Source organism: Propionibacterium acidifaciens (assembly GCF_003798325.1).
Lineage (GTDB): Bacteria > Actinomycetota > Actinomycetes > Propionibacteriales > Propionibacteriaceae > Propionibacterium > Propionibacterium acidifaciens.
This window is the reverse complement of sequence record NZ_CP033719.1, coordinates 1668686-1724856: the sequence shown is the minus strand read 5'-3', so window position 1 is coordinate 1724856 and position 56171 is coordinate 1668686. Positions and strand designations below refer to the sequence as shown.

Here is a 56171-nt window from a genome sequence, read left to right as displayed (position 1 = left end):
CCGTAGCGCTCGTCCAGCTGGCGGGCGAGCTCGCGCACCTGGTCGAGGTGGGTGAAGTCGGCGAGGAAGTAGTCGGCCCCGATCGGGCGGGCGACGTCGGCGGTGCGCTGGGGATTGCGCCCGACGATCACCACCTTCTCGCCCTGCGCGACGAGCTGCCGCGCGGCCTCGGCGCCGATGCCGCCGCTCGCCCCGGTGATGATGATCGTGCGTCCGCTCATGGGCCCCCAGTCTAGAGAGGCGGCGGCGCGCGACGAGGCCGCGCCGCACCCGCTGGGCGGCTGCGCATACCCTGGGCGCATGACCACGGCAGTCACGGGCGAGGCCCCCGAGATCCGGTTCGACGCGGTGAGCAAGACCTTCGCCGACGGCACGGCGGCCGTGCGGGACTTCTCGCTGACGGCCCCGGCCGGGCGCATCACCGTCCTCGTGGGCCTGTCGGGGTGCGGCAAGACGACCCTGCTGCGCATGGTGAACCGGCTCGTCGCGCCGACGTCCGGGCGCGTCCTCATCGGGGACCGGGACGTCGCCGGCTCCGACCCGGTCGCGCTGCGCCGCTCGATCGGCTACGCCATGCAGAACTCCGGCCTGCTGCCCCACCGACGGGTCGTCGACAACATCGCGACCGTGCCCGTGCTGCTCGGCCGCACGCGCCGGCGGGCGCGCGCCGACGCCCTCGGGCTGCTCGAGCGCGTCGGCCTCGACGAGTCCCTCGCCATGCGCTACCCGGGCCAGCTCTCGGGCGGCCAGGCCCAGCGCGTCGGGGTCGCCCGCGCACTGGCCGCCGACCCCGACGTGCTGCTCATGGACGAGCCCTTCGGCGCCGTCGACCCGATCGTCCGCACCGGCCTCCAGGGGGACCTGGCGGGGCTGCAGGCCGACCTGTCCAAGACGATCCTGTTCGTCACCCACGACATCGGCGAGGCCTTCGCCCTCGGCGACCGGATCGTCCTGCTGGAGACCGGGGCGCGGATCGCCCAGACCGGCACCCCGCAGGAGCTCATCGCCCATCCCGCGAGCGCGTACGTGTCGGACCTCATCGGTCTGACCGGCGGTGCCAGCGCCCTGTCGGTCGACGAGGTGGACGGCGCCCGCATCGTCGTGGACGCCAACGGCCGGCCCCTCGGGCGCCTCGGGTCCATCGACGGGCACCCGGCGGGACGCGCATGACCTGGCTCGACAACAACTGGCCGACGATCTGGGCGGCGGCCGGCGCGCACCTGGCGCTGGCGCTGCCGGCGATCGCCCTCGGCTTCCTCGTCTCGATCCCGGTGGCCTGGCTCGCGCACCGCTACCACTGGACGCGTTTCGCGCTCGTCACCCTCGGCAGCCTCCTCTACGCGATCCCCTCCCTGCCGCTGCTCGTCGTCCTGCCGCTCGTCCTCGGCACGGGGGTGCGCGACGACCTGAACGTCGTCGCCGCCCTGTCGGTCTACGCCTTCGCGCTCATGATCCGCGCCGCGACCGACGCCCTCGACGCGGTCCCCGCCGACGTGACGACCGCCGCGACCGCGCTGGGCCACAGCGGCCCGCAGCGATTCCTCGCGGTGGAGCTCCCCCTCGCCGGGCCGGGCCTGCTGGCGGGCCTGCGGGTCGTCTCGGTGAGCACGATCGCCCTCGTCTCGGTCTCGGGCGTGCTCGGGACGAACTCGCTGGGCATGCTCTTCGTCAACGGCTTCCAGCGCGGCATCCTCGCCGAGGTCATGGCGGGGCTCGTCGCCACCGTCGTCCTGGCGCTCGCCGTCGACCTGCTGCTCGCCGGGGTGGGGCGCCTCGCACTGCCCTGGTCGGGCCGGACGGGGGGCGGACGATGAACTGGATCCTGCGCGCCCTCGCCTGGATCGGCGACCCGGCGCACTCGACGGGGCCCGACGGCCTCTGGGCCCTGACCGGCCAGCACCTGGCGGTCACCGGCTGGGCGACGCTCATCTCGCTCGTCGTCGGGGTGCCGCTCGGCTACCTCATCGGGCACACCGGCCGGGGGCGCCCCCTCGTCGTCGGGCTCACGGGAGCGGCCCGCGCGCTGCCGGCGATCGGTCTGCTGACCCTCGTCGGGCTGCTGACCGGCATCGGGCTGACGGCCCCGCTCGTCGCGCTCACCGTGCTGGCCATGCCCTCGGTGATCGCCGGCGCCTACTCGGGCCTCGAGTCCATCGAGCCGGCGACGCTCGACGCGGCCCGCGCGCTGGGCATGTCGGACTGGCAGGTGCTCACGAGGGTCGAGATCCCGCTCGGCGCGCCCCAGCTCATCGGCGGAGTGCGCAACGCCGTCGTACAGGTCATCGCGACGGCCACGCTGGCCGCCTACGTGGGCGGCGGCGGGCTGGGCGTCTACCTCTTCCGCGGCCTCAAGACGCAGGACTACCCCCAGATGCTCGCCTCGGCGATCGTCATCGTGGCGCTGGCGATCGGCATCGACGTCCTGTTGGGCCTGCTCGCCACCCTCGTGGAGCGCCTCGTGAGACCCGCGGCGCGCTGGCGCTGACCCGGGACGCCGACCGGGCCCGTGCCGGACGACGGGCGCGCCCCGCGCCGGTGGTCGGGGCGTCCCGGCGGGCGCGATGGGGGCCCGCGGGCACCGGCATCGGGGGATCCTCCGCGGTCCGCCGTGCACGACTGCGGCCGCACCCTCCAGGGTGCGGCCGCAGAGGACCCGGCTGGGTCGTTGATCGGGCACGGACGGGCGCGCCCGCACGTCGGCTCCTCAGGCCGCGGGGACGACCTCGATGGTGAGGCGGAACTTCACGGCGTCGGTGAGACGGATCTGGACGGCGTGGTTGCCGAGGCGCTTGATCGGCTTCAGCGGCTTGATCGTGCGCTTGTCGAGGGCCGGGCCGCCGGCCTTCTTCACGGCGACGGCGATGTCGGAGCCGGTGACGGCGCCGAACAGCTTGCCCGAGGACGCGACATTGGCGGGCACCTGGACGGTCAAGGCCTCGAGCTGCTCCCGCAGCCGGAGGGCGTGCTCGTTGTCGCGGATGGTGCGCGCGTTGCGGGCGCGCTGAATGCCCTCGATCTGCTTGGCGGCGCCCCGATTGTGGACGATCGCGCAGCCCTGGGGCAGCAGGTAGTTGCGGCCGTAGCCGTCCTTGACCTCGACGACGTCACCGGCGACGCCGAGATGCGGAACAGCGGTGGTGAGGATGAGCTTCATGTCGGTCGACCCCCTTCTCAGCGGCTGTTCGAGGTGTAGGGCAGCAAGGCCATCTCGCGCGCGTTCTTGATCGCGATGGCGACCTTGCGCTGGTCCTGGACGGACAGGCCGGTCACGCGGCGGGCGCGGATCTTGCCGCGCTCGGAGATGAACTTGCGCAGCGTGGCGGTGTCCTTGTAGTCGATGTTGGCGACGTGGGTCGTCCTGATGGGGGCGACCTTCTTCTTGTTCACAGACTTGCGCTGTGGACCGGCCATCGTGGTGCTCCTTCGATCGTGCGGGTCCGCCCGTCGGCGGCCCCTGAGCCCGGTGTTCCACCACCGGAATGTGCCTTGTGGATGTGATGCGGGATGGCGTGCGCCTCGCGGCGGGCCGGGACGACGATCAGAACGGCGGTTCGTCGCTCTGGGCGTTGGCCCACGGGTCGTTGACCTGCTGGGCCTGGCCGCCGCCTTGGGGTGCCTGATGGTTCTGCTGCGAGCCGCCGGGGGCGGGCTGCTGCTGGTAGCCGGGCTGGGCGGCACCGTACGAGGACTGCGCCCCGGCGCCGTTGTTCTGCCAGGCGCCGCCGCCACCGCCGCCCGACGGGGTGCGGGTCACACGGGCCGTGGCGTAGCGCAGCGAGGGGCCGACCTCGTCGACCTGGATCTCGAAGACCGTGCGGCGATTGCCCTCGCGGTCGTCGTAGCTGCGGGCGCGCAGCCTGCCGTTCACGATGACGCGCATGCCCTTGGTCAGCGACTCGGCCGCGTTCTCGGCGGCCTGGCGCCACACGGAGCAGTTGAGGAACATCGCCTCGCCGTCGCGCCACTCGTTGGTCTGGCGGTCGAAGGTGCGCGGCGTGGACGCCACCGTGAAGTTGGCGACCGCGGCGCCCGAAGGGGTGAAGCGCAGCTCGGGATCGGCGGTGAGATTGCCGATCACCGTGATGGGGGTCTCGCCTGCCATGATGTGCCTTCTCTCTGTCCTTGTCGTCCTGCTGTGCAGTCCTGGCTGTCTGCTGTCCTCGTCGTCCGCGCCGCCCGGCTGGGGGCGCCGCCTGGACGGTGCGCGTGCGGGCCCGGCGCCCCGACACCTCCAGGGTGTGCGGCGGCACCGACATTCTCTTCCGCCCCGGACCCTGAACGGACCCCGATCAGGCGTCGGTGCGCAGAACCTTGGTGCGAAGAACCTGCTCGTCGATCGACATGAGACGGTCGACCTCGGCGACGGCCGCGGGCTCGGCGGTCACGGTGCAGACCACGTAGTAGCCCTCGGTCTTCTTGTTGATCGGGTAGGCCAGATGACGGCGACCCCAGACGTCGACGCTGTCGACGGTGGCGCCTTCGGCGACCAGACGCTTGCCGTACTTGTCAACGATGGGCTGCAGCTGTCGCTCATCGACATCCGGGCTGATGATGGCCATGATCTCGTACGTGCGCATTGCGAACTCCACCTCCTTCGGTCTCGACGGCCATGGGCGGGTCCCATGGCAGGAGGGCGCATGCTCGGCCGGGTGCGGGTGCGCACAACCAGTGGCCGAGTCTACGCGACGACGACCCGGTTGACCACTCCCGCGGCCGCCTCGCAGTCCCCGCCCGGTTCCGCATGCGCGGGAACGGCGGGCTCGCGTCGATGCGGAAGGTGACGCGGCCGCGCCCGGTTTCCGCATGCGCGGGAACGGCCCCTCACCGCGGCCCTCGAGATCTACGGCCAGCACCCCGGTTCCGCGCGGGGACGGCCCGGCCGGACTGCGGCGGCGAGGGCGGCGCGGAACGGCGGCCCCAGGGCCTGCCGGGGGCGCGGGCTGTCCTTCTTCTCCTCAGGTGAGCCTCACCATGCACTTTCGTGCGTGACCGTTGTGCCCGGCCGCGGGCGGATCGAGGATCGGCCCCGTCAGCACAACCCGGAGCACCCCGAAGGAGCATGTCATGGATGCATCACGTCGCAACTCGGCACTGACCGCCGACCGGCGCGCCCGAGCCCTCGAGGAGCTGAGCGCGCCGGAGGGCCTCGACGTCCTCGTCGTCGGCGGCGGGGTGACGGGCGCCGGCATCGCCCTGGACGCCGCGGCGCGCGGCCTGCGCACCGGCATCGTCGAGATGGGCGACTGGGCCAGCGGCACCTCGAGCTGGTCGTCCAAGCTCGTCCACGGCGGCCTGCGCTACCTCTACCAGCTCGACCTCGCCCTCGTGCACGAGGCGCTCACCGAACGAGGCCGACTGCTCACCCGCACCGCGCCGCACCTCGTCAAGGCCCAGCCCTTCCTGTGGCCCCTCAAGCACGAGTACGAACGCGCCTACTCGGCGATCGGCGTCGGCATGTACGACGCGCTGGCCCTCGCCGGCTCCCACGGGCGCCGGACCGTCCCGCTCCAGCACCACCTGACCCGCAAGGGCACCGCGGCCCTGGCCCCCGCCCTCGACACCAGCCGCCTGGCCGGCGCCATCCGCTTCTACGACGCCCGCGTCGACGACGCGCGCCTGGTCATCGACCTGGTCCGCACGGCCGTCTCGTACGGCGCCGCGGCGGCGAGCCGCACCAGGGTCACGGGTTACCTCGAGGACGACCGCGGCCATGTCGTCGGCGCCCGGGTCGTCGACCTCGCCACCGGCGCCGAGCACGCCGTCCGCGCCGCCCGGACGATCAACGCCACCGGCGTGTGGACCGAGCGCACGCAGAATCTCGCCACGCCGCACGGCGGCCTCGAGGTGCTCGCCTCGAAGGGCATCCACCTCGTCCTGCCGCGGGAGGCCATCGACGCCGAGACCGGCATCTTCCTGCGCACCGAGAAGTCGGTGCTGTTCATCATCCCATGGCCCCGCTACTGGGTCATCGGCACCACCGACACCCCGTGGACGGGCGACGTCTCCAAGCCGGTCGCCACGGCGGCCGACATCGACTACGTGCTCGACCACGCCAACGAGGTGCTCGCCGAGCCGATCAGCCGCGAGGACATCATCGGCGTCTACGCGGGCCTGCGCCCGCTGCTGCAGCCCCGGCTCAAACCGGGCTCCGAGGCCTCCTCGGCCAAGATCTCCCGCGAGCACACGGTCAGCCGCGTCGTGCCGGGCCTCACCTCGATCGCCGGCGGCAAGCTCACGACCTACCGGGTCATGGCCGCCGACGCCGTCGACTTCGCCCTCGGCCAGGCCTTGGCGCACACGCACCCGTGCGTCACGCAGGATCTTCCGCTCATCGGCGCGCCCGGCTACCACGAGCTCGCGGCCCGCGCCGGCGACATCGCCCGCGAGCGCGGCTGGACGCTGGCCCGCGTCATGCACCTGCTCGACCGCTACGGGGACGAGACGCCCGAGCTGCTCGCCGCCATCGACGCCGATCCCGGTCTGGGCGTCCCGCTCGCCGCGGCCGACGCCTATCTGCGCGTCGAGGTCGCCTGGGCCGTCACCCACGAGGGCGCCGCGCACCTCGACGACGTCCTGCTGCGCCGCGTCCGCCTCGACCTCGAGCAGCGCGACCGCGGTCTGGGCGCGGCCGACGAGGTGCTCGAGGTGATCGCCCCGCTCCTGGGGTGGGACGACGACGCCGCGCGGGCCGAGAAGCAGGCCTACGCCCGGCGCGTCGCCCAGATCGCCGCCGCCGAGACCGAGCGGACCGACGAGGAGGCCGTCGCCCACCTCACCATGCCGGTCTAGGCCGGGGCGGCCGGACCGGCCCGCCCGGCGGACCCTCCCCCGGCCACACCTGCGGGACCCTCCTCCGGCCCGCCTTCGCTCCCCCGTCCCGGGCGGGTGGACGGGGAATGGAGCGAGCAGGGGCCTGCGGGGAGGACGGCCCGCCCGGCGGACCGCGCCCGGGCGGGTGGACGGCCGGGGAGGACTCAGCGGGGAGGGCCGGGGACGAGGACCTGGCCGCCCTGCGCCCAGGTGACGAGCCCGCCTGCGAGGACCGAGGCCTCGAAACCGCCCTGCCTCAGGACGCGCGCCGCGTGGTGCGCGCGGGAGCCCGTGGAGCTCACGACGATGATCGGCCGGTCGGTCTCGGCCAACGGGTCATCGCCCCAGATGGCGTCGACCGGGCTCGCGGGCAGGGCCCGCGGGTCGACCAGCCGGGCGCCGGGCACGTGACCGTGCTCGTACTCGCGCCGGGTGCGCACATCAATGACCACCGCCCCGGACGCCATCGCGTGCAGCGCCGCCGTGACGCCGATCTCGTGCCGAGCGGCGCCGGCGCCGTCCTTCCTCCTGCCGAACCAGGCCATGGTGGGATTCTAGGGCGGACCGACGGGCCCCGACCCGATCCGCGCGACCGGGAGGAGGGGATCGGGGGGAGTCCCGGCGGCTCCTCCGTCCCGTGCGGGCGGGCCGTGCCGTCGACTGGCGCACCCGGGCCGGCCCTCACGACGAAGTGGCCCCCGGCCCCCGCGCGGGCGGTCCGTGCAACCGGCGCCGCGGCGGGCTCCCGGGGCTCGCCCCGGAGGAGCCCGGGCCCCTCGGACGGGCGACGTAGATTGGTGCGGTGATCGGGAGGCGGGGGCGAATGCCCGGAGGCGTCGTCGTCCTCGGCGTCATCGCCCTGTTCGTCGGTCTCGGCTTCGGCGTCATCGTCCCGGTGCTGCCACTGTTCGCCGGGAGCTTCCGGGCCAACGATCTCATGATCGGCGTCGTCGTCTCAGCGTTCGCCGCGGTGCGCCTGGCGACGAGCCCGTTCAGCAACCGGGTGATGGGGCGGATCGGGGCGCGCGCGACCCTCGGCGCCGGGCTCCTGCTCGTGTCCCTCTCGAGCGCCCTCATGGGCGTCGCCCGGAGCTACTGGTGGCTGCTCGGCTGGCGGGCGGTCGGCGGCGTCGGCTCGGCGCTGTTCACCGTCGCCGCGATGACCGTGCTGCTGGCGGTGGTCCCCGAGCGCATGCGCGGGCGGGCGACCGGCTTCTACCAGAGCGGCTTCCTCATCGGGAGCATGGCGGGGCCGGCCGTCGGCGGCCTGCTGGCCCGCATCAGCCTCCAGGCCCCCTTCGAGTTCTACGCGCTCACCCTGCTCGTCGCCGCCGTCCTCGGACTGTCCCTGCTGCCCCGGGACGCCGTCCGCGCCGCCGCGGGCGGCGGGGCGGACGGCGTCCCCATGCGCCGGGTGCTCCGCGACAGCCGCTACCGGGCGGCCCTCGTCGCCAACTTCGCGCAGGGCTGGAACTCCACCGGCGTGCGCAATGCGCTGATCCCGCTGGTCATCACGGCCGGCCTCGGGCTGAGCGCCACTTGGACGGGCACCGTCTTCGCGGTCGCCGCCGTCGTGCAGACCGCCGCGATCATCCCGGTGGGGCGCTTCGTCGACACCGTGGGGCGACGGCCGGCGATGCTCGCGGGGGCGCTCGTCATGGCGGTCTCCCACATGAGCGTGCCCCTCAGCGGCTCGATCGGCCGGGTCGTCGCGGCCATGTGCGTCTACGCGGTGGGCGCGGCGGCCATGAGCACGGCCCCTGCGGCCAGCGTCGGGGACGCCACCGGCGGCGTCGAGGGCGGCAGCGCCGTGGCCGTCTTCTCGATGTGCAACGACGCCGGCGCGATCATCGGGCCGCTCGCGGCGGGCGCCGTCTCGGACGCCCTCGGGCGCGCCCCGGCGTTCGCCCTCGGCGTGGCCCTCCTGCTCGCGAGCGCGCTCGTCTCGACGCGCATGGGCCCGATGCGAGAGCCCGCGCACCGCCCCGTCCCCCGGCACGGGGACTACCGGCACGGGGACTAGACGTCGTCCGCGCGACGCCCCTCCGGCGCACGAGGCCCCCGGCGCGGGGGCTAGACACGGCTAGACGGTGTCATAGCGTGGTTCCATGGACCCCATCCGCAATCCGTACGCGCCCGGCGCGGGCCAGCGTCCCCCCGAGCTCGCCGGACGCGGCGAACAGCTCGCCCACTTCGACGTGGTGCTGGAGCGGGTGGCCCGCAGCCGCCCCGAGCGCTCACTCATCCTCACGGGCCTGCGCGGCGTCGGCAAGACCGTCCTGCTCAACGCCCTGCGCGGCCAGGCGGTGCGGGCCCGCTGGGGCACCGGCAAGCTCGAGTCCCGCCCCGACCAGACGCTGCGCCGGCCCCTCGGCGCGGCCCTGCACATGGCCGTCCGCGAGCTCGGCCACCCCGACACCGACCAGATCCTCGGCGAGATCCGCGCCTTCATCGAGCGCGACGCCAAGCCGGGCGCCAAGCTCGCCGAACGCTGGAACCCCGGCATCCGCGTCCCCGCGGTGAAGGGCCGCGCCGACTCCGGCGACATCGAGATCGACCTGGTCGAGCTGTTCACCGACCTCGGCGGCCTGGCGGCCGACATGGGCGTGGGCATCGGGGTCTTCATCGACGAGATGCAGGACCTCGGTCCGGCCGACGTCTCCGCGTTGTGCGCCGCCTGCCACGAGATCAGCCAGCAGCGCCTGCCGCTCATCGTCATCGGCGCCGGCCTGCCGCACCTGCCGGCGCTGCTGTCGGCGTCCAAGAGCTACTCCGAGCGCCTGTTCAGCTACCAGAACATCGACCGTCTCGACCGCGCCGAGGCCGACAAGGCCCTTCAGGTGCCCGCGCAGGACGAGGACGCCGACTGGGGCCCCGACGCCCTCGCCGCCATGTACGAGGCGACCGGCGGCTACCCGTACTTCATCCAGGCCTACGGCAAGGCCGTCTGGGACGTCGCCGCGTCGAGCCCGATCAGCGCCGACGACGTGCGGGTGGGCACCCCCGAGGCCGAGGGCGAGCTGGCGGTCGGTTTCTTCGGCAGCCGCTTCGAGCGGGCGACCCCCGCCGAGCGCGACTACCTGCGGACGATGGCCGAGCTGTCCACCGACGACGCCGAGGTGTCCAGCTCCGAGGTGGCCGCCCGGCTGGGGCGCAAGCCGCAGTCGCTGTCGCCGGCCCGCGACGCCCTCATGAAGAAGGGCCTCATCTACTCCGGCGAACGCGGCAAGATCGCATTCACCGTGCCCCACTTCGGCCGATACCTCAGGAGGCAGCCATGAGCGGTACCGCATCGCCGGCCGGGGCCGGCCCGGGCGCCGACCGTCACGAGGAGCGCGGGGAATGGGGCCCCCTGCACTGGGACACGGTCAACTCGCCCATCGGGCGGCTCCTCCTCGTCGTCTCGAAGCTCGGCGTCGCGCGCATCGGCCTGCGCACCGAGGACGTCGACGCGGTGCTCGGCTCCCTCGCCACGACGACCGGGTCGGCCCCGATCCGGTCCGCGTCGCGCGTCGGCGAGGCGGTCGACGAGCTGCACGAGTACTTCGACGGGGCGCGCGAGACCTTCGACGTGCCCGTCGACCTGCGCCTGTCGACCCCGTTCCGCGAGCGGGTGCAGCGGGCGATGCTCCGGATCGGCTACGGCCGGACCGCCACCTACGGCCGCCTGGCGCGCATGGCCGGGGCGCCTCCAGGCGCCGCCCGGGCGGTCGGCGGCGCCTGCTCGCACAACCCGGTCCCGATCATCGTGCCGTGCCACCGGGTGCTGCCGCTGGGCGGCGGCGTGGGGAACTACCGGGGTGGCGCCGAGATGAAGCGCTGGCTTCTGGCCCTCGAGCGGCGCCACCTCGACGAGTCCGCCCGGGGCCCCGTCCTCGGGGGCTGAGCCATGGCCGGCGACGAGTTGGTCATCGGCGCGGACGGGCGCGCCCGCCCGCGCTGGGCGGCCCACGATCCGCTGCTGCGCGACTACTACGACCACGAGTGGGGCGCCCCGGTCACCGACGAGCGGGGGCTGTTCGAGCGCCTGTGTCTGGAGGGCTTCCAGTCCGGCCTGAGCTGGGCGACGATCCTGCGCAAGCGCCCGGCCTTCCGCCGGGCCTTCGACGACTTCGACGTCGACCGGGTCGCCGCCTACGGCTCCGCGGACGTCGACCGGCTCCTGGGCGACGAGGGCATCGTGCGCAACCGGCGCAAGATCGGGGCCGCCGTCACGAACGCCCACGCGACGAGGGGCCTGCGCGAGCACGGCGGACTGCCGGGTCTCGTCTGGTCGTTCCGCCCGCCCGCCCGGCCGCGCCCGGTGAGCACGGCGGAGATCCCGACCCGCACGCCCGAGTCCGCCGCGCTGGCCGCGGCGCTGCGCGCCGCCGGCTTCGTCTTCGTCGGCCCCACCACGGTGTACGCGATGATGCAGGCGATCGGCATGGTGGACGATCGACTCGAGGGGGCCGCGGGACTGCTCGGGACCGACGCCTGAACGAAGCAGGGTGCGGGCGGGTTCAGACACGGGTTGCCGGGGCCCGGCGCAGGGGCCGCGGCGACCTGGCCCGCGGGCCCTCTCCCCTGGTGGGACGCCTCGATTAATCCGCGGCGCGCCCTTAGTCTGTGGGCAGAAGGCCTGCCGGACCGTTCAGCCCCGACTCGTCCGGAGGCACGGTCCTGTACCGGAGTCGGGGGCGCCCCAACGCGGAGGTTCTCCATGATCCGCAAGGAACCGGTGTCGGAGGGCACCGTCGCCGTCATCTTCTCCCTGCCGGCGGACCACCCGGCCATGCCGGTGAGCGTCGTCGGCTCCTTCAACGACTGGCAGCCCCTGCGCAACCCGCTCAAGGTGCGCCCCGACGGCAGCGCCACGGCGATGGTCACCGTGCCCGTCGGAACCCGCATCCACTTCCGCTACCTCGGCGCGAACGGTCAGTGGTTCGACGACATCGACGCCGAGACGATCACGCCCGAGGGCGGCCAGCTGGTCGTCTGAACCCGGGGCCGCCGCGGACGACCGTCGCGGCGGCCCCGCCGCGATCCTGGTGCGCGGGCATCAACGGCGCTGCCCGCGCACCACGTCACCGCCCCGAGCCCCCGCGGGCGGGCGGCCCTGCCGTGCGGCAGGAGGAACCGGCGCATCAGCCCTCGAACGCGAAGAGCCCGCCCGCCGCGTCGGCGACGTGGGCCTTGGCGCGCGCGCCCACGCTCAGCGACACGTAGAGGCGGCGCGCCGCGTCGGCGGGGTCGTACGCCTCGTAGACGAGGTGGTCGTTCGCGAGCTGCGTGACGGTGGTGCGGGCGCGCACCAGCCAGGGGTTGCGACGTCTGATCGAGATGAGCTGCTGGTGACGGCGCAGCATGCCGGCGCCGAGCCCCGAGAGCTCCCCCGGGCCGGCTGGCATGGCCGGACGCACCTCGTCGTCGCCCCAGGGGCGGTCGTACTTGACGCCGTGGAAGCCCTGCTCGTCACCGTAGTAGATGCTCGGGATACCGCCGACGGTGAGGAGCACGACGGCCGCCAGGACGGCCTTCGCGTCCCCCACCCGGCTGGCGATGCGGGTGGTGTCGTGGTTGCCGAGGAAGGTCATCGGGACGAAGTCCTCGACGAAGCCGTTGTGCCGCGCGAGGGTCCAGTCGAGTTCGTAGAAGTTCTCCGCGGCCAGACTGCTCCAGATGGCCTTCCACAGCTCGTACTCGGTGAGCGAGTCCATCGTCGAGTCGGCGACGATCCGCGCGTAGTCGCCGTGGATGACCTCCCCCCAGACGAAGGCCCGCGGGTGGGAGGCCCGTACCTCGGCGAGCACCGGCGCCCAGAAGGACGGCGGCACGGCGTAGGCGGCGTCCAGCCGCCAGGCGTCGACGCCGAACTCGAGCCAGTGGTTCATGACCCGCGTCACGAGCTCGCGCACCGCCGGGCTGTCGTGGTTGAGCCGGACGAGGTCGTCGCTGCCCTCGAAATTGAGGCGCGTCGGCGGGTTCGTCGACCAGTCGATGTGGAACATGTCGGCGGTCGGGGAGCCGGGGCCGCCGGACAGGGCCGCGAGCAGGGCCGGGTGGGCGGCGCTCACATGGTTGAAGACGCCGTCGAGGGCCACGCGGATGCCGCGCTCGTGGCAGGCCGCCACGAGGTGCGCCAGGTCGTCCTCGTCGCCCAGGCGCGGGTCGACGCGGAAGTGGTCGAGGGTGTCGTAGCCGTGCGAGACCGACTCGAAGATCGGACCGAGGGCCAGGCCGTTGCAGCCGATCGACAGCAGGTAGTCGAGCCATCCCTCCAGCGCGGGCAGGCGGTGCTCCAGAGGACGCCGCCCGTCGGCGGGCCGGGTGGAGGCGCCGAGGAAGCCGAGCGGGTAGACGGCCCACCAGATCGTGTCGTCGCTCCAGCCGGACATCACGGGCTCCTCTCGTCGGGTGCACTCAGCACGGTCCAGCCACACTCTACGACCGGCCACGACCGGGAGGCGGCCCTAACTGGCCCAGTGACCGAGGAAGAACAGGCGCGCCCACCAGGCCATGAGCACCAGATCGGCCAGGACGACGAGCAGCAGCACGACCGAGCGCAGCAGATCGGCCCCCTTCGAGTCCGGACGGTGGGCGACGAGCCGGCCGATGCCGATGAACAGCGGGAACCACAGCAGGTCGCCGCGGTTGACGGACATGAACCAGGTGGCGGTCGTCAGGGCGAGGAGCTGGACGAGGACGTAGCCTGCCTGCGCCCAGGCCCGGCGGGCGAGGGCGACGAGCACGGTGACCAGTCCGATGACGACCGAGGCGATCTCGAAGCGGAAGATCCAGGCGCGCGTCGGCTCCTCGGGCCAGGCCGCCGGGTCGACGGCGAAGAGGGTGTTCTGGAAGCTCTGCCAGGGGTTCGTCCAGCTGCGGTCCCAGCCGGCCCGCTGGGCGGTGAACCAGGCGTCCCAGGCGCCGGTGATGTCGTGCAGGTGGGCGAAGAAGGCGACGACGACGAGCAGCGGCAGCGCGGCGATGGCGGCGTGCCGCAGCCGGTCGCGCGGCCCGGTCGTCCGCGTGCAGGGCGCGGCGCCCGGGGCGGTGGGCTCGCCGCCGGTCAGGGCGAGCAGGATGAGGCCGCCGACGAGGAAGACGCCGGAGATGCGGGTGGTGCAGGCGAACGCGGCGGCCAGGGACGCCCACCACCAGCGGCCGCGGCGGGCGAGCACCCAGGCCCACAGGCCGAAGGCGCAGAAGAGGGCCTCCGAGTAGCCGACGACGGTGAAGACGGCCATCGGCGCGAGCAGCCAGGCGATGGCCGCCCACTGACCGCCGAGACGGTCCATGGCGAGGGCCGCAACGAGGGAGGCGAGCGCGCACACGGCGGCGGTCGCCTCGACGGCGGGCAGGCCGAGCTGCGCGAGGGCGCGCATGACGAGCGGGACGCCCGGGAAGAAGGCCATGCTCAGCTGGTCGGCGTAGCCGTCGACCGCGATGGCCAGGTAGTGCTGGACGTCCCAGTTGCCGAGGGCCCGCGCCGCCGTCGTGCCGTTGGCACGGACGGTGTGCAGCAGCACCGCGGCGAGCAGGGCGCGGGTGCAGGCCCAGACCATGACGACGACACGCGTGGCGCCTCCGGTGCGGCTGCGCGCGGCGCCCGCCGCGCGGGCGCCGAGGGTGAGGGTGCCGCCGGTGCCCGCGGTGCGCGGAGCGCTCACCGCGGGCACCCGTCGTGCCCGGCCGCGGGGAGGGGCGTCGGCGGGACGGGCGGGGCCTGCGGGACCGGCGGGGGCACCGCGTCGACGGCGTGGTCGAGAACGCCGCCGGTGAGGTCGTCGACGTGGCCGACCCGCACCGGGTCGTCCCAGGGGTTGAGCACGTCGTGGCAGACCTGGGCGGCCAGCCACAGCTGGACGCCGATGCGCAGGAGCGTCGCGCCCCAGTAGAGGGCGTCGGCGCCGGTGCCGGGGCCCAGCACGCCGTCGAGGAAGCCCCAGACCGCGAAGAAGTAGACCAGTTCGGCGATGTTCCACACGGCCCAGTCGAAGACCCTCGGCCGGGCCATGACGACGAAGGGCAGCAGCCACAGGGCGCACTGCGGGGCGTAGGCCTTGGTGCACACGGCGAAGGCGATGAGCACGAGCAGGATCACCTGCGCGGTGCGGGGGCGGCGCGGCGCCCGGCGCACGAGGAGGGCGATGGCGCACAGGGCGGCCGCCATGAGCAGGAGGCACACCGCGTTGACGCCGGGCACCCGCAGCCCCATGAGCTCGAAGACGTACCACAGCGAGCCGAGGTCGGCGCCGCGGCCGATGCTGCTCGACCAGTACAACGACCAGCCGTGCGGGTCGGTGAGGAGCAGCGGCGCGTTGATGAGCGCCCAGGCCGCGGCGAAACCGCCGAGACAGGCGCGCCAGGCGCCCATGCGGGCGCCGCGCCGGCACACGAGGGCCAGGGCGACGAGGACGAGGACGGGGAAGAACTTCGTCGAGAAGGCCGCACCGAGCGCGACGCCGGCGACCAGGGGGCGGCACCGGGCCCAGGCGAGGACCCCGAGGCCGACGAGCGCGACCGCGAGCATGTCCCAGTTGATGAGGCCGGAGGCCATGACGACGGGCGCGGCCGCGACGAGCAGCGCGTCGAAGCTGCGCGTCGCGACGCCCTGGGTGGCCCAGCTGGCCGAGCCGGCGCCCAGCTCGGCCTGGACGACGACGACCGCCAGGAAGGAGACGAACAGGACGACGGCGGTGAGGACGAAGAACAGGTAGGAGGCGTCGAGCTGCTCCTGGCCGGTGGCCGAGGCGCCGACGTCGGCGCCGAACAGCCCGGTGAGCCAGCGGCAGACCGCGACGAGGGCGCCGACCAGTGGCGGATGGGTGAGGCCGGCCTCGGAGTAGAGCCCGGCGCCCGTGGCGACGCCGTTGCCCTGGTAGAGGAGGGGGATGTCGGAGTAGCACAGGCGGGCGTACGTGTTGACCGTCGTGCCGTAGACGTGCTGCTGGCAGGGGACCTGGCGCAGCATGAGGACGACCCAGGACAGCCCGGCGACGAGGATCGACCAGGGCAGGGGGTTGAACCAGAGCCCCCAGGGGCGCGCATGGGCCCCCACCGGGCCGCCGATGCGCTCCGTCAGACGTGCCGCTCCGTTCATGGCGTCCATCCTGCCAGTCGCCGGTGGCGGGGGCGGGCGATGCCCACTTCCCCGCCGTCAGTACGGCCTGCCGCCGCCCGAGCGGCCCGTCCCGCGGCGCTCGGGCGGCGCTGGAGCGGCCGATCGGCGCCATGGACCGCCGGCCCGGGACGCAGCGGCGGGCCTGCGCGCGTCACCGGCGCGGCTCAGGTGTGATTGGGGCTGGGGACACCGCCGATGCCGGGGGCGGGATCATTGCCGCCGGGGGCGTTGTTGTCGTCGTCCCCGCCGCCCTCACCGGTGCCGCCGTTGCCCTGCTGCTCCTGGGTGGCGGCCGGCTCCTCGGTCGGATAGAACGTCGGGTAGGAGTAGCTCTGGTTGCTCGTCGGGTAGGAGTAGCTCTGGTTGCTCGTCGGGTAGGAGCTCTGGCTGCTCGTCGGGGCGTAGGTGGCGTTGTTGCCCGAGCTCGCGCCGATGTTGTTGAGCGCGGGGAAGGACTTGTAGTCCATGCCCGCGGTGGCGGCCTCCATGTAGTCCTCCCAGGTGTTGGCCGGGTAGAGGGCCGAGCTGAAGGAGCCGTACGGCGAGTAGGGGTTGAGGTCGGCGTTGCCGTCGCCGGCGACGAACATGACCGCCGTCGAGACCTGCCTCGTCGCGCCGACGAACCAGGCCGAGATCGTCTCGGCGTCGCCGTCGTCCTTGGTGCCGGTCTTGGCGATGACCTCGCGGCCCAGCTGGCCGGCCGTCGTGCCGGTGCCGCTCGTGACAACGGACTTGAGGGCGGTCTGGGCGTTCCGCGCGACGTTCTCGTCGATCGCCTGGGAGGACGCCGTGTCGCCGCTGTGGAGCGTCGCGCCGCTCGCATCGGTGACGCTCTGCACGACGTGCGTGGAGTTGACCTTGCCGTCGTTGGCGATCGTCGCGAAGCCGGTGGCGTTCGACAGCGGGCTCACCTGGGCGGTGCCCAGCGCGATGCGGTTGTTGATGTCCCAGCCGTCGCCGGTGGGGACGCCGGCCGCGTTGGCCATGCCGACGACCGACTGCGGGCCGTTGTCCATGGTCGTCACGAGGTCGGTGAAGGCCGTGTTCATCGAGTACGAGGTGGCCTTGAGCAGGGTGACGTTGCCGTAGTTGACGTTGGAGTCGTTGTGCACGACGACCGAGTCGCCGGTCGGCGTGAAGGTGCTGCCGTTGAGGGTCGTGCCCAGGCCGAAGCCCTGGTTGAGGCCGGCGAGCAGCGCCCAGGCCTTGAAGGTGGACGCCGACGGGCGTGCGGTGGTGGCCCAGTTGATCTGGGAGGACAGGTAGTCGGAGCCGCCGTAGAGGGCGTAGACCTCGCCCGTGCCGACCGCCACCGAGGCGATGCCGATGTGCAGATCGGACTCGGACAGGCCGTCGGTCCTGGCGTTGGCGACGGCGCGCTTCGTGTAGTCCTGCGCGGTCCTGACCGCCGAGTCCTGCATGGACGAGTCGAAGGTCGTGACGATCTTCAGGCCGCCGCCGGAGATCTGCTCGTCGGTGAGGCCGGCGTCGAGCAGCTCGTTCTGCACCATCGTCATGAGGAAGCCGTTGGGGCCGCTGTAGGTGTCGTCCTCGGAGACGGGCGCCGTCTCGGGCAGGGAGCCGTAGGCGGCGTCGTGGTCGGCCTGGCTGATGTTGCCGGCCTCGAGCATGCCGTCGAGCACGTACTGGTAGCGCTCGAGCAGGGCGGACGAGGCCTCGTCGCCGTTGGACGGGTCGAGCGCCGAGGGGCTGTTGACGAGCGAGGCGAGCATGGCCGACTGGGCCACGTCGAGGCTGGCCGCGTCCGTGTTGAACCAGGTCTCGGCGGCCTTCTCGATGCCGTAGGCGCCGCGGCCGAAGTAGACGGTGTTGAGGTAGCCGGAGAGGATCTCCTCCTTGGAGACCGTCCTGTTGATCTTCACCGCGAGCGCCAGCTCCTTGAGCTTGCGACTCATCGTCTGGGCGCTCGTGAGGTAGCGGATCTTGATGTACTGCTGGGTGATCGTCGAGCCGCTCTGCAGCTCCTCGCCGCGGGCGATGGCCCACAGGGAGCGGAACATGCCCTTCGGCGAGATGCCGTGGTTGGTCCAGAAGGTGCGGTCCTCGGCGGCGATGATCGCGTTCTTCATGGGCTCGGCCATGGTCGAGTAGTCGACCTCGGTGCGGTTCTGCACCGACAGCTCGCCGAGCTTCGTCGTGCCGTCGCGGTAGTAGATGCTCGTCGTCTGCGTCGTGTAGTCCTCGTTGGGCTCGGGCAGGTCGACGGAGAGGTAGAAGATGCCCGACACGATGAGCGCGAGGACGATGATGCCGGCCAGCACCATCCCGGCGATGCCGGCGATGCGCTTCTTCCCGCCGCCCCTGCTCTTCTTGCCGCCCTTGCCGGCGGCCTTCACCGGACGACGAGGGGTGCTCCTGTTGTCAGCCATAGATGTCCTCAACTGTCTGCTGGTGCCGCGGCGGGCGGCGACGGTGGCCATCGCCCAGTGTGTAGGACGAGAGCATGAAGTTCCATCCGCAGTCGGGGCAGACCTCGACCTCCCGGACGGTGAACTCGCCGAACCGGGTCTCCATCTCGTCCAGCTCCGCGGGCTGCTTGATGCGTCCCGAGAACTGTCCGAGCTGGTCGCCGAACACGTAGTTCAGCACGCTCAGGCGCCCGCCGGCGCAGACCGGGCAGGCGGAGCCGGACGGAACGCCGTGGTGGAGGGCCGAGCGGATGAGGAGTGGATCCGCGTCGCACGGATCGGACTCCATCATGACGGCATCGGGGCGCCGCATCGCCTCGAGCGTCGCCCGACGCCGCAACGCATGACTTACCACCTGACGCTGTGTCCGCATGAATCCAAGGGTAACTGCGCCGGCCGGCTCGGGGCACCCGGGCGTCATGAGAGGTCACGCGGGGGTTGAGGAGGGCGGCGGCCGAGGAGGGCGCGGACGAGGGGCGACGGGCCCTCGACGGGCGGGCGCGGGACCGGCGGGCGGGGCGCGAACGTCCTGCCCCTGCCGACCCGGCCTCCACCAAGCGCGGGCCGCTTCGAGCGGGGCCGGAAGGACGGAAGCGGGACAACCGAGAACCGGCCGCCGGAGGGTTCGGCGCGGGGCCGGCCATCGGCTACACTGTGAGGCGCCGTTGCGCGCTCCGCCGCCCGTGCGGGGCCCGTTCCGGGGCATTAGCTCAGCTGGTAGAGCGACGGCTTTGCAAGCCGTAGGTCAGGGGTTCGAGTCCCCTATGCTCCACCCCACGCACGAGGTGGAGTGATATGGGTTTTTCAGGCAGTGGTTGATGGTTGGTTTCAGGCTGCTGTCTTGTGTTGTTGTCTCCATTCGGTGTCGGCTTGGTCGGGGGTCCGGTGGTCGATCGCCGAGTGGAGACGCTTGCGATCGCATCGTGACCCGGTCCGGGCTGTCACGTCCCGGATCGCATGGTCCCGGGTCGAGTGGACCCCACGGTTCACGAGTTCTTCCCTCAAGACCGCGTTGAATGACTCAGCGGCGGCATTGTCATGTCAGCCATACAAGCTGTTCACGCGAACTGAGTCCCCGGAGTCGCTGCGCTCGCTGGCGCGCGGCCTCAGCGGTACGCAGCACATCCCGGGAATCATGCCCAGACCGAAGCACAGCCACGACGTCTCGACCGAGCGGGCACGAGCACGCGAGGAGCAGGGGCTGGAACCACGCCCCATCGCCCCCGATGGCCCGTGGTCGCCGTCGACCGTGCTCGGCATCCTGAGGAATCCGCGATACGCAGGGATGAGCACCTACACGCCGAAGAAGTACCAGGCCGACGGTGGTCGACGGCGCTCCTGGCGTGCCCAGATCGTGCGTGATGACGCGGGGGAGCCGGTCCGTGGGCAGTGGGAGGCCATCGTCGACGACGAGACGTGGTGGCGTGCCCAAGAGGTGCTGGACGACAGCGAGCGCGTGACCAACACCAGCGGCTCGACCCAGCGCAAGCACCTGGGTTCGGGGCTCTACCTCTGCGGCGTCGTGGTCGACGTCGACGGATCAGTTTGCGGCAAGAAGGTGACCGGTGGCCCCCGGGGCTATCGGTGCGCCGGCCACATCGTGCGCTCCGGGGCGGCCATCGACGAGTACGTCACCGAGCTAATCGCCGAGCGACTGTCCCAGCCAGATGCGTTGCAGAGGCAGGCCCAGCCCGGGGACAGTCCGGCCATCAGGGGCATCAGCGCGGCTATCAGCGAGCAGCGGGCGCGCATCCTGCGGGCGCAGCGCGACTACGACGCCGAGGTGATCGAGGGGCGCGACCTGAAGCGGGTGCGCGACGCTGCAGAGGAGCGCATCGCCGAGCTGGAGGCCGAGTGGCTGACGGTCGGCCACTTTGGTCGCCTCGCCCCTGTGCTGGGCACGGATGATCCGGCGCAGGCGTTCCGTGAGGGGTCCCTCGACCTGCGTCGACAGGTCATCACACGCTGGCCACTGTCATGCTCTACCCGCAGCCTCGGGGGCGCAGAGGTTTCGACCCGGAATCGGTCGAGGTCGACTTCGGTGATGCCCGGTCCAGCCATCCTGCCGCGCGCGGCCTCCTGCCCAGAATTGTCATTGGTGCCGGATAGCCTTGTTCCTGAGGACAAGGAGCTGTGATGGCTGTGAACGCACCCAACCGGGACCCCTGGGACACCCAGGGCCTTCGCAAGGCACGCGGTGCTTTCTTCACGCCGTCGACCATCGCGTCCTACATCGTCGACTGGGCCGTCGAGACGCCCCAGGACAAGGTCCTCGAACCCTCGACCGGCGACGCCGAGTTCTTGGTGCATGCTGTTGACCGGCTCATCGCTCTTGGTGCCGACAGTCCGACGGTTCACGGCTCCGAGCTTCACGCGTGGAGCGCCGAAGAAGGTCGTCGCCGCATCGCCGCAGCCGGTGGCCAGGCAGACATCACAGTCGGCGACTTCTTCGAGCGTCCTGTGGAGCCCATCTTCGACGCCGTCGTCGGAAACCCGCCCTACATCCGGTTCCAGGACTTCACTGGCAATCAGCGCGTCCGCGCGAGGGCAGCTGCCCTGCGCGGGGGCGTAGCGCTGTCCGGCCTCGCCTCGGCATGGGCAGCCTTCACGGTGGCATCGACCCTCCACCTGCGCCCGGGCGGCCGCTTGGGCTTCGTGCTCCCTGCTGAGCTGCTTACGGCGAACTATGCAGGCGCTGTCCGCCGGTTCCTGTTCGAGCAGTTCACCTCGATCGAGCTGGTGCTGTTCGAGGAGCGCGTGTTCGCTGAGGCCGAGACGGAGGCGGTGCTTTTGCTGGCCTCCGGCTACCAGGAAGGGTCTGCGACCAGCGCCCAGGTGCGGCAGGTACGCAACGCGACCGGTCTCCAGACCATGCCGCCGGCTATCTCGTGGACGCCCGCTGACCCAGCACAGAAGTGGCTGGGGGCCACCATCGACGCCCAGGTCACGGCTGCACTGCTCGACGCCGTGAGTGCTGACCAGCTCCAAGCGCTCAGCAAGTGGGGCGACACCAAGCTCGGCATCGTCACCGGCCGCAACAACTACTTCGCCATGAGCCCAGCGACCGTGGCCGAGGTGGGTCTTAGTGCCCGTGAGACTTTGCCCCTTTCGCCGCCCGGCTCCTCACACCTGCGCGGACTGGAGCTGTCCACCGCAGCACTGCGCGAGCTGGGCAAGAGGGGCCGACGAACGCGCCTGTTCTATCCCGCAGAGGGCCTCCTGTCCGAGGCCGCCATCACCTACTTGGCTAGCGGCATCGCCGACGGCGTCGACCAGACCTACAAGAGCCGCGCACGCCGCCTGTGGTGGCAGGTGCCACTCCTGCCACCGGCTGACCTGTTCCTCACCTACATGAACGCCGACACCGTGCGCCTGGTGACCAACACCGCGAAGGCTTACCACCTCAACAGCATTCACGGCGTCTACTTGCGCCCCGAGCACACCAAGCTCGGGCGTGAGCTGTTGCCCCTGGGAGCCCTCAACTCCTTCACTATGCTGAGCGCCGAGCTTGCGGGCCGTGCCTACGGCGGCGGTGTGCTCAAGATGGAGCCCGGCGAAGCCGCGCGCTGGCTCGTGCCCAGCCCCAATGCCCTGGACCAAGCCCGCGAGAAGCTCGTCGCCATCCAGCCCCAGGTCGGAGGCAAGTTGCGCAGCGGGAAGCTGTCCGAAGCGGTCAAGATGGTGGACGATGCGCTGCTCGTCGAAACAATGGGCATCCCCCGACCGACGGTGCGAGCTGTACGGCAGACCCGCGACGAGCTCGCCGGACGACGGGAGGCGCGCGGGCATGCCGTCCAGGATTGAGAACGCCATGGAGGCTGCGATCAAGGGCTGCGGTCAGAAGCCCCTCGACACCGACACGCAGGCGAACAAGAAGAACTACAACGAGAAGGTGTCCAACGCGGTCGCCTTGGCCCTTGCTGAGGAACTGCGTCAACGTGGCATGGCGGAGGCGCGACCCTCTGGCCCGGGCGTCGTCGGCACCAGTGGAGCCGAGCGGCGACTCGCCGGGGGCATCGGCGCCAAGAAGGTCGACGTCACTTGGGCGACCGAGGAGTCCGGCCTGATCCTGGCCGTCAGCGTAAAGACGATCCTGTTCAGGGACGGCAAGTCTGGGAACTATCAGAAGAACCTCACCAACCGTCGCGCCGACATGCTGAACGAGGCAGTCACCCTGCATCGCCGGTTCCCATACGCCGTCCTGGGCGGGTTCCTCATGCTGGACGTCGGGGCCGAGCACGACGGCACCCAACGACGCCGCTCGACGTTCCTCAACGTAGGGCCCCGGTTCCGGCTGTTCACGGGACGTCAGGATCCTGCAGGCCGCGATGAGCAGTACGAGAAGTTCTACGTCGTGCTCGTCGACCTCAACATCTTCCAACCGACGGTTCGCGTGTTCGAGGTCAACGACCTGGAGAACGAGGTTTCCTTCGACCAGATGTTCGACGACCTCATCACGTTGGTGGGCGAGCGCAACTTCGACCTCTACGAAGGCCTCAACGGCCAGGTCACCAAGCTCTAGCACCGCTGACGCGGTGCCGGGGGCCTCCACGAGGACCCGGCCGAGCGCTGATTCATGCGAGCACGGCTGCAGTGACGCCGGGTCCTCCAACGAGAAGTGGAGTGATATGGGTTTTTCAGGCAGTGGTTGATGGTTGGTCTCGGGCTGCTGCCTTGTGTTGTTGTCTCCATTCAGTGTCGACTTGGTCGGGGGTCCGGTGGTCGATCGCCGAGTGGAGACGCTTGCGATCGCATCGTGACCCGGTCCGGGCTGTCACGTCCCGGATCGCATGGTCCCGGGCCGAGCGGACCCCACGGTTCACGAGTTCCTTCCCCGAGACCGCGGTGAACGACTCGGCGGCGGCAGTGCCACAGCAGCTGCCGGCCCGCCCGACGGACGGGAGAACCCCGCGGCCGGCCATGAACCCCGTGCATCCGGCCGACGTGCATCGAGCCCCCCGATCCGAGTGGAGGACCCCGACACCACGGATCGGTGGACGGGCCCGGCACGGCCACGGCCGAGGCCCCGGCGACGAGCCCGGCGCGCATGCGACCGGCGATCGCGCCCCCGACGACCCCTCCCCCGGGAAACAATCCACGACGACCGCCGGGTGGGCGGATCCCCGCCGGGCCGGACCATGCGCGATGCCGCCCACCCGTCTCATCCCGGGCGCGGCGGCGACGACGCCCCGGCCAGCCGGCCCGGCCGGCCCGGAAGATCCGGCGCCGGCACGATCCGTCCCGGCCCGTCCCCGAGGCCGACGGGCAACCGGACCCGCCGCCACCACGATCCCGCGGACCACGCCGAGCGAGAGGCCTCGACGCCGCTCCGGGCCGGCCCCGCGCGGACCCGGCGGCAACCGGTGGGCCCGTTCAGAGACTCGTCGAAGAACCCGACGATGACGGCCGCCGGGTCCTCCCCCGCCGGGCCGTCGAGGACCCGGGACGGCTCCGCCGGGCGCAGCAGCCGGACCCGGATACCTCCACCCACCGGCACACGGACCGGACGAGGCGGTCGCCTCCTCCGCGGCGGATGCGGCGGCGTCCCACGCCCACCCGGACCCCCGGGCGAAGAAGACCACCGCTCCCTCCAGGAACCCGTCCCCCACGCGGGCCCCCCGGAACTCCGCCCTCAGACGTTTGATCTCGGCGCGCTCCTCCGCGGTCACGGCATCAGCGCCGAGACCGGGGTACTCCCCCCGCCATCCTGCGACCCGGCCCCCGACCGCCCGCACCACAAGACCGTACGATCCGGCCACCCCGGCCACCGGCCCGGACCCCCGGGACGATCCCGAGAACGACCCGCCCCCCAAACCCCGCACCGCATCCCGGCACCGACACGACCCAACCCCACCTCGATCACTTCCACCCACCGCCCGAAAAACACCAAACACTCCAGTTCGCCGAGCTTCTTCACGTCGACGTGCAGCATTACCCCGGGATGGTCGTGCTCGTAACGCCGCACGGACTCCCCGGTCGCGCGGTCGACATGCGACAGCAGGTTTACGGCTGACATGAAACGAAACCGTATTTTTCGTGGGTTTCCTGTGCTGTTTCGGACATGATCGGGGCATGCAGGTCGGGGTCACCCTGGAAGAAACCGCCGTCCTGGTCAGGTGGAAGAAGCGTTCCGACAATCATGTGCTGGTTCGGATGAAGACCGAGGCGGTCCTGCACGCCTCCCGTGGCGTCGACGTGGGCGTCATCGCTGGGATGGTTGAGCGGGCCGAGAGGACCGTGCAGGAGTGGCCGGCCGAGTGGCGGGCCACCAGGATGCGCCGGGTCCCGGCCGGGCATGCGGGGAACCAGGACGCGGCGGAACCCGCCCGCGCACAGAAGGAAGAACTCGAGACCGTCCTGGCCCGGCCGCCCTCCCAGGCGGGTGTCCACGCCGAGTTCTGGGACGTCCCAACGATACGTGACGTCGTGAAGACCCTGTCCGACGCCGAACACCGGTCGGACTCCTCGTACCGGCTGCTCCCGCGCTTGTGCGGGCCGAGTCTCGAGCCGCCCGGACCCGTTCGACGAGCACCGCGACGAGAAAGCCGTCACCCGACGCATGGCCTGGGCGACGACCCAGGTCAAGGCCCTGTTGGATCAGGGCCGGAAGGCCCACACCGCAAGACTGAGGCCCGCCCCGAGCACGAGGCCTGGACCCGCCGCATGCAGCCCCCGAAAGGACAACGCACCAGACCGTCCGTGGACCGGCAGAAGACGTCCCAGTCCTTCCCCGACGCCCTCCCCGACCAGCAGAACAGTCACGCCGTACCCGACCGAGCAGAACCAGAACACCTGGCAGACGACCCTCGCACCGGACCCGCTCCAACAAGAAACCGAGGCCGGCAAGACCGCGGTCGTCCCGGACAACGCCCGCTTCCACCATGCGAAAGCGTTGACCGGCCTCCACGAGCCCGGCCGGCTGCTGGAGCGCATCACCCCTGTTTTCCTGCCGCCGTACGCGCCCGACCACAACCCCGCCGAGCACGTCCGGAACGCGGCCAAGAACAACATCGCCACCATCCAGCGCGAGACCCCCGAAGAAACCTTCGAAACATTCGCCTCATACATCGCCAGCCGAACATTCGACTACGACTTCGAGCACCTCCCACCCCGCGAAACCAGAAACGATCCTGCTCCATGACGGCCATAGACCGTTTTCGGCTGAGCCGGTAGACTGGTGGTGAGATGAAAGAGAGGCAGACCATGGCTGAGGTGACAGCGACTCGCGTGCGGTTCCGCGACGTCAAGCCCTATGACGTGCCCGCGTCGCTCAACGAGCTGCGCGGGCCCTGTGACGGGCCCATCGACCTGCCTCACTCTGTGCGCTGGCAGACTGATCGGCTCGGTGTGGACGTGTCAAACCTGGGCTGGCGTCGTATGGCCTACCAGGCGCTGCTCGCCGAGGGGACTGCTGACGAGCAGGGCCGCTTGATGAACCGGGATCGGCTCATCGAGACGTGGCCGATCCTGAACATGGACCCGCACGTGCGCGTCTTGTGGGAGGGACGGTTCCCCCGGCTTCGGGTGGCTGTGTGAGCGGTGGCCAGGAGGAGCAGCGGCACATCACGCGCCTAGCCCTAGAGGCCGCCGGCGACGAGGCCGGCTTCGCCTTGGCCGGCTGTTGACCTCCCCGACCGAGCGCCTGCGGAGGGGCCTCGGGTCCTCCCCGAGGCGCCCCGGGTCTTCTCCGGGGCGAGCAGTACGGCGCTCCCCGAACGGGGGCCTGCTCGTCCGGCAGCGCTCAGAATGGTCGGCATGGGGTTTTCTCGGATCGATGACGAGCAGTACCGGCTCCTGCGGTTCTGGTGGATGGTGGAGTTGTTCAACCCGCAGCGGGTCCCGGCGCTGACGGGTCGCCCCGCGCACCCGGACGACCGCCGAGTCATCAGATGGGCGCCCGGGGATCCCCCTCCCTGGAAGAGACTGCCGCCGCCCAAGCCGCGCAACGGCATGGCACGGGTCTGGCAGCACACGGTGTACCTGGGCGTCTACGATCTGGAGGCCACCTATGAGTGGTTGCACCGGATGTTCGGCGCGGACAAGGACGCGTACGACGAGCGGGGCGGTGGGCGCAGTGCGTGCGCAGGGCTGCTGGTCGACGAGGACGGACGGTCCGTCCCGGACTCGTCGGTGCTGTCCTCGGCACTGTGGGCGGTCGCCCGCATCAAGGACCCCGGCCCTTGGAGCCCCTCGTGGGCAGACGGTTTCCCACAGGCCCAGGTGGCCTTCGCCGAGGCCGTGGCGAAGTACGAGGACGAGCGCTTCGGACAGGGCCGCGAGGCGCCCGCCCACGACACGGGATCGATCCGCGACCTGCTCCGGATCGCGCAGCGGGCCGCGGGCATCAGCGGCATCGCCGATCTGTCCACCGACGAGGTCGTCGTCCAGTCCATCGTCGTACCCCGGCACCGCGTGGAAGAGGCCCCGGACATCGACTTCCTCAACAGTTTCTACCTGGACGACCTGACAGCCGTCCGCGATCACGCCTCTGAGATCCGTACCGGCAGCGCGCTGGCCTCGTACCTCACCGGCGATCACCGGCTGGACACGAGGCGCCGGATCGACGTCCGGGCGAATCCCGCAGTCGTCGATGACGGCGTGTCGCTCGACCGGCTCCCCCTGGGACGATGGCCCTCCAACCCGGACCACGGGCTGGCGCTGAGCCAGCAGTTCGCCGTCAACCATGCGCTGAACGACCTCTCCCCCTCGCGCGGGCTCATGGGGGTGAACGGCCCGCCCGGGACGGGGAAGACCACGATGCTGCGGGACATCCTCGCCGGTAACGTGGTCGAACGGGCCAGGCGCCTGGCATCGCTGCCGAACCCCATGGATGCATTCGTCGGCGCCCCGTACTGCTGGAAGACCGGGTCCGGGTATCCGCGCAGGGTCCCACGGCTCCGACCGGAACTGACCGGGTTCGAGATGATCGTCGCATCGGCCAACAACGCGGCGGTCGAGAACGTGACCGTCGAGATACCGGCGCAGGACGCCATCGACCGGCACTGGTGGGCGCGGGCGGACTACTTCGGGGACATCGCCTCGGCGGTGCTTCGGGAGACAGCGGGGCGGGGGACGGCGGACGACGGCAGGACCGGGGACCAGCGGGCGTGGGGGATGATCGCGGCCAGACTGGGGAAGAAGCGCAACAGGAGCGAGTTCCGCTCATCCTTCTGGTTCGACAAGGGGACGTGGGGCGGCGGGGAGTCCCCCGCCGACGGCGCCGAGATCCCGCGCATGCAGTCCAGGCTCACGCAGTGGCGCGACGGGGTCGTCCCCCACAAGGGATGGAGCCAGGCCCTCAAGGATTTCATGCTGGCGGAGAAGCGGGTGACGACCCTGATCGACGCCCGGCGCCGGGCCCACCGGCATCTCGTCGACCTGCAGGAGGCGAGGAGCAGCGAGCACGCACTGGTGGACACGGTTCAGCGGGCCCGCATCGAGCTGCGGGCCGCCGAGCAGAACGTGAGCGATCACCGGGTGCTCGAGGAGCAGGCGCAGGAGCGCCTGACGCAGATCGCCGCTCAGTACGACCGCCACATGGCCACCAGACCCGGCGTGCTGGAGACCATCTTCAGTCTTGGCCGCGCCACTCGTGCCTGGAGGGCCTCCCTCGATCCCCTCCTCGAGGAACTGAGCGACGCCGAACGACGGGGCCGGAGTCTGGCGGCGCAGGGTTCGCGGCTGCGCGACGGGGCCGCGGAACTCGCCGCCGGCCTCGGCTCCTTGGAGGGGGAGCTGTCCCGGACACGGGACAGATTGTCGAGGCTCCGCACCGAATGCGCGGAGGACAAGCGCCGATACGGCCCGGCCCATCCCGATGCGGAACAATCCGCCGAGCAGCGCGAGCTCCACGCCCCCTGGCTCGACGCAGAACTCGACACAGCCCGCTCGGAGTTGTTCCTCGCCGCACTCCAGCTTCACCAGGACTTCTTCGCCAACACCGCCCGCACCATGCTCGACGGGCTCCGCGCGGCATGCGAGGTCGTCGCGGGCGGGGCCCCGAAGAACCTGGAGCCCGAGAAGGTGCGGGCCGCATGGCAGCTCTTCTTCCTCGTCGTACCGCTGGTCTCCACGACCTTCGCCTCATGCGGGCGAATGCTCGGTGGGATCGGACCGGAGGCTCTCGGCTGGCTCCTCATCGACGAGGCCGGGCAGGCATCGCCGCAGTACGCCGTCGGCGCGATCTGGCGGGCCCGACGAGTCGTCGTCGTCGGCGATCCGCTCCAGCTCCGACCCGTGGTGACGATCCCGCAGAAGGCGCAGCACGACATCGCCGCGGCCCACGGGATCTCCTCGACATGGATCCCGCCCCTGGCCTCCGTCCAGACCCTCGCCGACAGGGTCTCCCCGTACGGCACACGACTGCGACAGGGGGAGGGGTCCGTGTGGATCAGTGCTCCGCTGAGGGTGCACCGTCGATGCGACGAACCCATGTTCACCCTGTGCAACGAGATCGCCTACGACGGCATCATGATCAACGGCGTGCACCGCGCACTCGACGACCCGGACCATCCGGATCCGTTCGACGCGCCCGACGGACCCAGGATCGCCCGGAGCTGCTGGGTGGATGAGCCGGCACCCACTCCGGGGAGCCACCTCCAGGAGAACCAGGTCGTTCGCCTCGAGAAGATTCTCGACCGTCTCATCGAGCACGGTGTCGAGGCCTCCGATGTCATCGCCATCGCACCCTTCCGGGATGTTGCGGACCGCCTGGCGGCGCTGACCTCTCGATATCACGGGCTGCGGGCCGGCACGATCCACACCGCTCAGGGACGCGAGGCGCCCGTCGTCGTCCTGGTCCTCGGCGGGGACCCGAAGCGCCCCGGCGCCAAGGCGTGGGCGTCATCCACCGTCAACCTGGTCAACGTCGCCGCCAGCCGCGCGCAACGTCGGCTCTACGTGATCGGCGATCGTGCCTCATGGGCCGGGTACAACTACTTCCATCAGCTCGACGGCGCTCTGACGCCGTGAGGCGGGCGAGCCCGCTCGCAGCCGGTCAGCGACCGGATCGCTGGTCCTCCGGCGCCCGGCGCGTCAGCCCCCGAGCGGGCGGGCCCCGCGACGGCGTCGGTCGCGCGGATGCGGGCGTCGTCGTGGTCCATGTCGAGGAGCACGTACCGGCCGTTGCCCATGCCCCGGCTCCTCGAGACGGCTGAGCTGGCGCAGGCCGTGCCGGGACTCGATGCGCTCGGCGAGGTCGTGGCGGTCGTCCTCGGCCATGGCGTGGACGAGGTCGATGCAGGCCTGGTCGACGGCGAGCATGTCGGTCGAGGCGAGGATGCCGATGTCCGGGGTGACGACGGGCTGGGCGCCCACGCCCTCGCAGTCGCACGAGACCGACATGCTCCGCATGACGTTGACGAAGGCGGCGTGCCGCCCGAAACGGTCGAGGACCGCCTTCGAGGACTCGGTCATGCGCTCCATGGACTCCTCCTCGCCGATGCCCCGTGGTCGTCCGTGCCGACCGGCGTGTGGATCCACGCCTTGCCGATGCGCCCGTCGGCGCATCCGATGCCGACGTTCTCGTTGGCCCCGCCGGAACCGCCCAGGGTGCGCCCCTTGAAGTGGGTCAGGGCGAGCAGCGAGTCGTAGTTGAGCAGGTCGGCGCCCACCGACATCTCGCGGAACCACGCGCCTCCGGTCACGGGCAGCAGGGCGGTGCCCCGCTCGCCGAGGATGTCGACCGGGGCGACGTCCCAGCCGTTGACCTTCAGCGCCCTGCGGTGCTGCTCGGCGGTGCCACGGCTGCCCTCGTAGCAGGTGTTCGTCTCGACGATGGTGGCGCCGGGCAGGTCGTCGGCGAGGGGTTCCCGCACCCATGCCGGCGGGATGATGTTCGGCCCGTGCCCCTCGCCGGTGCGGACCTTGCCGGTGATGTCCCCGGCCACTCGGGAACAGGCCTCGCGGAGGCCGGCGGCCGACAGCTCCCGCGTGAAGCAGACGATGGATTCGTTCCCGGTGCGCCGCTCGTAGGGCAGGTACTGGTCCCCGCCGATGCCGGGGGTCGGCCTTCCATCAAGCATGACGACTCCTCGATGGTGCGTCCCCGGGACGTCGACGGCTCGGGAGAGGGCGAGGGACAGGTCCTCGTCATTCAGGCTAGCGACGGGGTCCGGGCACGTCTTCGGGGGCCGGTAAAACGCCGGCCCCCGAAGACGCGGAACCCGTGACGGTCAGGAGAGGAGGACGCCCGGACGGCGGGACGGCCCCCCACCGACCTCGAGGGGTCATCCGGACCCGGGACGGGCTCGCTCGCTCGACTCAGTCATCGCCCTCGTCGCACGGGGCCTCGTTCTCGTCGCCGTCATCGTCCCCGTCGTGCTCGGCGAACTTGGACCCGTCGTCATCCCCGTCGTGCTCGGCGCACTGGGTCTCGTCGTCACCCTGGGACGCCTTCCCCTGATCCTTCGAGGGGGTCGGGGTCTCCTTGCTCGGGGCGGCCGGGGCGGGCGCACCGCCCTTGTCGCAGGGGCGCGAGACGACCGAGACGGTGAGGTTCAGCTCGGCCTCCAGACTGGTGATGCTCTTCTGCTCGACCTTCGCACCGGCCCCGTTGCAGGGGCAGTAGATGACCTGCCCGTCACCGACGTAGATCGCCACGACCTGAACGCTCGAGAAGAACTCCGAGGTGGTCTCGGTCCTGGAGAACTGGCCCTGCGAGAAGGACAGGACGTCGCCCACCTGCCAGCTCTGGGAGCCGGCCCACCAGGTGTCCTCGTGCTCGTAGAGCCAGAGGGACAGATCGGAGGCATGGTAGGACTCCAGGTTCGCGTTCCCGCTCAGTCGGGCGCCGCTGTCATTGCGAATGGAGTGGCTGCCCGCGTCGTAGTAGTCACCCTCGAGGATCTTGCCGAGGAAGCAGTCGCGGTCGTTCTGGCTCAGGCCGGCGCCGGCGTCCTTGAAGCTCTTCGCGTGGTCGACCTCCTTCTGCGCGGTCTGGGTGTCGATCTGGACGCTGGGCCGGTCCTCGATCTGGAGCTGACCGCCTCCCTGGCCCGTGTCTCCACAACCGGCGGGACAGGCGCTGGCGGTGGCGGGGATGAGCAGTGCCGCCGCCGTGCACGCGAGGGCGGCGGGAATCGACTTCTTCATGATGTTGGCTCCTTCGAATTGCCGAATGAATCAGGTGCTCCATTGGGGTGGGGCACAGTGAGTCTTCCACGATTCCCGTTCCGATGGGAACCCTCCACCGGACGCTCCGCCGACGCTCCCGACAGCCCCGACCCCGACCCTCCAAGAAGTGTATTCTCCCTTGTGGAAGAGTCTTTGATGCAGAGAACCCTGAACCCGACCGCTGAAGAACCCTGAATTCCGACGGCCCCGGACCGGCTCGCGCGCCCCGTCGGTGCCGGAGCCCCGGCAAGCGCCGCCACCGCTCGGGACGCCACCGCGTCCACCCGGCCGAGGGCCGGGGCCCGGGTGCGTTCTGGCGCGGCCGTGGGGGTGGCCGCATCCGCCCGGCCGAGAGCCGGAGCTTCACTGTGCGAAGACTGCTCGTCTTCTCGCACGGAGCGCACAGTGAATCGGTCCGGCGGCGCCGCAAGTGCCGGCCGGGACGGCCGACCGGTCGATCCTCCTCGACGCCGATGTCGGCGAGGCGCTCCGGGCGCTCAGGGGCGGGCCCTGCCGAACCGCCGGACGCGTCCGCCGCGGTGTTGCTCACCCTCCCGCACGGGGCGCACGGCGGACCGGGCCGGGGCCCGGGCACCCGCCTCAGCGGCCGGCCCGGGCCCGCAGGACGGCCGTGAGCACCTGGTCGGCCACCTCGCGCTTGCTCGCCAGGGGCAACCGGGTCTGACCGTCGGGGGTGATGAGCGTCACGACGTTCGTGCCGACGCCGAAGCCGGCGCCGGGGGTCGACAGGTCATTGGCGACGATGAGGTCGATCCCCTTCTCGACCAGCTTGCGCCGCGAGTTCGTGACGAGGTCGGCGGTCTCCATCGAGAAGCCGCACAGGGTCTGCCCGTCGCGGCGGTGGGCGCCCAGCCAGGCCAGGATGTCGCGGGTGCGCTCCAACTCGAGCACGGCGGGGCCGTCGGTCTTCTTGATCTTCTGCTCGGCGACGCGGCGGGGCCGGTAGTCGGCCACGGCCGCGGCCATGATGACGACGTGGGCGTCGCACGAGGCGTCCTCGACGGCGTGGAACATCTGCTCGGCCGACTCGACCCGGACGACGGCGTCCATCGGCGGCGGGGGCTCGGCGGTGCTGCCCGCCACGAGCGTCACCCGGGCGCCGCGGTCACGGGCGGCCTGCGCGAGGGCGAAGCCCATCCGACCGGTGGAGTGGTTCGTGATGTAGCGCACCGGGTCGATGCGCTCGATCGTCGCGCCGGCGGTGACGAGGACCCGCAGGCCGGCGAGGTCCCCGGCGGGCTCGTCCCCGGGGCCGAGGTCCAGGCGCTCCAGCACCCGCGCGACGAGCACCGGCGCGTCGGGCATCCGTCCCGGCCCGACGTCGCCGCAGGCCAGTCGCCCGGAGTCGGGTGCGATGACCTCGTGGCCGAGCCCGGCCAGGCGGGCGAGGTTCGCCCGGACGGCCGGGTTGGCGATCATGCGGGTGTTCATGGCCGGGGCGACGAGCACGGGGCAGGTGCAGGCCAGCACCGTCGTCGTGAGAAGGTCGTCGGCCAGGCCGTTGGCGAGCCGGCCGATGACGTCGGCGCTCGCCGGGGCGACGAGCACGAGGTCGGCCGCCCTGGCCAGCTCGATGTGCTCCATGGCGCGGCCCGGGCCCGACGGGATGACCTCGACCGGGCAGGGATGGCCGGTGAGGGCCTCCAGGACGAGCGGCGAGACGAAGGCGGTGGCCCGCGGCGTCATGACCGTCCGCACGTCGAGGCCCGCCCTTATGAGGGCCCCCGCCAGACCGGGCGCCTTGCAGGCGGCAATGCTCGCACTGATGCCGAGCAGCACCGTCGGCCGGCCCGTCGCTCCCCCGTCCTCGGTCATCGGCCCCTCCTCGGTCAGGACGGCTCCACCGTACCGGGGCGGGTCGGAGGGCCTCCCGCGGGGCGCACCGACCGGGCGGGACGACGGCACGACGATCCCGACGGACGAGGGGCATGCCCGGGACGATGCCGTGCGGGCGACGGGCGCGAACGGGCCCCGGCGAGCAGGGGCCGCCGCCGCGCCCGGTGCACGCGTCCCTGCCGCACCGCGTGCGCCGCACCGGCCGCCGTGGAGCGCGTGCCGGGCCTCAGCCCCGCCAGCCGCCCCGCTCGGCCCAGCTCGTGTCGTCGTGGCCGAGCACCCGCCAGGTGTCGTCCGCCCCGCGCAGCAGCCGACTCACGCCGCCGTTGTGGATCGGCGCCCGTAGCTCGGCGCCGAGACGGTCGAGGATGCAGGCGATCGTCACGCCGCTGCTCACCACGAGCACCGCGGGCGGGGCGCCGGGGACGGCCTCCGCGGCAGCGATGTCGTCGAGCGCCGACAGGGCCCGGTCGGCGGCCTGGCGCACGGTGTCGGACGGGTAATCGGTGTCGGGATTGGTGCGACTGAAGATGTCGTAGATGTCGATGAGGCTGTGGCCCGCCCCGAGCGCCTCCTCGGTCGAGGAGACGCCGAGCACCCGGTAGGCGGCCTCCCACATGAACCTGTTGGGCATGCCCTCCCAGGCGCCGAAGGACATCTCGCGCAGCCCGAAGAGGGAGACCGGCCGCAGCTCGGAGCCCATGCCCTCGAGCAGGGAGGTCATCGTCTCGTGGTGACGCAGCATGTCGCCGCTGTAGGCGGCCGCGAAGTCGACGCCCCCGGCGGCGAAGGCCCGTCCGATCGCCTCGGCGACGGCGAAGCCCTTGGGCGTCAGCGGCGTGCCGCACCAGCCCTGCACGCGGTCGAGTTTGTTGAACCACGTCTCGCCGTGGCGCACCAGGTAGACCTCGACGGGTCCGTCGGTCATACCGTCCTCCTTCGTCCGGGCGGCCCGAGAGCCGCGGTTCTGCTCGGTCCGGGCGGCCCCGGGCCGCCGTCAGGGCGTGGTGCCGGCCGGGGACGAGCCGCCCCGTCGGGCCCAGCTCAGGTCGTCGACGGTCTCGGCGGTCCAGCCGGAGGCGTCGTGGCGCAGCAGGCTCACCGAGCCGTTGCGGATGCGGGTGCGCGAGGCGAGCCCGAGCGAGGCGAGGACGCACACGATGGTGATCCCGCTCGTCACGACGAGGACGCGGGAACGCCCGCGCCGGGAGCCCTCCGCGGAGGCGATCTCCTCGAGGGCCCCGCCGGCGCGTTCCGCGACGACGGCCGTGCTCTCGGCCGGGTACTCGGGGTCGGGGTTGGAGGCGCTGATGCCGTCGTAGACGTCCGTGAGGGAGAGGCCCCTCGCGAAGGCCTCCTCGTCGGTCGTCACCCCGAGGCCGGCCCAGCAGGCCCTCCACATGTCGGCGTTGGAGCCGCCCTCCCAGCCGCCGAAGGACATCTCGCGCAGCTCCCTGAGCTGGACGACCGGCAGCGACGAACCCATGCCGTCGAGGATGCCGCGGGCGGTCTCGTGATGGCGGGCCATGTCGCCGCTGTACGCCGCGTCGAGGACGACGCCGCCGGACGCCAGGCCGCGCCCGACCGCGGCGGCGAGCTCGTGCCCGGCGCCGGTCAGCGGGGAGTCGCACCAGCCCTGGGCGCGATCGCGCTTGTTGAACCACGTCTGACCATGACGCGCCAGGTAGACCTCGACGACGCCGACGGCTCCGCTCACGCTCGGTTCCCCCTCGCTCGGTTCCGGTTCCCCGGCCCGCCGTCCAACCGGCGGAGCCGCACCCCAACGATAGACGCGGGCGGGGGAGGTCCCGGGACGCGCCCGCCGGCCCGCGCACCACGGGCCACGGAGCCCGGGGCTGCGAACTCCGGCGGCGGGCCGGAGGGGGAACTGGCTCCTCACGGTTCGGGCGTGGTACGGGCTGGCGCGTCAGTCCTGGTGCGAATGTTGAGGTCTTCCGAAGACGGGCGATTCCTGCACCGTCCGTCTGGAAGACCTCGACGCGCCTGGCACCACCTTCACGACCCCTGCTGATCCGGCACCGCCGGGTCAAGTCCCTTCCATGGCCGTCACGAAACAATGACCGTCATGGAGCAGGATCGTTTCTGGTTTCGCGGAATGGAGGTGTTCGGAGTCGTGGTCGAATGTTCGGCCGGTGATGTGTGGGGCGGATGCGCCGAGGGTTTCTTCGGGTGTCTCGTGCTGGATGGTGGCGGTGTCGTTCCTGGCCGTGTTCCGGACGTGCCCGGCCGGGTTGGTGGTCGGGCACGTACGGCGGCAGGAAGATCGTGGTGATGCGCTCCAGCAGCCGGCCGGGCTCGTGGAGGCCGGTCAGGGCTCTGGCGTGGTGGGGGCGGGCGTTGTCCGGGACGACCGCGATCTTGCCGCCTCGGTTTCGCGTTGGAGCGGGTCCGGTGCGAGGGTCGTCTGCCAGGTGTCCCGGTTCTGCTCGGTCGGGTACGGCGCGACTGTTCTGCTGGTCGGGGGGAGGGCGTCGGAGAAGGACTGGGACGTCCTCTGCCGGTCCACGGACCGGCCTGGTGCGCTGCCCTTTCGGGGGCTGCATGCGGCGGGTCCAGGCCTCGTGCTCCAAGCGGCCTGGCCAGGATGGTCTCGGGTTCCTGCTTCCGGACGCGGGCGGGTTCCACCGCGTCCCGGTTCCCCGCATGCCCGGCCGGGACCGGGCGCATCCTGGTGGCCTGCCAGTCGGCCGGCCGTTCCTGCACCGTCCTCTCCGTCCGCTCGACCGTCTCAGCGATGATGCCCGCATCGGCGCCACGGGAGGCGTGCAGGACCGCCTCTGCCTTCATCCCGGCGAGCACGCGACTGCCGGAACGCCTCCTCCACCCGACCAGGACGGCGGTCTCCTCCGGGGCGACCCCGACCCGCACGCCCCCACCGCATCCGAAACAGCACAGGAAACCCACGAAACACGGCCCCGTCCCATGACGGCCATGGAAGTGGATGTTGCGTTTTTCGAAGTACGGGATCACCAGGCCCCACGTGCGCACCCCGGGGCGCATGCGCTCCACCTCGCGCCATGCCGCCTGCCCGATGCCCCTGCTGTTGCTGTGGGCATCCGGTGAGGCGAACAACAGCTCCAGTTCGCCCCTCCGCGCGGTCCCGTCGATGTTCAGCACGATTCCACCGACTGCGCGATCGCCCACGACGATGCGCCATGCCTCGGCGTGCTCCCCGCCGATCGCGCGCTCGATGGTCCCGCGGAAGATGATCTGCCCGTCCTCCTCGAAGTGGTCGTCGCGCATGTCGAACCCCTGCGTCGCCCCGTGGAGGAACGCCTCTTGGTTGTCGGCTGTGAACTGCTCGCGGTCATCGGGCTCGAGCGGCGCCAGTGTGATGCCCGGACCGGCTGCCACACCCTGTCGGCTGTCCATGCGGCCATCATCCCAGCCTGATCCGTGGTGTCCCGGTGCCCGCCACGGGCAGCTGCGTCTTCGAGAACGGTGCCCACCGTCGAAGACTCGCCGACCGTGAGCCCGGCTCTTCGGCCCGAGCGTGAGGTCAGGAGCACGGGCCCCGTCGATGAGCGGCGTTCCAGGGACGTCGTTGCCGGGCCTGCATGGGCCTTCGGGTCTCCGCCCATGTCGGGTCGCGGCCGGAGGACGCGGGCAAGCCGGCCGGCGAACGGGCGCGGTCGCATACGAGGCGACGCATACGAGGCGACCCCGTGCGGAAGACCGGCGGCCACCCGGAACCGGATCGTGCGCCCGCTCCCCCTTTCGTCATCGAACCGGCTCACGCCAGCGGCACGACCCGCACCTGGGTGGCCTTGACCTGCGCCCACAGCCGCCCGCCGACCGGCGTCCCGAGCTCGGCCCAGGCCGCCGTCGTCACCCGGGCCCGGACGACGGCCCCGCCGTCGAGGCCCAGCCGCACGCTCACCAGGCCGCCCGACTCGTCCGCCGCCTCGACCGTGCCGGGCAGGGCGCTGCGCGGCGAACCCCCCGGCGGCGCGGCGTGCAGGGCGACCGACTCCGGCGCGAAGACCATGGCCACCCGCTCCCCCGCCGCGGGCGCGCCGGTCTCGGGCGGCCGTGCGGCGACGAGGCGGCGCTCCCCCACGGCGACGCCGGGCAGCCCGTCGTCGCCGACGACGAGCGTCCCGGTGACGATGTCGAGGCCGGCCAGCCGGGCGGTGAAGGCGCTCGCCGGGCGGGCGATCAGCCGTGCCGGTTCGCCCTGCTCGACGATCCGACCGTGGTCGAGGACGATCATCCGGTCGGCCAGCTCGAGCGCCTCGAGCACGTCGTGGGTGACGACGATCGTCGTCGTGCCCGCGTCGGCCAGGCGCGCGGCGAGCACCCGGCCGACCTGCGAGGATGCCTCGACGTCGAGGGCCGCCGTCGGCTCGTCGAGGACGAGGACGGCGGGCTCGAAGGCCAGCGCCCTGGCCAGCGCGACACGGGCCGCCTGCCCGCCCGAGAGCTGCCGGCCGCGTCGCCCGGCGAGTTGCGCGCAGCCGACGGCGGCGAGCTGCTCCGCGGCCGCCTCCCTGGCCCGTCCGCGGGGCACGCCCCGGCAGCGCAGCGGGAACGCCACATTGTCGAGCACGCTCATGTGGGCGAAGACGTGCGGGTCCTGGCCGAGCATCGCCACGCCGCGGCGGTGGGCGCTGACGAAGACGCGCGGCCCGTCGACGAGTCGGCCGCCGATGCGCAGTTCGCCGCTGTCCAGGCGCAGCCGCCCGGCGACGATCTCGGCGAGCGTGGACTTGCCGGAGCCGTTGTGCCCCATGACGGTGAGCACCTGCCCCGCGGGGATCTCGAGCGTCAGGGCCCAGTCGCGGGCCGACAGGGCGCCGTCGACGCCGATCGACGCCGCGGGCACGGCGCGCGCCGGAGCGGCGGAGACGGGCTCGGCGGCCGCCGCCCCGTCCTCGTGGACGGGCCCGCCGCCACGCCCCCCGGGCGTCCACTCGGTGCCCGCGACGACGAGGGCCGCCACGACGACGAGGAGAGCGCCGAGCGCCAGCGCGTTGTCGGAGTCCGTCTCGCGGGCCAGGTAGATCTGCAGCGGCATCGTGCGGGTGACGCCCTGCAGCGAGCCGGCGAAGGTGAGCGTCGCCCCGAACTCGCCGAGGCAGCGGGCCAGCGACAGCGCCGTACCGCGCGCCAGCGCCGGCACGACGAGGGGCAGCGTGATGGCGCGCAGCACCCTCGTGGGGCCGGCGCCGAGCGAGGCGGCGGTCTCCTCCAGACCCGCCGGCCGCGAGCGTAGGGCGGCTTCGAGCGTGATGACGAGGAAGGGCAGCGAGACGAAGACCTGCGCCATGACGACCGCCGGCGTCGTGAAGCCGATGCGAACGCCCCAGACCCCGTCGAGCACCTGGCCGACGAGGCCTCGGCGGCCGAAGGTGGTCAGCAGCGCCAGCCCCGCGACGACCGGCGGCAGCGACAGCGGCAGCGCGACGAGCACCCGCGCGCACCGCACCCCGCGCCAGGACCGCGACAGCAGCACCGCCAGGGGCACGCCGAGCACCAGGTCGACGGCCGTGGCGGCGGCGCAGGTGCGCAGGCTCAGCCACAGGGCGTCGCGCGAGGCCTCGGCGCCGATGAGCTCGCCGAAGCGCCCCCAGGGGACGGCCGCCCCCATGCCGACGAGGGGGATCACGAGGTAGAGCACGCCCAGCACCGCCAGCGCCGCCAGCCAGACGGGGACCGGGGCCGGCGGCGCGGCGCGCCGGGCGCGTGCGCTCATCGGACCGGCTCAGGCGGCCTTGGAGAAGCCGTACTTGTCGAGCGTGGCCTGGCCGTCGTCGGAGAGCACGTAGTCGACGAACTGCTGGGCCAGCTCGGCGTGCTGGCTCTCGTTGACGGTGGCGATCGGGTAGTGGTTGACGACCTGGTCGGCGCCGGCGATCGGCACCTCGGTGACCTTGTCGCCGGCCTCCTTCGCATCGGTGCGGTAGACGATGCCGGCGGTGGCCTCACCGCTCGTGACCTTGCCGACCACATCGGTGACCTGCTGCTCCTCGCTCACCGGGTTGAGCGTGACGCCGAGCTTCTCGGTGAGCTGCTGGGTGGCCGAGCCGCAGGGCACCTCGGGCGCGCAGATGACGAGCTGGGCGTTGTCGAGCGAGGCGTCGAGGCCCGTGACGCCGGCCGGGTTGCCGGCGGGCGTGATGATCGTGAGGACGTTCGTGGCGAACTCGGTGATCTCACCGACGGTGCCGGCGTCGACGGCCTTCTGCATCGTCGAGGTGTTGGCGGTGGCCAGCACGTCGGCCGGGGCGCCCTGGTTGATCTGGTCGACGAGGGTCTGCGAGCCGGCGTAGTTGAACTGGACGTCGACGCCGGGGTGCTCGGCCTCGAAGGCGGTGGCCATCTCGTCGTAGCCGGCGGTCAGCGAGGCGGCCGCGTAGACGGTGAGGACGGTGGTCTGGGTCGAGGACGAGGCGTCGGAGGACGAGCCCTTGGACGACGAGCAGCCGACCATGGCGGCCGACAGCGCGACGGCCGTGCCGACGGCCATGATGCGATGGGTGAGTCTCATGATGCTCCTTGTGGGTTCGTGGCGTACGCATTCGTGACCGCCGGGACGACGTCGTCCCGGCGGGGTCCTGATTCCATGGCCCCGACGGGCCTACGAGGTGACGGGCAGCTCGAGGGAGACGTTCGTCGCCTTCACCCGGGCCACCGCGATGGAGCCCACCTCGAGGCCGAGGGCCTCGACGGCCTCGGTGGAGATGAGCGAGACGATCCGGGAGTTCCCGGCGACGAGGTCGACCTGGCTCATGACCGGATCGGATCTGATGGCCGTGACGATGCCCTGGATGTGGTTGCGCGCCGACTGGGACCGCGACCCGTCCTCGAGGCCGACGTGGTCGTGCTGCTGGGCGAGCAGATGCCCGGCCAGCGAGGCGCCGTCGACGCGCAGCACGTGCTGGTCGTCCTGGAAGGCTTTCACGGCGCCGGAGCTGATCCAGCGGCGGATGGTGTCGTCCGAGACGCCGAGCAGCCTGCTGATGTCGGAGATGCGATGCCTTGGCACGGAAGAACCATAGCAAAATCGGATGGATCGACCCGAATCACCCGCATCAGCGGATCGGAGGATCGGCGGCGCCCGCCGCGCTCAGCTCTCGGCCAGCTGGATGTAGACGTGGCGCAGCAGCGGCACCACCACGTCGAGGGTGTCGCTCATGCCGCCCTTGGAGCCGGGCGAGCAGACGAGCAGGGCCGCGTCGGCGTCCTTGCCGGTGACGCCGACGACCTCGCGCGAGAGCGGCGCGAGCGGGCTGTGCTCGGCGCCGTGGGCGCGGATCAGCTCGGCGACGCCGGGCAGCTCGACCTCGACGAGCCCGCGGAGGACCTCGGGGGCGTCGTTGTTGCGGCGGAAGCCGGTGCCGCCCAGGACGACGACGAGCCGCCGTCCTGCCGTGATGGCCGCGCGCAGCTCCTCGTCGAGGGACTGCGCGAGCTCGGGGACGACGCTCAGCGAGACATCGCCGAGCCCCTCGGCCAGGAGGCGGTCGCGACAGGCCTCGCCCGCCCCGTTGGGGCGCTCCCCCGACAGCACGCGGTCGCTCATGACGACGACCGCCGCGGTGATCGTCGACAGGTCGAAGTCGTTGCGGTACGTCATCCGGCATCCTCTCCGCGCCCCACGGCGCTGGTCGTCGTGCCCGCGCTCGTCGCTCTGACGGCTGCGCTCGCTTCACCAGCCACCCTAGGCCTGCCGCCGTCCGCGGGGACGCGGTGAGCCCCTTGGACCTCGCGGCAGCTGGGCGCCCGTGGGCGGATGCCGCGGCGGCCTCGCAGAACGACCGCACCGCCCCTGGACGGCGCGGGCCGCCGGCCCCGGGGCGGTGGACGCCTCCTGCAGCGTGACGCGAATCTGCTTGCGGTCTCGGCGATCCATGCGCTGGCCCGTCGTGGCTGATCCGTCGGGTTCCTGTCCTGGCTGGAGATGGTCGAGGCTCGGTCGCCCGGTCGCCACTCTTGAGGTTCTTGGGCGGTTGGCGGGGGGGTTCTGGGTGGGGTTCCTGAATCGTCCCCGAGGGGAGCGGTTCCGTGGGGTCGAGGAGTGTTGTTTCTCTCGTTGTGACTGGTTGACGGTGGGGTTGTTCTCGTGGCTGCATTGGTGTGGTTCTGTCTGCCCACCCCGGGGGGTTCTTCGGGGGGTTCTTCTGTGAGTGGTGATCTGAGTCTTGATGATCTGCATGCGGCGTCGGATGTGGTGTGGGATTTCGTGGTCAGTGCTGATCTGGCGGGCGGGCTCGACGCGGCGGCTGCTACGGTGCGGGGTCGGGTGGGGCCGCGGAACAGCCGCAGGGGCACGTACGGGACTGAGTTCAGGGGGCTGGAGTGCTTGGTGTTTTTCGGGCGGTGGGTGAAATGATCGTGAGGTAGAATTAGATCATGTCGGCACCGAAATATAGTGCGGAATTTAAGGAACAAGTCGTTCTCGGGATCGTCCAGGAGTCCGGGCCGGTGGCCGGGGTGGCCGGATCGTACGGTCCTGTGGCGCAGACAGTCGGGAACCGGGTCGCACGATGGCGGAAGGAACACCCCGACCTCAGCGCTGATGCCGTGACCGCGGAGGAGCACGCCGGGATCGGACGGCTGAGGGCAGAGCTCCGGGAAGCCCGCATGGAAAACGAGTTCCTGAAAAAAGCGGCGGCCTTCTTCGCCCAGGAATCCGGGTGGGCGTGGAATACCGCCGCATCCACCGCGAAGAAGGCAACTACCCCATCCAGTCCATGCGCCGGTGGGTGAAAGCATCCAAGTCCGGCTACTACGCCTGGCGAAACCGACCCGAGTCCTCGACAACCCAGCGGAGGGAAGACCTGACGGCCATCATCGTCAAGTTCTTCGACGAGTCCGAACAGACCCACGGCTGCCGCCGGATCCACGCAGAGCTGGCCCGAAGCGGCGTCAAGGTCTCACTCGACATGGTCCGCAAGATCATGGCAGCAGCAGGTCCCGTTGCTTGTCAACCCCGGAAACAAGCCAAGACGACCGTGCCGGCGCCGGATCTTCCGGGCCGGCCCGACCGGCTGCGCCGAAACTTCACCGCCACCGCGCCCGGAATGAGACGGATGGGCGGCATCACGCATGGTCCGACCCGGCGGGGATCCGCCCACCCGGCGGTCGTCATGGATTGCTCCTCGGGGAGGGGTCGTCGGGCGCGCGATCGCCGGTCGCATGCGCGTCGGGCTCGTCGCCGGGGCCTCGGTCATGGCCGCGCGGGGCCCGTCCGCCGATCCGTGGTGTCACGGTCTTTCACTCGGGTCGGGGGGCTCGATGCGCGTGGGCCGGATGCACGGGGTTCATGGCCGGCCGCGGGGTTCTCCCGTCCGTCGGGCGGACCGGCAGCTGCTATAACAATGCCGCCGCCGAGTCGTTCAACGCGATCTTGAAGAAAGAACTCGTGAACCGTAAGGTCTACTCGACCCGAAACCATGCAATCCGGGACGTGACAGCCCGGATCGAGTCACGATACAATCACAAACGTCTCCACTCGGCGATCGACCACCGGACCCCCAACCAAGCCGACACCGGATGGAGACAACAACACAAGGCAGCAGCCTGAAACCAACCATCAACCACTGCCTGAAAAACCTATATCACTCCAAACCCGGATCCTCCTCCTGCGCTCGACACGGATCGTCCGGTCAGTCAGAGCACCACTCAGAACCAGTGGGCCCAGGACAGGATTCGGACCCTCAACCAACAGGGTGTCGAAGAGCTTCGGGTCAACCAGCAGCAGGTCAATGCGCAGGGGCAGCGCGTGGGGATCAACCGGCCCGACCTCCAGTACACCGGAAAGGACGGGGTGCGGGTCTGCGAGGAGGTCGACACGTCCTCGTCGACGAGGGGCCCCGGCCATGCGGACCGTATCCTGGCGAATGACCCGGACGCCGTAGTGTACTTGTGGGACGACGTGGATTAGGAGCAGATGATGATGACCTCTCTCTTCGACGGGCGGCTCGCGCCGTTGACGTTTTCGATTGGTTTCCTCGGTGCGCCGCCGGAGGAGGTGGCGGCTGTTCTGGTCGAGTTCTTCACGAGGGTTCATGACGGCGGGCGGGCCACGGAGCTCGGGGGCTCGTTGGAGGAGAATCTCCTCGAGCTGCAGCCGCTCACCATCGCTTCGCGTCCTCGCATTCTTCTGACCTCGACGGCCCTGGACGGGTGGACGGCGATGTTCGACGGCCAGGTGAATGGTCAGGGCGTCGCTCAACTGACAGGACTCCTGGCCAGTCAACTGTTGAAGGTGCGCGGGTATTTCGTTGCGTCTGTCCCGCCTGCCGGCAACAGTGGGGGGCCGTTGGGGGCGCGGCAGTTCCACATGTTGGGTCCGGAGACGAAACTCGGGTATGTCCGGACGGTTGAACTGATCGAGAACAATCCTGGACGCTGGTATTTCGAGGCGGGCGGCGAGGTCCAGCCGTTCGAGGATGTGGAGGCGTACGGGAGCCGGCGTCGTCGGGACCGGTTCACGGAGGAGATGCTGGCGGGGTATGCGGCCGCGGTGGGTCTGCGGCCGTGGGACGAGTCGTTCTACCGGAACCCGTCGTACCTGGTCACCAATGCCGCCACGATCCGTTACCCGTTCACCCTTGGGCAGGCCCGTGCCAGGCTGGGGCTGGACGGCTGATCCCGTGGCTTTCGGAGGGCCCGCGCAGGACCCTGTCCGGTGTTTCCCCGGGGCGAGTGCCTCGCCCGGCCGCGTCCGGGCCTCGCGCAGACGTCACCGGGTGTTGTGTCGTTCTCGTTGTCCTGTGGGGGTGTCCGTGGTGAGTGCCCGGGAGCGTCTCGAGAGGGTCCTGCCGGTTCCGGTGTCTCGGTTCGAGGTGGTCGATGACTTCGATCACGACCGGGTCCCCGTGCTGTCCGCCGGTACTGTGACGCTCGAGATCACGGGGCCTTTCGTGGGGCGTCAGGGGCATGAGTCGTTGTGGGACGAGATGGAGCCGGAGGAGCTCACTGCGGCCCTGAAGGGTTTCGAGGGTCAGCGGCTGCGGGCTGTGGACTCCGGTGAGGGCTGGCTGCACGTGGGCTTCACGGATGGGTGGATCCGTGTGGTGGCGACGGAGTGGGAGTCATGGGTCATGACTCTGCCCGGGGTCACGTGGATGGGGCACGGCCGTGGGGCTCCCTCGGGTCCGGACGGGAAGTGGGCGTTCGGCGACATCGGACCCTGACCGGGGAATCCCGGAACCATGCTCTGCGCACGTGAAGCGCCCTCAGCCCCGTGGCAGCACCAGCAAACGCATCACCCGCCCCACGGGCAGAGCCACCGGCCGCGCCTGCACGGCCGCAGATCGAACCCCCGCACACGACCGGCCCCGACTCCATCGCCGACGACCAAGGAACCATCATCCCAACCAGCAGAACACGACACGAAGAAGGCCTCCAGAACGCCGGATTCCCGACGACTCCAACCAGAAGCCCCGGAACAAGCTATGGCTGACATGAAACGAAATCGTATTTTTCGTGGATTTCCTGTGTCGTTTCGGATGTGATCGGGACATGCAGGTCGGGGTCACCCCGGAAGAAACCGCCGTCCTGATCAGGTGGAAGAAGCGTTCCGACAATCATGCGTTGGTTCGGATGAAAGCAGAAGCTGTCCTGTACGCCTCCGAAGGAGTCAGTATCAGCATCATCGCGAAGACGGTTGAGCGGGCCGAGAGGACCGTGCAGGAATGGCTGGCCGAGTGGCGGGCCACCAGGATGTGCTCGGTGCTGACAGGGCATGCGGGGAACCAGAACGCGGCGGAACCCGCCCGCGCGCAGGAGGAAGAACTCAAGGCCATCCTGGCCCGGCCGCCCTCCCGGTCCGGTGTTCACGCCGAGTTCTGGGACGTCCCGGCGATGCGTGAGGTCGTGAAGATCATGTTCGATGTCGAGTACCAGGCGGACTCCTCGTATCAGCTGCTCCTGCGCCTGTGCGGGCTGAGTCTCGAGCTGCCCGACTCGTTCGATGAGCACCGCAACGAGAAAGCCATCACCCGGCGCATGGCCGAGGTGAAGGCCCAAGTCAAGAGCTTGTTGGACCAGGGCTGGGAGGTCTACACGGCGGACGAGGTCCGCTTGGAGCACGAGGCCGAGACCCGCCGGATGCAGCTCCCGAAAGGGCAGCGGACCAAGCTGTACGTGGACCGGAAGAAGACGTCCCAGTCGTTCTTCGGTGCGCTCTCCCTGACCAGCAAGAAGGTCACGCTGTACCCGATCGAGGGGAACCAGAACACCGAGCAGACGATCCTCGCGCTGGACCGGCTCCAACGAGAAACCGAGACCGGCAAGACCGCGGTCGTCCCGGACAACGCCCGATTCCACCATGCCAAGATGCTGGCCGGCCTCTACGAGCCCGGCCGGCTGCTGGAGCGCATCACACCGATTCATCCGCCGCCGTACGCGCCCGACCACAATCCGGTGGAGCATGTCTGGAACGCGGCCAGGAGCAACATCGCGAACATTCAGCGCGAGACCCCAGAAGAGACCTTCGGCGCGTTCGCCTCATACGTCACCGGACGCTCCTTCGACTACGACTTCGAGCACCTCCCACTCCGCGAAACCAGAAACGATTTTGTTTCATGACAGCCATATGACCTTCCTGATACAACTCCTGATACAACTAAGGTGCGAATCATGGAACCTAGTGGCCCAGCACCTCGCAGGACAAGTCTCACCAACGCAAATGAGCAATCCGTGAATCCATTTGCAGGCAAGCCAGTTCAGCCCCCACAAGGACTCTCGAGGTCAGCCAGAAACAATATGTTCGAGAGCGGACCCACATTACGCTTGAGCCATGACAAAAATGAGGGACTTGTTGTGTCGGTAGCTCTTGATGAGCAGCTTGATTCCATCCTCCCTGCCCCTATGACGAGGTTCGAATTGGTTTCCGAGACGATACCCTTGTTGCATGCCGGTGACATGGCCCTCGAGATCAATGGATCCTTTGTGGGGCAGTGTGGGCGCGAGGCGTTGTGGGAGGAGATGAATCCCAAAGATCTTGCCCTGCTCCTGCAGAAGTTTGAAGGACAGGACCTGCTTTCTGTTGAATCAGGTCTCGACTGGTTGCATCTGGATCTCAGCGATGGCTGGTTCCGCGTGGTAGCGAGTACATGGGAGCCATGGGTCATGACTCTTCCCAAGATCACATGGGTCGCAGAGGAGAATGATGACCCTCTGAATGGGAAGCGTTTGACTGGTGGTCACTGAGACAGGCCCGTCATGAAACAGAATCGTCTTCATTTTCACGGGGCTGGAGGTGCTCGAAGTCGTGGTCGAAGGCGTGCTTGAGGATGACCGCCGGACCATCACCTACGCCTGTGACCGGTCGGGCCGGCGCACCGCCGAGGAGCACTCCGACGGCCGCCGCCGCGAGTACGAGTGGACCGGCCTGTGGACACTGTCCGCCATCACCGACCACTCCGGTGACACGGTTGCACGGACCACGACCGTCGTGGACGCCCTCGGACAGCTCACCCGCGTCAACGACGAGGAGGTGTTCTTCGACGACCTGACCGGCCGGCTCCTCCAGGCCGGCGGCCAGACCATCACCCACGCCGGCCCCCTCACCGCCACCGCGCCGGGCGGCTGGCTCGAACCCTCATGGCGGCCCGGCCGCGACACGGACCCCCAGAACCCGTACCAGCCGCCCGCGGCCCAGACCACACTGCGCGGCGGCCTCGGACTCGGGCCCGGCGGCGAGGCCCGCATCGCCGGCACCGAATGGCTCGGAGCCCGCGTTCACGACCCCGCCAGCCGCGGGTTCCTGTCACCGCCAGCCGCGGGTTCGTTCGCATAACCCTCTTGACCATCTCAGGGCAGGCCGCCTTTTCGTCCTCTGCGGCACGCCCCACGCGGGACCACCGGCAACAACCTGAACCGGCCTTATGAATAGGCCTCCTCGGCCACGAAAGCGGCCACCGCCCCGGCGCCGCCCCGTCCAGCCCCGAGCGAGCGGGTCGGCCCCACGAGCCCGACGCCGACCCTCAACCGCCCAGCCGCTCGGCCCACCAGGCGAGGTCCTCCGGGGAGTCCACGTCGCGGCACTGCTGAACCGGCGCGAGCACCTCGACGAGGTCGAGCACGCGCAGGGTCCGCGCCACACTCCGGTCGCGCACCCGCACGCGTCCCAGCAGGCCGGCGAGCCGGTCGCGCCGGTACAGGCCCTCCAGGTACTGCCGGTAGGGCTTCGGCTCCCCGCCGACGGCGACAGCGCCGTCCCCGCCCGGGTGCTCCCCCAGCGCCCGGAGCAGACGCCCGGCGAGCGCCCCGATCCCCGGGGTGTCGACGCCGCACACGAGCACGAGCTCGTCGGGTCCCTCCGGCTCCGGCAGGACGTCGAGACCGGCCGCGATGCCCGCCAGCGGGCCGCCCCCCGGCGGGTCCTCCAGCGTGCGCCGGCACCCCTCGGGCACCTCGACCGAGCCGGGTGCGACGACGACGAGTGCCCCGCTCACAACCGGCCCCAGGCCGTCCAGCACCAGCTCGAGCAGCCGCCGCCCGCCCAGGACGATGTCGGCCTTGCTCACCCCGCCGAGGCGCTCCCCGGAACCGCCGGCGAGCACGACCGCATGGACGACCCCACCGGTCCTGCCGGCGCCGACCGGCCCCGCACCCTTGCTCATGACCCGATCATGCCGCACGGGCCCCTCCCCGACGGACCCGGCGCGCACCCTCGGAGCCGGGCCCACACCGCCCACGGTGTTCCGCCGGTTCTCGCGACGCGCCCGTGCGGGTGCCCCTATGCGGGTTGGTCAAGCCGCGGCGGGTAGTTGGCGGAGTGATTGGGGCTGTAGAGGGCATCCCGCTCGCAACCGCCACGGCCGACCTCGAGGACGGGCCCGGAGACGGGTCGCCGTCGGGCCCATGGAGGACGCGACGGCGCCCACCCGGACCGAGCCACACCGGCGGCGCGCCCGCGCCCGGCCCGTCTCGCCCGCTCCCGCCCGGCCCGCCTCGCGGTTAGAGTCGCAGGCATGAACGCGCAGCAGCCCGGCCCCGCTCCGGGGGCCCTCGTCGACCGCTTCGGCCGCGTCGCGACCGACCTGCGCGTCTCGCTCACCGACCGCTGCACGCTGCGCTGCAGCTACTGCATGCCGCCCGAGGGCCTCGACTGGCTGCCCACCGAGCAGACGCTCACCGACGACGAGGTCGTCCGGCTGTGCCGCATCGGCGTCGAGCGCCTCGGCATCCGCACGATCCGCTTCACCGGCGGCGAGCCGCTGCTGCGCCGCGGCCTCGAGACGATCGTCGCCGCGGCCGCCGGGATGCGCACCGACCGGGGGCGGGCGCCCGGGCTGGCGCTCACGACGAACGGCCTCGGGCTCGCCCACCGCGCCCGGGGGCTCGCCGACGCCGGCCTCGACCGCGTCAACGTCTCGCTCGACACCCTCGACCCGGAGCACTACGCGCGGATCACCCACCGCGACCGCCTGCCCGACGTCCTCGCCGGCCTCGCCGCGGCCCGGAGCGCCGGTCTCGCACCGGTGAAGGTCAACGCCGTCCTCCTGCGCGGGGTCAATGACGCCGACGCCGCGCAGCTCCTCGACTTCTGCCTGGCCGAGGGCATTCAACTGCGCTTCATCGAGCAGATGCCGATCGGCCCCATCGACGCCTGGCGCCGCAGCCGGCTCGTCACCCGCGAGGACATTCTCGCCCTGCTCGGCGCGGCGCACCGGCTGAGCCCGGCGCCGACGACCGACCCGCACGCACCGGCGCGCCTGTGGCAGGTGGACGACGACCCCTCCCGGACGGTCGGCATCATCGCCTCGGTGAGCGACCCGTTCTGCGGCGCGTGCAACCGCACCCGCCTCACCGCCGACGGGCAGATCCGCAGCTGCCTGTTCGCGATCAGTGAAACTGACCTCCGCGGGCCCCTCCGCGGGGGCGTCGACGACGCCGGGATCGCCCGCATCTGGGCCGACGCGATGCTCGCCAAACCGGCCGCCCACGGCCTCGACGGCATGGACTTCGCCGCCCCCAGCCGCACCATGAGCCGCATCGGCGGGTGAGTACTCCCTAGTCGCCGAGTGGTGTCCGCGCCGGCCCGGGGAGGGCCCGCTCCGGGCCCGGGTGTCTCCCGTCGACCCCGGAGCAAGACCGCCCTCAATCGCCGGCGCGGGCCGGGCCGACACCCCGCCGAGCGGTTCCGGGGGCGCCGGCGGCGGGCCCCGCGGACTCCCCCGCGTCCCCGTGGATTGGCGGCGGGGAGCCCGCACCAGTTATTTTTGGGACCGGAACCGGACTAATTCCCCCGCGCGCCAGCGGCCGATGCCGTGACCGCCCTCGCCGGGCGCCTGGGGCACCGGTGGAGCGAGAGGAAGCGCATGTCCGCCGCGAAGAGCGCGACCGCGTCGAGGCACGTGGTCACCGACTGGAACCCCGAGGACGAGGCGAGCTGGGACTCCCGCCTCGCCTGGCGCACCCTGGCCATCTCGACCTACTCGATGATCCTGGCGTTCTGCGTCTGGTTCCTCGTGAGCGCCATCGCCCCGAAGCTCGCCTCGATCGGCTTCCACCTCACCAAGGGCCAGCTCTACTGGCTCACCGCCATGCCGGGCCTGTCCGGCGGCATCATCCGCCTCGTCTACATGTTCCTGCCCCCCGTCATCGGCACCCGCAGGATGGTGGCCTGGAGCTCGCTGCTGTACATCATCCCGATGTTCGGCTGGTTCTTCGCCGTGCAGAACCCGAACACCGACTACGGCGTCCTCCTCGCCCTGGCGATCGCCTGCGGCATCGGCGGCGGTACCTTCTCGGGCTACATGCCCAGCACCGGCTACTTCTTCCCCAAGCGCCTGTCGGGCACCGCGCTCGGCATCCAGGCGGGCATCGGCAACCTGGGCATGTCGGTCATCCAGCTCGTCGGCCCGGTCCTCATGACCTTCGGCCTGTTCGGCATCACCTGGATCGCCCCGCAGCACACCAGCGGTGGTGACCTGTGGGTGCACAATGCGGCGATCTTCTTCGTGCCGTGGTCGATCCTGGCCGCCGTCCTGGCGTTCGTCTACCTCAAGGACGTGCCGGTCAAGGCCAATTTCCGCGAGCAGATCGACATCTTCGGCAACCCGAACACGTGGCTCATGACCCTGCTCTACGTCATGACCTTCGGCCTGTTCAGCGGCTTCAGCGCCCAGTTCGGCCTGCTCATCAACAACACCTACGGCGCGACGAGCAGGTTCGCCGGCATGGAGGGCCTGCCCGCGGGCGCCACCTACGCCTTCCTCGGCCCGCTCATCGCCTCGATCGTCCGTGTCGCCTGGGGCCCGCTGTGCGACCGCTTCGGGGGCGCCATCTGGACCTTCGTCTCAGGCGTCGGCGTGGCCGGCACCCTCGTGTGGGCCGCCCTGTTCCTCGACCCGAGCGGCCCCGACCAGTTCCCCGGCTTCCTGTGGGCGATGCTCGCGTTCTTCTTCTTCAGCGGCATCGGCAACGCCGGCACCTTCAAGCAGATGCCGATGATCATGCCCAAGCGCCAGGCCGGCGGCGCCATCGGCTTCACCGCCGCCATCGCCTCCTTCGGCCCGTTCTTCGTCGGCGTGGCCCTGTCGAGCATGGCGGCCAGCACCTGGTTCTGGATCTGCGCGGTCTACGCGGCCGTCTGCGCCGTCATCTGCTGGATCCAGTACGCCCGCCCGAGGGCGCCCTTCCCCGGCTGACCCCATCGCCCTTCGTCAGAGCTCGATCCCCAGAGGAGCCTCGCCATGAGCACCGACATCAACGACAGCCCCGCCGCCACCGGCGGCGAACCGGCCCGCGAGGACGCCCTCCCGCACAGGACCCCGCGAGCCGACCCCGCCTCGGCCAAGGCCTCGCCGTTGCTCCGCATGGGCAGCTGGCTGCGCCGCGGCGCCACCGACGCCTCCGGCCGCCAGCTCTTCCTCGAGGGCGGACGCGCCGCCGACGCCTTCTACCGCCGGCGCTGGAGCCACGACAAGATCGCCCGCTCCACCCACGGCGTGAACTGCACCGGCTCGTGCTCCTGGCAGGTCTACGTCAAGGACGGCATCATCACGTGGGAGTCGCAGTGCACCGACTACCCCAGCACTGGCCCGACCATGCCCGAGTACGAGCCCCGCGGCTGTCCGCGCGGCGCCGCCTTCAGCTGGTACGAGTACTCGCCGACCCGCATCAAGTACCCGTACGTGCGCAGCGTCCTCCTCGAGGCCTACCGCGAGGCCAAGGAGCGCCTCGGCGACCCGGTGGACGCCTGGGCCGACGTCGTCTCCGACCCGGCCCGCGCCAAGGCCTACAAGAGCGCCCGCGGCACCGGCGGCATGGTCCGCGTGAGCTGGTCCGAGGCCACCGAGATCATCGCCGCCGCCTACGTCCACACGATCAAGGCCTTCGGCCCCGACCGCATCGCCGGCTTCTCCGTCATCCCGGCCATGAGCATGCTGTCCTACGGCGCCGGCGCCCGCTTCCACGAGCTCCTCGGCGCGACGATGCTCAGCTTCTACGACTGGTACGCCGACCTGCCGCCGGCGAGCCCGCAGGTCTTCGGCGACCAGACCGACGTGCCCGAGTCCGGCGACTGGTTCAACAGCCAGTACCTCATCATGTGGGGCTCCAACGTGCCGCTGACCCGCACCCCCGACGCCCACTTCATGGTCGAGGCCCGCTACCACGGCCAGAAGGTCGTCGTCGTGAGCCCCGACTTCGCCGACAACACGAAGTTCGCCGACGACTGGCTGCGCGTGGCCCCCGGCACCGACGGCGCCCTGGCCATCGCGATGGGCCATGTCGTCCTCACCGAGTTCCACGTGAAACGCCGCGAGCCCATGTTCCGCGACTACGTGAAGCGCTTCTCGGACGCCCCCTTCCTCGTCGAGCTGGACGAGGCCGACGCCCGGGCCCGCGCCGGCGCCGGCGACCTGGGAGAGGAGCGGGCCCTCGTCCCGGGCAAGTTCCTCACCGCCGACAAGATGCCCGAGGGCACCTGCGAGCGCACCGAGAACGCGGCCTTCCGCCCGCTCGTCCTCGACGCCGACGGGCGGGTGAAGGATCCGGGCGGCACGCTGGCCGACCACTTCGGGCCCCAGGGCGCGGGCCACTGGAACCTCGACCTCGACGGCGTCGACCCGGTCCTCTCGCTCATGGACACCGACGACTGGGAGCCGGCGCAGATCCTGCTGCCCCGCTTCGACCTGCCCGCCCAGGAGGATCAGGGGAGCATCGGCGCCGGCGTCGTGCGCCGCGGCGTGCCGGCCCGCCGCGTCAACGGCCGCCTCGTCACCACCGTCTACGACATCCTCCTGGCCCACTACGCGGTGGCCCGCGACGGGCTGCCCGGCGTCTGGCCCACCGGCTACGACGACGCCTCGGCCCCCGGCACCCCGGCCTGGCAGGCCGAGCTCACCGGCGTCGAGGCGGGCGCCGCCGTGCGGATCGGCCGGGAGTTCGCGCTCAACGCCCTCGAGTCCGGCGGGCGCTCCATGATCCTCATGGGCGCCGGCACGAACCACTACTTCCACTCCGACACGATCTACCGCACCTTCCTTGCGCTCACGACGATGTGCGCCACCCAGGGCGTCAACGGCGGCGGCTGGGCCCACTACGTCGGCCAGGAGAAGGTGCGCCCGATCACCGGCTGGGCGAACTACTCCTTCGCCCTCGACTGGCAGCGCCCGGCCCGTCAGATGATCGCCACCGGCTGGTACTACCTCACGACCGACCAGTGGCGCTACGACGGCGCGCGGGCCGAGCGCATGGCCAGCCCGCTGGGCGCCCGCACGCTCGCCGGCAGGACGACGGCCGACTGCCTCGTCGAATCCGCCCAGCGCGGCTGGATGCCCAGCTACCCGACCTTCGACCGCTCCCCGCTCGTCCTCGGCGACGAGGCCGCGAAGGCGGGCATGGCACCGGGCGAGTACATCGCCGCCGAGCTCGCCGCCGGCCGGCTCCACTTCGCCGCCGAGGACCCGGACGCCGACGAGAACGTGCCGCGCATCCTGGCGAACTGGCGCACGAACCTGCTCGGCTCCTCCGCGAAGGGCACCGAGTTCTTCCTGCGCCACATGCTGGGCGCCGACAACGACGTCAACGCCGCCGAGCTGCCGCCCGGCCGGCGCCCCACCACCATGACCTGGCGCGACGAGGCGCCCGCCGGCAAGCTCGATCTCATGTGGACCGCCGACTTCCGCAACACGAGCACGACGCTGCACTCGGACGTCGTCCTTCCCGCGGCCACCTGGTACGAGAAGAACGACCTGTCGAGCACCGACATGCACCCCTTCGTCCACCCCTTCACCCCGGCGGTCGACCCGCCGTGGGAGGCCCGCACCGACTTCGAGACCTACCGGACACTGGCCCATCTCGTCTCGCGGATGGCCGCCGAGCACCTCGGCTCGCACGTCGACGCGGTCGCCGCGCCTCTCGGCCACGACAGCCCCGACGAGATGACCAGCCCGGGCGGGGTCGTGACCGACCGGCAGGGCTGGGTGCCCGGCGTGACGATGCCGAAGATCGTCGGCGTGGAGCGCGACTACACGCTGATCGGCGAGAGGTTCGACACCCTCGGCCCCCTCACCGAGGCGCCCGGCATGGCCACGAAGGGCGTCGTCTACCACCCCGACCGCGAGGTGGGCGAGCTCGGCGAACTCAACGGTCGGGCGCTCGACGGGGCGGGGACGGGCCGTCCGCTCCTCGACACCGACGTGAAGGCCATCAACGCGATCCTCGCCCTGTCGGGCACGACGAACGGGCGCCTGGCCACGCAGGGCTTCCGCACCCTCGAGCAGCGCACCGGCACGCGGATGGCCGACCTGTCCGCCGGCGACGAGGAGAAGCGCATCACCTTCCGGGACGTCGTCATCCAGCCGCGCTCGGTGATCACCTCGCCGGAGTGGTCCGGCTCGGAGCACGGCGGACGGCGCTACTCGGCATTCGTGCAGAACATGGAGCGCCACAAGCCCTGGCACACGCTGACGGGCCGCCCGCAGTTCTACGTCGACCACGACTGGATGCGCGACATGGGCGAGTCCCTGCCGATGTTCCGACCCCCGGTGAACCTCCAGCAGCTGTACGGCGAACGCCCCGTCGGCTACGAGGGCGTCTCGCCCGAGGGCACCGCCGAGGTGGCCGTGCGCTATCTGACGATCCACAACAAGTGGGCCATCCACTCGCAGTACTACGACAACCCGCACATGCTCACGCTGGGCCGCGGCGGCCAGACGATCTGGATGAGCCCGGCCGACGCCGACAAGATCGGCGTGCACGACAATGAGTGGGTCGAGGCCTACAACCGCAACGGCATCGTCTCGGCGCGCGCGGTCGTCAGTCATCGCGTGCCCGAGGGCACCGTGTTCATGCACCACGCCCAGGAGCGCGTGGCGAACACTCCGCTCACCGAGCGCAGCGGACGACGCGGCGGCATCCACAACTCGTTGACCCGCATCCTCATCAAGCCGAGCCACCTCATCGGCGGCTACGCCCAGTTCTCGTACGCGTTCAACTACTACGGGCCCACCGGGAACCAGCGCGACGAGGTCACGCTGATCCGCCGCCGCAGCCAGGAGGTGCAGTTCTGATGAAGGTCATGGCACAGATCGCCATGGTGATGAACCTGGACAAGTGCATCGGCTGCCACACCTGCTCGGTCACCTGCAAGCAGGCGTGGACGAACCGCGAGGGCGCCGAGTACATGTGGTTCAACAACGTCGAGACCCGCCCCGGCGTCGGCTACCCGCGCCGCTGGGAGGACCAGGACGACTGGCACGGCGGCTGGCGGCGCACCGCGAGCGGCCGGGTCGTCCCCCGCCTGGGCGGGCGCCTGTCGACGTTGGCGAAGATCTTCGCCAACCCCTGCCTGCCCGGCATGGACGACTACTACGAGCCGTGGACCTACGACTACGACAAGCTGCTCAGCGCCCCGGCCGGGCAGCGGGCCGTCCCCACGGCCCGCGCCCGCTCACAGATCACCGGCCGCACCATGGACACCATCGAGTGGGGCCCGAACTGGGACGACGATCTGGGCGGCTCCATGGAGACGCTCGACACCGACCCGGTGCTGCACCAGATGAGCCTGCGGGTCTCGAAGACCATCGAGGACTCGTTCATGTTCCACCTGCCGCGCATCTGCGAGCACTGCCTCAACCCGACGTGCGTCTCCGTGTGCCCCTCGGGCGCCATGTACAAGCGCGCCGAGGACGGCATCGTCCTCGTCGACCAGGACAGGTGCCGCGGCTGGCGCATGTGCGTGTCAGGCTGCCCGTACAAGAAGGTCTACTTCAACCATGAGACCCACAAGGCCGAGAAGTGCACGCTGTGCTACCCGCGCCTGGAGGTGGGCCAGCCCACCGTCTGCTCCGAGACCTGCGTCGGGCGGCTGCGCTATCTCGGCGTCGTGCTCTACGACGCCGACCGCGTCGACTGGGCGGTCTCGCGCCCCGACGAGACCGCGCTGTACGCCGCCCAGCGCGAGATCCTGCTCGACCCCCACGACCCCGAGGTGATCGGCCGGGCCGCGGCCAACGGCGTCCCGCACTCGTGGCTCGTCGCCGCCCAGGAGTCGCCGGTCCACAGGCTCATCCACGACTACGAGCTGGCGCTGCCGCTGCACCCGGAGTACCGCACCCTGCCGATGGTCTGGTACATCCCGCCCCTGTCGCCGGTGGTCGACGCGGTGACCGCCTCGGGCGGCGACGGCGAGAACCACCGGGTGCTGCTGAGCGCCCTGTCGCAGATGCGCATCCCGCTGGAGTACCTCGCCGGCCTGTTCACCGCCGGCGACACGGCCCCGGTGGAGCGCTCGCTGCGCCGCCTCGCCGCGATGCGCTCGTACCTGCGCGACGTCTTCATGGACGCCCCGGGCGACGAGGAGATCCCCGCCGCCGTCGGCATGACGGGCCAGGACATGGAGGACATGTACCGACTGCTGTCGA

The 56171-nt window shown here is 71.1% G+C and carries 49 protein-coding genes, 1 tRNA gene and 3 pseudogenes (2 of these 53 running past the window's edge); 29 read left to right on the top strand and 24 right to left on the bottom strand.

Translation table 11 applies throughout. The annotated features are described in order from the left end of the window. A protein-coding gene (locus tag EGX94_RS07225; RefSeq protein ID WP_021796219.1) for an SDR family NAD(P)-dependent oxidoreductase crosses the window boundary here: on the bottom strand, positions 1-221 show its beginning. The gene continues 607 nt to the left of window position 1, outside the view; the window shows 221 of its 828 coding nt (coding positions 1-221); it begins with the start codon at positions 219-221; the stop codon falls past the left edge of the window. A 79-nt stretch (positions 222-300) separates the two neighbouring features. Between EGX94_RS07225 and EGX94_RS07220 the strand changes: the two genes are divergently transcribed. Genes EGX94_RS07220 through EGX94_RS07210 form a run of 3 tightly spaced genes read left to right on the top strand, consistent with a single transcriptional unit; the run spans position 301 to position 2485 of the window. Beyond that, a complete protein-coding gene (locus EGX94_RS07220; protein ID WP_021796217.1) occupies positions 301-1170 on the top strand; it encodes an ABC transporter ATP-binding protein in 870 nt (289 codons plus the stop codon). Beyond that, on the top strand, positions 1167-1814 hold the full coding sequence (locus tag EGX94_RS07215) for an ABC transporter permease (protein WP_021796221.1): 648 nt from the start codon (positions 1167-1169) through the stop codon (positions 1812-1814). Before EGX94_RS07220 ends, EGX94_RS07215 begins: the two co-directional genes overlap by 4 nt. Then, positions 1811-2485 carry an ABC transporter permease gene (locus EGX94_RS07210; RefSeq protein ID WP_021796222.1) on the top strand — a complete coding sequence of 225 codons (675 nt, stop codon included), beginning with the start codon at positions 1811-1813 and terminating at the stop codon, positions 2483-2485. Before EGX94_RS07215 ends, EGX94_RS07210 begins: the two co-directional genes overlap by 4 nt. Before the next feature lie 219 nt (positions 2486-2704). Here EGX94_RS07210 and rplI read toward each other — a convergent pair whose 3' ends face one another. From rplI to rpsF, 4 genes are all read right to left on the bottom strand, one after another. Then, positions 2705-3154, bottom strand: coding sequence for a 50S ribosomal protein L9 (gene rplI, locus EGX94_RS07205; protein WP_021796084.1), 450 nt, complete (start codon positions 3152-3154; stop codon positions 2705-2707). A gap of 17 nt (positions 3155-3171) precedes the next feature. Next, complete coding sequence (rpsR, locus tag EGX94_RS07200; protein ID WP_021796083.1) at positions 3172-3411, bottom strand: 30S ribosomal protein S18; 240 nt, start codon at positions 3409-3411, stop codon at positions 3172-3174. Positions 3412-3538: 127 nt separating this feature from the next. Further along, positions 3539-4102: a single-stranded DNA-binding protein gene (locus tag EGX94_RS07195; RefSeq protein WP_021796091.1), complete on the bottom strand. Its 564-nt coding sequence runs from the start codon at positions 4100-4102 to the stop codon at positions 3539-3541. A 187-nt stretch (positions 4103-4289) separates the two neighbouring features. Then, positions 4290-4577, bottom strand: a complete 288-nt coding sequence (rpsF, locus tag EGX94_RS07190; RefSeq protein ID WP_021796097.1) for a 30S ribosomal protein S6 — start codon at positions 4575-4577, stop codon at positions 4290-4292. Between the two features lie 487 nt (positions 4578-5064). Here rpsF and EGX94_RS07185 point away from each other — a divergent pair, with 487 nt between their 5' ends. Continuing rightward, positions 5065-6789, top strand: coding sequence for a glycerol-3-phosphate dehydrogenase/oxidase (locus EGX94_RS07185; RefSeq protein WP_021796089.1), 1725 nt, complete (start codon positions 5065-5067; stop codon positions 6787-6789). A 185-nt stretch (positions 6790-6974) separates the two neighbouring features. Here the strand turns inward: EGX94_RS07185 and EGX94_RS07180 are convergent, their stop codons facing one another. After that, positions 6975-7355, bottom strand: a complete 381-nt coding sequence (locus EGX94_RS07180) for a rhodanese-like domain-containing protein (protein ID WP_021796093.1) — start codon at positions 7353-7355, stop codon at positions 6975-6977. Between the two features lie 278 nt (positions 7356-7633). On the opposite strand from EGX94_RS07180, the gene EGX94_RS07175 reads away from it, so the two are divergent. The 5 genes from EGX94_RS07175 to EGX94_RS07155 all read left to right on the top strand — a co-directional run bounded on the left by EGX94_RS07175 (position 7634) and on the right by EGX94_RS07155 (position 11791). After that, on the top strand, positions 7634-8833 hold the full coding sequence (locus tag EGX94_RS07175) for an MFS transporter (protein WP_081707253.1): 1200 nt from the start codon (positions 7634-7636) through the stop codon (positions 8831-8833). Between the two features lie 85 nt (positions 8834-8918). After that, positions 8919-10091, top strand: coding sequence for an AAA family ATPase (locus EGX94_RS07170; protein ID WP_021796082.1), 1173 nt, complete (start codon positions 8919-8921; stop codon positions 10089-10091). Further along, on the top strand, positions 10088-10696 hold the full coding sequence (locus EGX94_RS07165; protein ID WP_021796088.1) for a methylated-DNA--[protein]-cysteine S-methyltransferase: 609 nt from the start codon (positions 10088-10090) through the stop codon (positions 10694-10696). The genes EGX94_RS07170 and EGX94_RS07165 overlap by 4 nt, the downstream gene beginning before the upstream one ends. Positions 10697-10699: 3 nt before the next feature. Further along, the gene (locus tag EGX94_RS07160; RefSeq protein WP_021796087.1) at positions 10700-11290 is read left to right on the top strand and encodes a DNA-3-methyladenine glycosylase I; all 591 of its coding nucleotides are present in this window, start codon (positions 10700-10702) and stop codon (positions 11288-11290) included. Between the two features lie 222 nt (positions 11291-11512). Beyond that, the gene (locus EGX94_RS07155) at positions 11513-11791 is read left to right on the top strand and encodes an isoamylase early set domain-containing protein (RefSeq protein ID WP_021796090.1); all 279 of its coding nucleotides are present in this window, start codon (positions 11513-11515) and stop codon (positions 11789-11791) included. A gap of 145 nt (positions 11792-11936) precedes the next feature. On the opposite strand, the gene EGX94_RS07150 is transcribed toward EGX94_RS07155, so the two are convergent. The 5 genes from EGX94_RS07150 to EGX94_RS07130 all read right to left on the bottom strand — a co-directional run bounded on the left by EGX94_RS07150 (position 11937) and on the right by EGX94_RS07130 (position 18718). Then, the gene (locus tag EGX94_RS07150; RefSeq protein ID WP_021796094.1) at positions 11937-13187 is read right to left on the bottom strand and encodes an alpha-amylase family protein; all 1251 of its coding nucleotides are present in this window, start codon (positions 13185-13187) and stop codon (positions 11937-11939) included. A 75-nt stretch (positions 13188-13262) separates the two neighbouring features. After that, positions 13263-14462, bottom strand: a complete 1200-nt coding sequence (locus EGX94_RS07145; protein ID WP_123826109.1) for a mannosyltransferase family protein — start codon at positions 14460-14462, stop codon at positions 13263-13265. Further along, the gene (locus tag EGX94_RS07140; RefSeq protein ID WP_021796350.1) at positions 14459-15895 is read right to left on the bottom strand and encodes a glycosyltransferase 87 family protein; all 1437 of its coding nucleotides are present in this window, start codon (positions 15893-15895) and stop codon (positions 14459-14461) included. The genes EGX94_RS07145 and EGX94_RS07140 overlap by 4 nt, the downstream gene beginning before the upstream one ends. A gap of 185 nt (positions 15896-16080) precedes the next feature. Next, on the bottom strand, positions 16081-18306 hold the full coding sequence (locus tag EGX94_RS07135) for a transglycosylase domain-containing protein (protein WP_021798422.1): 2226 nt from the start codon (positions 18304-18306) through the stop codon (positions 16081-16083). Then, positions 18299-18718 (bottom strand): DUF5318 family protein, encoded by a 420-nt coding sequence (locus tag EGX94_RS07130; protein WP_028706290.1) that lies wholly within the window; start codon positions 18716-18718, stop codon positions 18299-18301. Before EGX94_RS07130 ends, EGX94_RS07135 begins: the two co-directional genes overlap by 8 nt. A 326-nt stretch (positions 18719-19044) precedes the next feature. On the opposite strand from EGX94_RS07130, the gene EGX94_RS07120 reads away from it, so the two are divergent. Next, a tRNA-Ala gene (locus EGX94_RS07120) sits at positions 19045-19117 on the top strand. A 56-nt stretch (positions 19118-19173) separates the two neighbouring features. On the opposite strand, the pseudogene EGX94_RS14355 reads toward EGX94_RS07120, so the two are convergent. Next, positions 19174-19371: pseudogene (locus EGX94_RS14355) on the bottom strand (hypothetical protein); the annotation flags it as partial. Positions 19372-19480: 109 nt separating this feature from the next. Between EGX94_RS14355 and EGX94_RS07115 the strand changes: the two are divergent. From EGX94_RS07115 to EGX94_RS07105, 3 genes are read left to right on the top strand one after another with little or no spacing between them, the layout of a single operon-like run. After that, the gene (locus EGX94_RS07115; protein WP_021798421.1) at positions 19481-20482 is read left to right on the top strand and encodes a recombinase family protein; all 1002 of its coding nucleotides are present in this window, start codon (positions 19481-19483) and stop codon (positions 20480-20482) included. Next, complete coding sequence (locus EGX94_RS07110) at positions 20482-22149, top strand: N-6 DNA methylase (RefSeq protein WP_021798424.1); 1668 nt, start codon at positions 20482-20484, stop codon at positions 22147-22149. Before EGX94_RS07115 ends, EGX94_RS07110 begins: the two co-directional genes overlap by 1 nt. Beyond that, positions 22133-22867 (top strand): hypothetical protein, encoded by a 735-nt coding sequence (locus tag EGX94_RS07105; RefSeq protein WP_021798423.1) that lies wholly within the window; start codon positions 22133-22135, stop codon positions 22865-22867. Before EGX94_RS07110 ends, EGX94_RS07105 begins: the two co-directional genes overlap by 17 nt. A gap of 1374 nt (positions 22868-24241) precedes the next feature. On the opposite strand, the pseudogene EGX94_RS07100 reads toward EGX94_RS07105, so the two are convergent. Together EGX94_RS07100 and EGX94_RS13415 are read right to left on the bottom strand one after the other, a co-directional pair. Then, positions 24242-24352, bottom strand: a pseudogene (locus EGX94_RS07100) (IS481 family transposase); the annotation flags it as partial. Then, positions 24349-24798, bottom strand: coding sequence for a hypothetical protein (locus EGX94_RS13415; protein WP_155948303.1), 450 nt, complete (start codon positions 24796-24798; stop codon positions 24349-24351). The pseudogene EGX94_RS07100 and the gene EGX94_RS13415, both read right to left, overlap by 4 nt. Before the next feature lie 106 nt (positions 24799-24904). On the opposite strand from EGX94_RS13415, the gene EGX94_RS07090 reads away from it, so the two are divergent. The 3 genes from EGX94_RS07090 to EGX94_RS07080 all read left to right on the top strand — a co-directional run bounded on the left by EGX94_RS07090 (position 24905) and on the right by EGX94_RS07080 (position 29316). Then, entirely contained in the window at positions 24905-25486 is a 582-nt protein-coding gene (locus EGX94_RS07090; RefSeq protein WP_081707263.1) for a transposase, read from the top strand. A 62-nt stretch (positions 25487-25548) separates the two neighbouring features. Further along, entirely contained in the window at positions 25549-25881 is a 333-nt protein-coding gene (locus tag EGX94_RS07085; RefSeq protein ID WP_028707148.1) for a hypothetical protein, read from the top strand. Positions 25882-26100: 219 nt separating this feature from the next. Continuing rightward, positions 26101-29316: a DEAD/DEAH box helicase gene (locus EGX94_RS07080; protein WP_028707147.1), complete on the top strand. Its 3216-nt coding sequence runs from the start codon at positions 26101-26103 to the stop codon at positions 29314-29316. A 63-nt stretch (positions 29317-29379) separates the two neighbouring features. On the opposite strand, the pseudogene EGX94_RS07075 reads toward EGX94_RS07080, so the two are convergent. The 5 genes and pseudogenes from EGX94_RS07075 to EGX94_RS07055 all read right to left on the bottom strand — a co-directional run bounded on the left by EGX94_RS07075 (position 29380) and on the right by EGX94_RS07055 (position 35032). Then, positions 29380-30368, bottom strand: a pseudogene (locus EGX94_RS07075) (DUF362 domain-containing protein). A gap of 238 nt (positions 30369-30606) precedes the next feature. Further along, entirely contained in the window at positions 30607-31437 is an 831-nt protein-coding gene (locus EGX94_RS07070) for a hypothetical protein (protein ID WP_021796234.1), read from the bottom strand. A gap of 621 nt (positions 31438-32058) precedes the next feature. Then, positions 32059-33294 (bottom strand): bifunctional phosphopantothenoylcysteine decarboxylase/phosphopantothenate--cysteine ligase CoaBC, encoded by a 1236-nt coding sequence (gene coaBC, locus EGX94_RS07065; protein ID WP_021796240.1) that lies wholly within the window; start codon positions 33292-33294, stop codon positions 32059-32061. Between the two features lie 247 nt (positions 33295-33541). Further along, complete coding sequence (locus EGX94_RS07060) at positions 33542-34243, bottom strand: histidine phosphatase family protein (protein WP_021796238.1); 702 nt, start codon at positions 34241-34243, stop codon at positions 33542-33544. Between the two features lie 69 nt (positions 34244-34312). Then, the gene (locus tag EGX94_RS07055; protein WP_021796244.1) at positions 34313-35032 is read right to left on the bottom strand and encodes a histidine phosphatase family protein; all 720 of its coding nucleotides are present in this window, start codon (positions 35030-35032) and stop codon (positions 34313-34315) included. 1469 nt (positions 35033-36501) lie between these two features. Between EGX94_RS07055 and EGX94_RS13410 the strand changes: the two genes are divergently transcribed. After that, positions 36502-36729 carry a hypothetical protein gene (locus EGX94_RS13410; protein ID WP_192962632.1) on the top strand — a complete coding sequence of 76 codons (228 nt, stop codon included), beginning with the start codon at positions 36502-36504 and terminating at the stop codon, positions 36727-36729. A gap of 340 nt (positions 36730-37069) precedes the next feature. On the opposite strand, the gene modB is transcribed toward EGX94_RS13410, so the two are convergent. The 4 genes from modB to EGX94_RS07030 form a co-directional block, all read right to left on the bottom strand. Further along, a complete protein-coding gene (modB, locus tag EGX94_RS07045) occupies positions 37070-39031 on the bottom strand; it encodes a molybdate ABC transporter permease subunit (RefSeq protein ID WP_123826103.1) in 1962 nt (653 codons plus the stop codon). 9 nt (positions 39032-39040) lie between these two features. Next, the gene (gene modA, locus EGX94_RS07040) at positions 39041-39826 is read right to left on the bottom strand and encodes a molybdate ABC transporter substrate-binding protein (RefSeq protein WP_021798236.1); all 786 of its coding nucleotides are present in this window, start codon (positions 39824-39826) and stop codon (positions 39041-39043) included. Positions 39827-39916: 90 nt separating this feature from the next. Next, on the bottom strand, positions 39917-40324 hold the full coding sequence (locus EGX94_RS07035) for a TOBE domain-containing protein (protein ID WP_021798229.1): 408 nt from the start codon (positions 40322-40324) through the stop codon (positions 39917-39919). 81 nt (positions 40325-40405) lie between these two features. After that, positions 40406-40915, bottom strand: coding sequence for a molybdopterin-binding protein (locus tag EGX94_RS07030; protein WP_021798232.1), 510 nt, complete (start codon positions 40913-40915; stop codon positions 40406-40408). Between the two features lie 776 nt (positions 40916-41691). Here EGX94_RS07030 and EGX94_RS13405 point away from each other — a divergent pair. From EGX94_RS13405 to EGX94_RS06995, 8 genes are all read left to right on the top strand, one after another. Further along, entirely contained in the window at positions 41692-42048 is a 357-nt protein-coding gene (locus EGX94_RS13405) for a hypothetical protein (RefSeq protein WP_155948340.1), read from the top strand. Next, positions 42033-42692, top strand: a complete 660-nt coding sequence (locus EGX94_RS14350; RefSeq protein ID WP_081707447.1) for an IS3 family transposase — start codon at positions 42033-42035, stop codon at positions 42690-42692. Before EGX94_RS13405 ends, EGX94_RS14350 begins: the two co-directional genes overlap by 16 nt. Continuing rightward, positions 42605-42865, top strand: a complete 261-nt coding sequence (locus EGX94_RS14345; RefSeq protein WP_081707446.1) for an integrase core domain-containing protein — start codon at positions 42605-42607, stop codon at positions 42863-42865. Before EGX94_RS14350 ends, EGX94_RS14345 begins: the two co-directional genes overlap by 88 nt. A 366-nt stretch (positions 42866-43231) precedes the next feature. Continuing rightward, positions 43232-43933 carry a hypothetical protein gene (locus tag EGX94_RS07015; RefSeq protein ID WP_123826099.1) on the top strand — a complete coding sequence of 234 codons (702 nt, stop codon included), beginning with the start codon at positions 43232-43234 and terminating at the stop codon, positions 43931-43933. Positions 43934-44063: 130 nt separating this feature from the next. Beyond that, complete coding sequence (locus EGX94_RS07010; protein WP_192962631.1) at positions 44064-44480, top strand: hypothetical protein; 417 nt, start codon at positions 44064-44066, stop codon at positions 44478-44480. 328 nt (positions 44481-44808) lie between these two features. Further along, a complete protein-coding gene (locus tag EGX94_RS07005) occupies positions 44809-45876 on the top strand; it encodes an IS630 family transposase (RefSeq protein WP_081707471.1) in 1068 nt (355 codons plus the stop codon). Positions 45877-46080: 204 nt separating this feature from the next. Continuing rightward, complete coding sequence (locus tag EGX94_RS07000; RefSeq protein ID WP_196807792.1) at positions 46081-46500, top strand: hypothetical protein; 420 nt, start codon at positions 46081-46083, stop codon at positions 46498-46500. A 73-nt stretch (positions 46501-46573) separates the two neighbouring features. Then, positions 46574-47089, top strand: coding sequence for a hypothetical protein (locus EGX94_RS06995; RefSeq protein ID WP_123826097.1), 516 nt, complete (start codon positions 46574-46576; stop codon positions 47087-47089). Positions 47090-47276: 187 nt separating this feature from the next. On the opposite strand, the gene mobA is transcribed toward EGX94_RS06995, so the two are convergent. Further along, positions 47277-47933, bottom strand: a complete 657-nt coding sequence (mobA, locus tag EGX94_RS06990; RefSeq protein ID WP_021798524.1) for a molybdenum cofactor guanylyltransferase — start codon at positions 47931-47933, stop codon at positions 47277-47279. A 333-nt stretch (positions 47934-48266) separates the two neighbouring features. On the opposite strand from mobA, the gene moaA reads away from it, so the two are divergent. From moaA to narH, 4 genes are all read left to right on the top strand, one after another. After that, the gene (moaA, locus tag EGX94_RS06985; protein WP_021798521.1) at positions 48267-49301 is read left to right on the top strand and encodes a GTP 3',8-cyclase MoaA; all 1035 of its coding nucleotides are present in this window, start codon (positions 48267-48269) and stop codon (positions 49299-49301) included. 315 nt (positions 49302-49616) lie between these two features. Next, positions 49617-50948 carry a nitrate/nitrite transporter gene (locus EGX94_RS06980; RefSeq protein ID WP_021798517.1) on the top strand — a complete coding sequence of 444 codons (1332 nt, stop codon included), beginning with the start codon at positions 49617-49619 and terminating at the stop codon, positions 50946-50948. A 168-nt stretch (positions 50949-51116) separates the two neighbouring features. Beyond that, positions 51117-54818 carry a nitrate reductase subunit alpha gene (locus EGX94_RS06975; protein WP_051383851.1) on the top strand — a complete coding sequence of 1234 codons (3702 nt, stop codon included), beginning with the start codon at positions 51117-51119 and terminating at the stop codon, positions 54816-54818. Continuing rightward, a protein-coding gene (narH, locus tag EGX94_RS06970; protein WP_021798519.1) for a nitrate reductase subunit beta crosses the window boundary here: on the top strand, positions 54818-56171 show its 5' portion. The gene runs 170 nt beyond the window's last position; the window shows 1354 of its 1524 coding nt (coding positions 1-1354); its start codon is at positions 54818-54820; its stop codon lies off the right edge, out of view. Before EGX94_RS06975 ends, narH begins: the two co-directional genes overlap by 1 nt.

What these genes read in the sequence shown, in the direction of transcription:
- EGX94_RS07150 (WP_021796094.1), bottom strand. Translation starts at nt 13,187, where the DNA reads ATGTCCGGCTGGAGCGACGACACGATCTGGTGGGCCGTCTACCCGCTC.
- EGX94_RS07060 (WP_021796238.1), bottom strand. Translation starts at nt 34,243, where the DNA reads ATGACCGACGGACCCGTCGAGGTCTACCTGGTGCGCCACGGCGAGACG.
- EGX94_RS07085 (WP_028707148.1), top strand. Translation starts at nt 25,549, where the DNA reads ATGGCTGAGGTGACAGCGACTCGCGTGCGGTTCCGCGACGTCAAGCCC.
- EGX94_RS07115 (WP_021798421.1), top strand. Translation starts at nt 19,481, where the DNA reads ATGCCCAGACCGAAGCACAGCCACGACGTCTCGACCGAGCGGGCACGA.
- rplI (WP_021796084.1), bottom strand. Translation starts at nt 3,154, where the DNA reads ATGAAGCTCATCCTCACCACCGCTGTTCCGCATCTCGGCGTCGCCGGT.
- modB (WP_123826103.1), bottom strand. Translation starts at nt 39,031, where the DNA reads ATGAGCGCACGCGCCCGGCGCGCCGCGCCGCCGGCCCCGGTCCCCGTC.
- EGX94_RS07215 (WP_021796221.1), top strand. Translation starts at nt 1,167, where the DNA reads ATGACCTGGCTCGACAACAACTGGCCGACGATCTGGGCGGCGGCCGGC.
- EGX94_RS06980 (WP_021798517.1), top strand. Translation starts at nt 49,617, where the DNA reads ATGTCCGCCGCGAAGAGCGCGACCGCGTCGAGGCACGTGGTCACCGAC.
- EGX94_RS07155 (WP_021796090.1), top strand. Translation starts at nt 11,513, where the DNA reads ATGATCCGCAAGGAACCGGTGTCGGAGGGCACCGTCGCCGTCATCTTC.
- EGX94_RS07220 (WP_021796217.1), top strand. Translation starts at nt 301, where the DNA reads ATGACCACGGCAGTCACGGGCGAGGCCCCCGAGATCCGGTTCGACGCG.
- EGX94_RS07170 (WP_021796082.1), top strand. Translation starts at nt 8,919, where the DNA reads ATGGACCCCATCCGCAATCCGTACGCGCCCGGCGCGGGCCAGCGTCCC.
- EGX94_RS07015 (WP_123826099.1), top strand. Translation starts at nt 43,232, where the DNA reads ATGATGATGACCTCTCTCTTCGACGGGCGGCTCGCGCCGTTGACGTTT.
- EGX94_RS07005 (WP_081707471.1), top strand. Translation starts at nt 44,809, where the DNA reads ATGCAGGTCGGGGTCACCCCGGAAGAAACCGCCGTCCTGATCAGGTGG.
- rpsR (WP_021796083.1), bottom strand. Translation starts at nt 3,411, where the DNA reads ATGGCCGGTCCACAGCGCAAGTCTGTGAACAAGAAGAAGGTCGCCCCC.
- EGX94_RS07185 (WP_021796089.1), top strand. Translation starts at nt 5,065, where the DNA reads ATGGATGCATCACGTCGCAACTCGGCACTGACCGCCGACCGGCGCGCC.
- EGX94_RS06975 (WP_051383851.1), top strand. Translation starts at nt 51,117, where the DNA reads ATGGGCAGCTGGCTGCGCCGCGGCGCCACCGACGCCTCCGGCCGCCAG.
- EGX94_RS07180 (WP_021796093.1), bottom strand. Translation starts at nt 7,355, where the DNA reads ATGGCCTGGTTCGGCAGGAGGAAGGACGGCGCCGGCGCCGCTCGGCAC.
- EGX94_RS07175 (WP_081707253.1), top strand. Translation starts at nt 7,634, where the DNA reads ATGCCCGGAGGCGTCGTCGTCCTCGGCGTCATCGCCCTGTTCGTCGGT.
- EGX94_RS13405 (WP_155948340.1), top strand. Translation starts at nt 41,692, where the DNA reads ATGTCGGCACCGAAATATAGTGCGGAATTTAAGGAACAAGTCGTTCTC.
- EGX94_RS07210 (WP_021796222.1), top strand. Translation starts at nt 1,811, where the DNA reads ATGAACTGGATCCTGCGCGCCCTCGCCTGGATCGGCGACCCGGCGCAC.
- coaBC (WP_021796240.1), bottom strand. Translation starts at nt 33,294, where the DNA reads ATGACCGAGGACGGGGGAGCGACGGGCCGGCCGACGGTGCTGCTCGGC.
- EGX94_RS07195 (WP_021796091.1), bottom strand. Translation starts at nt 4,102, where the DNA reads ATGGCAGGCGAGACCCCCATCACGGTGATCGGCAATCTCACCGCCGAT.
- EGX94_RS07140 (WP_021796350.1), bottom strand. Translation starts at nt 15,895, where the DNA reads ATGAACGGAGCGGCACGTCTGACGGAGCGCATCGGCGGCCCGGTGGGG.
- EGX94_RS07030 (WP_021798232.1), bottom strand. Translation starts at nt 40,915, where the DNA reads ATGACGTACCGCAACGACTTCGACCTGTCGACGATCACCGCGGCGGTC.
- moaA (WP_021798521.1), top strand. Translation starts at nt 48,267, where the DNA reads ATGAACGCGCAGCAGCCCGGCCCCGCTCCGGGGGCCCTCGTCGACCGC.
- modA (WP_021798236.1), bottom strand. Translation starts at nt 39,826, where the DNA reads ATGAGACTCACCCATCGCATCATGGCCGTCGGCACGGCCGTCGCGCTG.
- EGX94_RS07160 (WP_021796087.1), top strand. Translation starts at nt 10,700, where the DNA reads ATGGCCGGCGACGAGTTGGTCATCGGCGCGGACGGGCGCGCCCGCCCG.
- EGX94_RS07110 (WP_021798424.1), top strand. Translation starts at nt 20,482, where the DNA reads ATGGCTGTGAACGCACCCAACCGGGACCCCTGGGACACCCAGGGCCTT.
- EGX94_RS07090 (WP_081707263.1), top strand. Translation starts at nt 24,905, where the DNA reads ATGGCCTGGGCGACGACCCAGGTCAAGGCCCTGTTGGATCAGGGCCGG.
- rpsF (WP_021796097.1), bottom strand. Translation starts at nt 4,577, where the DNA reads ATGCGCACGTACGAGATCATGGCCATCATCAGCCCGGATGTCGATGAG.
- EGX94_RS14345 (WP_081707446.1), top strand. Translation starts at nt 42,605, where the DNA reads ATGGCCGGCCGCGGGGTTCTCCCGTCCGTCGGGCGGACCGGCAGCTGC.
- EGX94_RS07165 (WP_021796088.1), top strand. Translation starts at nt 10,088, where the DNA reads ATGAGCGGTACCGCATCGCCGGCCGGGGCCGGCCCGGGCGCCGACCGT.
- EGX94_RS07080 (WP_028707147.1), top strand. Translation starts at nt 26,101, where the DNA reads ATGGGGTTTTCTCGGATCGATGACGAGCAGTACCGGCTCCTGCGGTTC.
- EGX94_RS07070 (WP_021796234.1), bottom strand. Translation starts at nt 31,437, where the DNA reads ATGAAGAAGTCGATTCCCGCCGCCCTCGCGTGCACGGCGGCGGCACTG.
- EGX94_RS07130 (WP_028706290.1), bottom strand. Translation starts at nt 18,718, where the DNA reads ATGCGGACACAGCGTCAGGTGGTAAGTCATGCGTTGCGGCGTCGGGCG.
- EGX94_RS14350 (WP_081707447.1), top strand. Translation starts at nt 42,033, where the DNA reads ATGCGCCGGTGGGTGAAAGCATCCAAGTCCGGCTACTACGCCTGGCGA.
- EGX94_RS07105 (WP_021798423.1), top strand. Translation starts at nt 22,133, where the DNA reads ATGCCGTCCAGGATTGAGAACGCCATGGAGGCTGCGATCAAGGGCTGC.
- EGX94_RS07135 (WP_021798422.1), bottom strand. Translation starts at nt 18,306, where the DNA reads ATGGCTGACAACAGGAGCACCCCTCGTCGTCCGGTGAAGGCCGCCGGC.